This is a genomic window from Pseudomonas sp. PB101 (genome assembly GCF_009764265.1).
Taxonomy (GTDB): domain Bacteria; phylum Pseudomonadota; class Gammaproteobacteria; order Pseudomonadales; family Pseudomonadaceae; genus Aquipseudomonas.
On the sequence record NZ_RWIR01000083.1, the window covers coordinates 1 to 43,170 of the forward strand.

A 43,170-nucleotide genomic window follows, 5' to 3' on the forward strand; every position below is an offset into this window, starting at 1 on the left:
CCGCTCCCACAGGTTTCATGTTGTACGCAAAACCTGTGGGAGCGGGCTTGCCCGCGATAGGGCCCTAACTCCCACCGCAAATCCTGAGCAACAAAAAACCCGCTGAAATCTCTTTCAGCGGGTTTCTCATTTCAGCAGCCAGGAAGATCAGAAATCCTCCAACCGCCACACTTCATAAGCCGGCGTCTCGTAGGGATGACTCTGCTTCAGAGCCGCCACCACCGCGCGAATCAACTCATCCGCCACCACCAGCTCGACCTTCCATTCCTCGACCTGCTCGACCTGCCCTGCCTCGCCAATGAATGGCTGACTGCCGTCCAGCGGACGAAACTGGCCAGTGCCAAGCACCTGCCACGCGCAGTGATCGTAAGCGCCGATCCGCCCGCCACCGGCGGCGAATACGGCGCTCTTCACGACGTCGACATGACTGTCGGGAACAAAAAAGCCGAGCTTGTACACAGCGCTTAGTTAACCCACACGCGAGCGTTACGGAACATGCGCATCAACGGTGCATCTTCCTTCCACTCATCCGAACGCCACGAGTTCTGCACGGCACGGAACACACGCTCCGGGTGCGGCATCATGATCGTTACGCGACCGTCGCGGCTGGTCAACCCGGTGATCCCGCGCGGCGAGCCGTTCGGGTTCGCCGGGTAGCTTTCGGTGACCTTGCCGTGGTTGTCGACGAAACGCATCGCCACGCAACCGGACAGATCGGCCTCCAGCAGTGCCTCTTCGCTGGCGAACTCGGCATGACCTTCGCCGTGGGCGATGGCGATCGGCATACGCGAACCGGCCATGCCTTGCAGGAAGATCGAGTTCGACTCCTGGATCTGCACCATCGCGACACGGGCTTCGAACTGCTCGGAACGGTTACGCACGAAGTGCGGCCAGAACTCGCTGCCCGGAATCAGCTCGTGCAGGTTGGACATCATCTGGCAACCGTTGCACACGCCGAGGGTGAAGCTGTCGTTACGCTCGAAGAAACCCTGGAACGCATCGCGGGCACGGCTGTTGAACAGTGCCGACTTGGCCCAGCCTTCACCGGCACCCAGTACGTCGCCGTAGGAGAAACCGCCGCAAGCGACCAGGCCCTTGAACTCGTTCAGGTCGACACGGCCGGCCAGAATGTCGCTCATGTGCACGTCGATCGCGTTGAAACCGGCGCGGTCGAACGCGGCCGCCATTTCCACCTGACCGTTGACGCCCTGCTCACGCAGCACGGCAACCTGTGGGCGGATGCCTTTCTTGATGTAAGGCGCGGCGACGTCCTGGTTGACGTCGTAGCTGAGCTTGACGCTCAGGCCCGGGTTGTCTTCTTCCAGCAGTACGTCGAATTCCTGATCGGCGCAGTCGGCGTTGTCACGCAGGCGCTGGATCTGGTAGCTGGTTTCGGCCCACTGGCGTTGCAGCAGCCGACGCTGGCCTTCGAACACGGTGTCACCGTTGAAGGTGATGCTGATCTCGCCATTGTTGATTGGCTGACCGATCACCGACACGCAATCGCCCAGGCCGGCAGCGCTGAACTGCGCGAGGATGTCCGGGGTGGCGTCCTGGCGAACCTGGATCACCGCACCCAGTTCTTCGTTGAACAGGATGGCGGCGATGTCGGCGGAGGTTTCCGCCAGACCGTCGAGGTTCAGGCTCAGGCCGCAGTGGCCAGCGAAGGCCATTTCCACGGCGCTGGTCAGCAGGCCGCCGTCGGAACGGTCGTGGTAAGCCAGCAGGTGGCCGTCGGCGTTCAAGCCCTGGATCACCGCGAAGAAGGCCTTCAGGTCTTCGGCGTCATCGACGTCCGGAGCCTGCTTGCCGAGCTTGCCGTGAACCTGTGCGAGGATCGAGGCGCCCATGCGGTTCTGGCCGCGACCGAGGTCGATCAGGATCAGGTCGGTGGTGCCCTTGTCCATGCGCAGTTGCGGGGTCAGGGTCTGACGGATGTCCGTCACTGGCGCGAAACCGGTCACGATCAACGACATCGGCGAAGTCACGGACTTGTCCACGCCTTCATCGTTCCAGCGCGTGGCCATGGACATCGAGTCCTTGCCCACCGGAATGGTGATGCCCAGCTCAGGGCACAGGTCCATGCCGACCGCTTTCACGGTGTCGTACAGACGCGCGTCTTCGCCCGGGTGACCGGCCGCCGACATCCAGTTCGCCGACAGTTTGATGTCGGAGATCTTGCCGATGCGCGAAGCCGCGATGTTGGTCAGGGTTTCGCCGATGGCCATGCGGCCCGACGCCGGAGCGTCCAGCAGCGCCAGCGGAGTACGCTCGCCCATCGCCATCGCTTCACCGGTGTAGACGTCGAAGCTGGTGGCGGTGACGGCAACGTCGGCCACCGGCACCTGCCACGGGCCGACCATCTGGTCACGGGCCACGAGGCCGGTGATGGTGCGGTCGCCGATGGTGATCAGGAAGCTCTTGCTGGCCACGGCCGGGTGATGCAGAACACGCTCGACGCACTCGGCGATGTTCAGGGTCGACGGATCGAAGTCGTCGCCCAGTTCGGCTTCACGCACCACCGAACGGTGCATGCGCGGCGCCTTGCCCAGCAATACTTCGAGTGGCATGTCCACCGGGCTGTTGCCGAAGTGGCTGTCGGTGACGGTCAGCTGTGGTTCGGCAGTGGCTTCGCCGACCACGGCGAACGGGCAACGCTCGCGTTCGCAGATCGCCTTGAAGCGCTCGAAGTCAGCCGGGCCGACCGCCAGGACGTAACGCTCCTGGGATTCGTTGGACCAGATTTCGTGCGGGGCCATGCCCGGCTCGTCGTTTGGAATGTTGCGCAGTTCGAAACGGCCACCACGGTCGCCGTCGTTGACCAGTTCCGGGAAGGCGTTGGACAGGCCGCCCGCACCTACGTCGTGGATGAAGCTGATCGGGTTCTTGTCACCCAGTTGCCAGCAACGGTCGATGACTTCCTGGCAGCGACGTTCCATCTCAGGGTTTTCGCGCTGTACCGAAGCGAAGTCCAGGTCTGCCGAGCTGGTGCCGGTGGCCATGGAGGAAGCCGCGCCGCCACCCAGGCCGATGAGCATCGCCGGGCCGCCGAGCACGATCAGCTTGGAGCCGACCAGGATCTCGGCTTTCTGGACGTGTTCTTCACGGATGTTGCCCATGCCGCCAGCCAGCATGATCGGCTTGTGGTAACCGCGAACTTCGTCACCGTGCGGGGTGGTGATCGACTGCTCGAAGGTACGGAAGTAGCCGGTCAGGGCCGGACGACCGAATTCGTTGTTGAACGCAGCGCCGCCCAGCGGGCCTTCGATCATGATGTCCAGCGCGGTAACGATGCGCTCGGGTTTGCCGTACGGCACTTCCCACGGCTGTTCGAAGCCCGGGATCTGCAGGTTCGACACGGTGAAACCGGTCAGGCCAGCCTTTGGCTTGGCGCCACGGCCGGTCGCGCCTTCGTCGCGGATTTCGCCACCGGAACCGGTGGACGCGCCGGGGAACGGAGCAATCGCGGTCGGGTGGTTGTGGGTCTCGACCTTCATCAGGATGTGCACCGGTTCCTGCACCGCGCCGTACTGGCGGGTTTCAGGGTCCGGGAAGAAGCGACCGGCCACGGAACCGACGATCACCGAAGCGTTGTCCTTGTAAGCCGACAGGACGCCTTCGCTGTGCATCTGGTAGGTGTTCTTGATCATGCCGAACAGGCTTTTTTCCTGGCTCTGGCCGTCGATGTCCCAACTGGCGTTGAAGATCTTGTGACGGCAGTGCTCGGAGTTCGCCTGGGCGAACATCATCAGTTCGATGTCGTGCGGGTTGCGCTTCAAGCCGACGAAGGCGTTGACCAGGTAATCGATCTCGTCTTCGGCCAGGGCCAGGCCCAGCTCGGTGTTGGCTTTTTCCAGCGCGGCGCGGCCGCCACCCAACACGTCGATGGCGGTCAGGGGTTTCGGTTCGGCGTGGCTGAACAGGCCGGCGGCCTGTTCGAGGTTGCCCAGGACGATCTGGGTCATGCGGTCGTGCAGCACATCGGCAACCAGCTGGGCTTCAGCGTCGCTGAACTGGCCGGTCACGTAGAACGCGATACCGCGTTCCAGGCGCTGGATCTTGGTCAGGCCGCAGTTGCGAGCGATGTCGCTGGCCTTGCTCGACCACGGCGAGATGGTGCCGAAACGCGGCAGTACCAGAAACAGACGACCGGTCGGTTCTTGTACCGGAACGCTTGGACCGTACTTCAGAAGGCGCGCAAGCACCTGCTGTTCGTCGCCGGTCAGGACGCCGGTAACTTCGGCGAAGTGAGCGAATTCAGCATACAGGCCACTGACAGCCGGAACCTTCTGGCTCAGTTGCTCAAGGAGCTTGCTGTGGCGAAAGGCAGAAAGGGCAGGAGCGCCGCGCAGGATCAACATCTTCGGGACAGCCTCGGGAAGGGGTGTGCTTTGAGGCCGTGCATTCTAGCCTAAACAGCCCGCGACATCACCCGAAACGCTACGCACGGTTGCACTCGGGTGCCATTCTGTGTTTCTGCCTCGAAAGTCAGGTTAATCGGCGATTGGATGAACGCTTATTTTTACTGTAACAAAATGCAGGAAATGCCCATTCCTGCGGGGTTTCGCCTGGTTTTGTGATCGCTAGCAGACAAGCCCCTCGCTGTCGAGATATGGCGCCCGTGGTCCTTTGCGTATACTGCGCAGATGTTTTCCCCAACGGCTTTGCGTCCGCGGTACGCCAAATGGCTGATCGCAACCGGACTCTTCCTGATGCTCGGTGGCTGTGTTGATGAACCCAACACGCTCGAGCGCGTAAAGGAGGATGGTGTGCTGCGGGTGGTCACCCGAAACAGCCCCGCCACCTACTTCCAGGATCGCAACGGTGAAACCGGCTTCGAATACGAGCTGGTGAAGCGCTTCGCCGACGATCTGGGGGTCGAGCTCAAGATCGAGACCGCCGACAACCTCGATGACCTGTTCAACCAGGTCGGCAAGCCCAACGGCCCGGTGCTGGCGGCTGCCGGCCTGGTCAGCAGCGAAGAACGCAAGAAGCAGGTGCGCTTCTCGCACTCCTACCTGGAAGTCACCCCGCAGGTCATCTACCGCAACGGCCAGTCACGGCCGACCGACGCGAAGGATCTGGTGGGCAAGAAGATCATGGTGCTCAAGGGCAGCACCCACGCCGAACAACTGGCGCAGCTTAAACAGAAATTTCCCGGCATCGAATACGAAGAGTCTGACGCGGTCGAGGTCGTCGATCTCCTGCGCATGGTCGACGAAGGCCAGATCGACCTGACTCTGGTCGACTCCAACGAAGTGGCAATGAACCAGGTGTACTTCACCAACATCCGGGTCGCCTTCGACCTCGGTGACGCCAGCAACCAGAGCTGGGCCGTTGCGCCGGGCGAAGACAACAGCCTGCTCAACGAAATCAACGAGTACCTCGACAAGGTCAAGAAAAACGGCACCCTGCAACGTCTCAAGGACCGCTACTACGGGCACGTCGACGTCCTCGGCTACATGGGCGCCACCACCTTTGCCCAGCACTTGCAGCAACGCCTGCCCAAGTACGAACAGCACTTCAAGGCCTACGCCAAGAAAGAGAAAGTCGACTGGCGCCTGCTCGCGGCGGTCGGTTACCAGGAATCGCTGTGGCAACCGGCCGTCACCTCCAAGACCGGTGTGCGCGGCCTGATGATGCTGACCCAGAACACCGCGCAGGCCATGGGCGTGTCCAACCGCCTCGATCCCAAGCAGAGCATCATGGGCGGCGCCAAGTACCTGGCCTACATGAAGGAACAACTGGACGATTCGATCCAGGAACCGGACCGCACCTGGTTTGCCCTGGCGGCCTATAACGTCGGCAGCGGGCACCTGGATGACGCACGCAAACTGGCGGCCAAGGAAGGGTTGAACCCGGACAAATGGCTGGATGTGAAAAAGATCCTGCCGCGCCTGTCGGAAAAGAAGTGGTACAGCAAGACCCGTTACGGCTACGCCCGTGGCGGCGAGCCGGTGCACTTCGTGGCGAACATCCGTCGCTACTACGACATCCTGACCTGGGTCACGCAGCCGCAGCTTGAAGGCGATCAGGTCGCCGAGGGCAAGCTGGTGGTTCCGGGTATCGACAAGAGCAAGCCGGCGCAGGAGCCTGCGCCGCTCTGACTGCCACCCAAAATCATTGTGGGAGCGAGCTTGCTCGCGATAGCGGCCTGACAGTCACCACCTATGCTGACTGAAAGGACCTCATCGCGAGCAAGCTCGCTCCCACAGGGTTTTGTGTCGTTCTTCAGGCCTTGGCGGCCGCCGCCAGAATCAGCGCCTTCATCTCCGAAACCGCCGACTTGAAGCCAACGAACAGCGCATGGGCCACCAGCGCATGGCCGATGTTCAGCTCGTTGATGCCCTTGATCGCCGCCACGGCTTCAACGTTGTGATAGTGCAGGCCATGGCCGGCATTGACGATCAGGCCCTGGGCCAAACCAAACGCCACGCCATCGGCCACGCGCTTGAGTTCTTCGGCGACGTCGGTCGGCGTCTCGGCATCGGCATAACGCCCGGTGTGCAGCTCGATGGCCGGTGCGCCAACGCGACGGGAAGCTTCGATCTGACGCTCATCGGCATCGATGAACAGCGACACCTCGCAGCCGATCTTCGACAGACGCTCGACCGCCGCCTTGATCCGCGCTTCCTGCCCCGCCACGTCCAGGCCGCCTTCGGTGGTCAGCTCCTGACGGGTTTCCGGCACCAGGCAAATGTGCGCCGGGTGGATGCGCTCGGCGAACAACATCATTTCTTCGGTGACGCCCATTTCGAAATTCATGCGGGTTTGCAGCACGTCCTTGAGTATCAGAACGTCGCGTTCCTGAATGTGCCGACGGTCCTCGCGCAGGTGCACGGTGATGCCGTCAGCGCCCGCCTCTTCCGCGTCCAGTGCTGCCTTGACCGGGTCCGGGTAACGGGTGCCCCGGGCCTGACGCAATGTGGCAACGTGGTCGATGTTCACGCCAAGAAGAATACGGGTGCTGGTGGTCACGGAAAACGCTCCAGAAGAAGAGAAAGTTCGGTGCACAGCATACGGGGTGATCAGGGCTTGCGAAACAGCTCGCGACTGACAAGTGGACGGCCACCCAAGTGAACGGCCAGTGCCTGGCGCATCAGACGCTTGGCGGCAGACAGTGCGCCGGGGGCGGACCAGTCGGCGTCAGCCATGGCCAACAGTTCGGCACCGTTGAACAGGCCCGGTTGCAGCAGATAGACACGTTCAAGCCCCGCATCCACTTGCAAACGGTAGAGACCGTCCGGAGCGATGGGTTGATCATGAATATCAGCCGTCAGGGAAAAACCGTAGCCGAGGTCATCGAGCAAGCGCCACTCGAAGGAGCGCAACAAGGGCTCCAGCGGCCGACCTTCAGCCAGCGCCAGCAAAGTCGCGGCGTAATGGTCGAACACCGAGGGGAGCGGATCTTCAGCGGGCAACAGGCGAATCAGCAGTTCATTGAGGTAAAGGCCACTGAACAACGCCTCGCCATTGAGCCAGGTGGAAACCCCGGCACTTTCCATGCGCCCGACATTCTTCAACTCGCCCTTGCCGCGAAACTCCACTTCCAGCGGCACGAATGGCCGCGCCAACGTCCCGGCCTTGCCCCGCGCGCTGCGCAACACCGCCCGCAGCCGGCCTTGCGGCGTGAGGAAGTCCACCAATGCACTGGTTTCGCGGTAGGCGCGGGAGTGCAGGACGTAGGCGGGTTGCGGGATGGGTTGGGACATGGGAATCGCCGATCTCAATGGAACGCAGGTTTACAGACAACCAGAAATCAATGTGGGAGCGGGCTTGCCCGCGATGGCGGCTTCACATTCAACCTCTCTATTGAATGTTACATCCTCATCGCGGGCAAGCCCGCTCCCACAGGGTTCTACGGTGCAACGCCAATCGGGTTTACAAGTCGCCATAACCCAACGAACGCAACGCACGCTCGTCATCGGACCAGCCGCCCTTAACCTTGACCCACAGGTTGAGCATGATCTTGGAGTCGAACAGCAGCTCCATGTCCTTGCGCGCCTCGGTGCCGATGCGCTTGATGCGCTCGCCCTTGTCGCCAATGATGATCTTCTTCTGGCCGTCGCGCTCGACGAGGATCAAGGCATGGATGTGCAGGGTCTTGCCCTGCTGCTTGAACTCTTCGATCTCGACGGTGATCTGGTACGGCAGCTCGGCGCCCATCTGGCGCATGATTTTCTCGCGAACCAGTTCAGCGGCGAGGAAGCGGCTGCTGCGGTCGGTGATCTGGTCTTCCGGGAAGAAGTGATCGTTTTCCGGCAGGCGCTCGGCGATCACGCGCTCCAGTGCATCGAGGTTGTGCCCGTGCTGTGCGGAAATCGGGATGATCTGCGCATTCGGCAGCTGCTCCTGCAACCAGCTCAGGTGCGGCATCAGCTCGGCCTTGTCTTCGATGCGGTCGGTCTTGTTCAGCGCCACGATCAGCGGGCCGGTTACGTACTGGACGCGCTCGAGAACCATCTGGTCTTCGTCGGTCCACTTGGTGCGGTCGACCACGAAGATCACCACGTCGACGTCTTTCAACGCCGCCGAAGCGGTCTTGTTCATGTAGCGGTTCAGGGCCTTCTCGCCACCCTTGTGCATGCCGGGGGTGTCGACGTAGATCGCCTGCACATCGCCCTCGGTCTTGATGCCGAGCATGTTGTGGCGGGTGGTTTGCGGTTTGCGCGAGGTGATCGCCAGCTTCTGACCCAGGATGTGGTTCAGCAGCGTGGACTTGCCCACGTTCGGACGGCCGACGATGGCAACATAGCCACAGCGAGTTGCGTTTGTATCAGTCATTGCCATTCTCCACACCCAGGGCAATCAGTGCTGCGGCGGCCGCTACCTGTTCGGCAATACGACGGCTCACACCCTGACCTCGGCTTTTTTCGTTCAGTAAGATGATTTCGCATTCGACGAAGAACGTCCGGCAATGCGGCTCACCCTGGATATCCACCACTTCGTAACGCGGCAGCTCGCAACCACGGGACTGCAGGAATTCCTGCAGGCGGGTCTTCGGATCCTTGTTGGTGTCGACCAGCGTCAGGCCTTCGAACTCGCCGGCCAGCCAGGCCAGCACACGCTCGCGGGCCATTTCCATACCGGCATCGAGGTAGATCGCACCGATCAGCGCTTCAAGGGCATCGGCCAGGATCGACTCGCGACGGAAACCGCCGCTTTTCAGCTCACCGGAACCCAGGCGCAGGTATTCGCCCAGATCGAAACCACGGGCCAGTACGGCCAGGGTCTCACCTTTCACCAGGCGCGCGCGCAAACGCGACAACTGGCCTTCGCGGGCCAGCGGGAAGCGCTCGAACAGTGCCTCGCCGGCGACGAAGTTGAGGATGGCGTCACCGAGGAATTCCAGGCGTTCGTTGTTACGCCCGGCAAAACTGCGGTGAGTCAGGGCCAGGACCATCAGTTCCTGATCCTTGAAGGTGTAGCCGAGCTGACGCTCTAGACGGCTTAAGGAGACGCTCACGGTTTACCCACGCTGAGTTCGTGGTTCGATTGCACTGCCATCGCCATGAGGCGGCGCAGGCTTGGGACAATTAACGCTGTGTTCAAAAATAACGTCCTGAATATCATTGGCTTCATGCTTTTTCCGTCACCTTCTTCAGGTTCCAGAAACGCATTCGGCGCTGTGTTCAACAGCGCCGTGTTTGATTACTTGATCAGGCCAACCCGCGAGAAATTCGGCAGGTGACTGAGTTTTGGTTCCGGCCAGCTCATCCAGACCGCGAAGGCCTTGCCGACGATATTCTTGTCGGGAACCATGCCCAGCAGATCCTTGGGAATGTTCGGATCATCCCAGTAGCGACTGTCGTTCGAATTGTCGCGGTTGTCGCCCATCATGAAGTAGTGCCCGGCCGGCACGGTCCACGAATGGTCCGGCATGGCGCGGTAGCGGCTCATTTCCTTGCGGATCATGTGCTCGGCCGCACCGAGTTTTTCCTTGTAGAGCTCGGCGCTGCCCAGCGTACCCGGCTCGGAGCCGACCAGTTGCTCGGCAATCGACTGACCGTTGACGAACAGGCGCTTGTCGGCGGTGTAGCGAACCGTGTCGCCCGGCAGGCCGACCACACGCTTGATGTAGTTGACGTTCGGATCGCTCGGGTAGCGGAACACCATGACATCGCCGCGCTGCGGATCACCGACTTCGATGACTTTCTTGTCAATCACCGGCAAGCGGATCCCGTAGGAAAACTTGCTCACCAGGATGAAGTCGCCGACATCCAGGGTTGGCTTCATCGAACCGGAAGGAATCTGGAACGGCTCCACCAGGAACGAACGCAGCACCAGCACGATGAACAACACCGGAAAGAACGACTTGCCGTATTCGACCAGCAGCGGTTCTTTGTTCAGCTTCTCGACCACGACCATGTCAGGCTGGCTGACGCTGCCCTGATAGGAGGTGATGGCGGCACGCCGGCGCGGAGCGAGGATCAACAGATCGAGCAACGCCAACAGGCCGCAGACAAACACGGCGATGACCAGCAACAGCGGGAAATTTAGTGACATAGGACCTAACTATCCAACCTGAGCACTGCAAGGAAGGCTTCCTGTGGAATTTCCACGTTGCCGACCTGCTTCATGCGTTTCTTACCGGCCTTTTGCTTTTCCAGCAGCTTTTTCTTACGGCTGACGTCACCACCGTAGCATTTGGCCAATACGTTCTTTCTGAGCGCCTTGACGGTTGTCCGCGCCACAATCTGCCCGCCAATGGCGGCCTGGATTGCCACGTCGAACATCTGCCGCGGAATCAGTTCCTTCATCTTCTCGGTCAGCTGGCGACCTTTGTAGTGCGAATTGTCACGGTGCACGATCAGCGCCAGGGCGTCGACCTTGTCGCCGTTGATCAGCACGTCCAGTTTCACCAGGCTGGCCGATTGGTAACGATCGAAATGGTAGTCCAGAGAAGCATAGCCGCGACTGGTGGATTTCAGACGGTCGAAGAAGTCCAGCACCACCTCGTTCATCGGCAAGTCGTAGGTCACTTGTACCTGGGAGCCGAGGAACAGCATGTCGACCTGTACACCGCGTTTTTCGATGCACAGGGTAATGACGTTGCCCAGGTGCTCCTGCGGCACAAGAATGTTGGCGCGCACGATCGGCTCGCGCATGTCCTCGATGGCAGACAGGTCCGGCAGCTTGGACGGGTTATCGACGTAGATCGTCTCGCCGGACTTTAGCAGCAGCTCGAAGATTACCGTCGGCGCCGTGGTGATCAGGTCCAGGTTGTACTCGCGCTCCAGGCGCTCCTGGATGATTTCCATGTGCAGCATGCCGAGGAAGCCGCAACGGAAGCCGAAGCCCAGTGCGTCGGAGCTTTCCGGCGTGTATTGCAGCGACGAATCGTTGAGGGTGAGCTTTTGCAGCGCCTCGCGGAAGTCTTCGAAATCGTCGGAGCTGACCGGGAACAGGCCGGCGTATACCTGCGGCTGGATGCGCTTGAAGCCTGGCAGCACGTCGACGTCCGGCGTCGAGCTCAAGGTCAGGGTGTCGCCCACTGGCGCGCCGTGAATGTCCTTGATGCTGGCGATGATGAAGCCCACTTCACCGGCCTTGAGGTCGGCGGTCGGGGTGTGTTTCGGGTTGAATACACCGACGCTGTCCACCAGGTGGATCTTGCCGGTGGATTTGACCAGGATCTTGTCGCCCTTCTTCACGCGGCCATGGCGCACGCGAACCAGGGAGACAACGCCCAGGTAGTTGTCGAACCAGGAGTCGATGATCAACGCTTGCAGCGGATCTTCGTAGTTGCCGGTCGGCGCGGGAATGGTGGCGACCAGGCGCTCGAGCACCTGGTCGACGCCCAGACCGGTCTTGGCCGAGCACTCGACCGCGTCGGTGGCATCGATGCCGATGATTTTTTCGATTTCTTCTTTAACACGGTCCGGATCGGCCTGTGGCAGGTCGATCTTGTTCAGCACCGGCATCACTTCCAGGCCCTGCTCGATCGCCGTGTAGCAGTTGGCAACCGACTGCGCTTCAACGCCTTGACCGGCGTCGACCACCAGCAGCGCGCCTTCACAGGCAGCCAGCGAACGGCTCACCTCATAGGTGAAGTCAACGTGGCCGGGGGTGTCAATGAAGTTCAACTGGTAGTTGATGCCGTCTTTGGCCTTGTAATACAGAGTAACGCTGTGCGCCTTGATGGTGATCCCGCGCTCGCGCTCGAGGTCCATGGAATCCAGAACCTGGGCTTCCATTTCGCGCTCGGCCAGGCCGCCACACATCTGGATGAAGCGATCGGCCAGCGTCGACTTGCCATGGTCAATGTGGGCGATGATGGAGAAATTGCGGATATGACTCAAATCACTCACGGATCAACACTCAAAAAGGCTGCAGGCATAGCCCGCCGAAAAATAGCCGGGAATTGTACCTGATCCACGGTGCAAGCGTCACGTTCGCAGGTCAGACGGCACCTACAAAAACGCCCCGGTCTTGCGACAGGGGCGTTTTTTATCGTCAAAGCGGCCGGGAAATGCCCGTCATCAACCTGCTCGACGCAACAGCCAGAGCCCCGCCACGGCACAAACGCCTGCCGGCACCAGCACCGAAAGCAACGGCGGGAAGCCGAACACCTGGCTCGAAGGGCCCAGCAGATCCTGCACGATGCGGAAGGTGAAGCCCACCAGCACGCCGGTGAACACACGCTGCCCCAGCGTCACCGAACGCAGCGGACCGAAGATGAAGGAAATCGCCATCAACACCAGGGCGGCAGTCACCAGCGGTTGCAACACCTTGACCCAAAATGCCAGCCAATAGCGGCTGTTGCTCAACCCCTGGTCCGCCAGGTAGTGGATATAGCCCCACAGACCACTGATCGACAGCGACTCCGGCACCATGACCACAGTGCTGAGCAACTGCGGACTCAAGGCCACGCCCCAACGCTCGGTCGGGGTCGAAACCACTTCCGTGCTGCGCTCGTGGAACAGCGTGGTGGTGACGTCCGTCAACTGCCAGTGATCGGTGTCGAACTCGGCACGCTTGGCGAAGCTTGCCGAGAGCATGTGCCGTTCGTTGTCGAAACGGTAACGGGTCACGCCGTACAGGATGCCGTTGGGTTGCACCGAGTTGACGTGAATGAACTCGTCGCCCTGGCGGTGCCACAAACCGTGCCTGGCGCTTTGTGCATCGCCGCTGCCCTGGGCCAGCGAGCGATTGGCCTGCGCGGCGGTTTCAGCGGGTGGAGCGACGTACTCGCCGATCAGCAAGCCGGCCAGCATCAATACCAGCATCGGCTTCATGACCGCCCAGACGATGCGGCCGATCGACACACCGGCAGCGCGCATGATCGTCAATTCACTGTTGCTGGCCAGACTGCCCAGGCCGATCAGGCAACCGATCAGCGCGGCCATCGGCAGCATCTCGTACATCCGGCGCGGCGCCGTCAGCGTCACATAACTGAGGACATCGACCAGGGTGTAGGTATCGCTGACTTCCCCCATCTCGTCGATGAAGGCAAACAGTGTCGCCAGGCCGAGAATGATCCCCAGCACCGCCAGAATCGCCATGAACACGCTGCTACCGATGTAGCGATCGAGCTTAACCACGGGCCACCTCCAGCGCGCTGCGGCGACTCGCCATCTTCAAGCGCAAGGGTTCCCAGTAGAGCAAGCCCAGGCCAATGGCCAGGAAAATCCCGTGCACCCACCACAAGCCCAGCGCTGCGGGGATCTTGCCTTTATCGAGGGCGCCGCGGGCGGCAATCAGAATGCTCAGGTAAGCCATATAAAGAAGAATCGCCGGCAGTAATTTGAGGAATCGGCCCTGACGCGGGTTGACCCGCGACAGCGGCACCGCCATCAGGGTCACGATGAATACCAGCAGAGGCAGCGATATGCGCCATTGCAATTCGGCGCGCGCGCGAACGTCTTCACTGCCGAACAACGAACGGGTCGGCATCGCGTCACGGTCGGTGACTTCGTCGCTGACCTCGGGTTTAGGCAGCAACACGCCGTACTCGTCGTACTTGATCGCCCGGTAGTCGGCCTGGCCCGGACTGCCGTCATAGCGATAGCCGTTATCCAGGATCAGGTAGCGGTTGCCGTCCGGACGAATTTCCTGACGCCCCTTTTCCGCCACCAGGACGGAAATTCCGCGATCCTTGTTGTTGGAGCTGATGTTCTTTTGCGAGATGAACACACCGCCCAGATTGACCCGGTCATCCGACATGCGCTCGGTGTAGGTGACCCGGGTGCCGTCACGCAGGGACTGGAAGCGGCCCGGCTCGAGGGTATCGAATTCGGTCAGGGCATCCTGCTTGTTCAACAGCAGTTGAAACTGATTGGCCCCCTGTGGCGCCAGGCTCAGGCTCAACCACGCCACCACGAGTGCAACCAGGGTGGCCGGGAACAGCGTCATGCAAAACAACCGCTGCTGGCTCATGCCGGTGGCCGAAAGCACGGTCATTTCGCTTTCGAGGTACAGGCGCCCGTAGGACAACAGGATCCCGAGAAACAGCCCCAGCGGCAGGATCAGCTGGAGGAAGCCCGGCAGGCGAAAGCCCATGATCAGGAACAGCGAGCCCGGATCCAGCAGGCCCGACGCCGCCTGGGCGAGGTATTTGATGAAGCGACCGCTCATGATGATGACCAGCAGCACGGCGCTGACGGCGCTCAGGGTCAACAGGACTTCGCGGGACAGATAACGGAAGACGATCAAACCAGACACTCCAGGGTTGTCAGGCTAAGGCGGCCAAACAAGCAAACGTATCAGACAGCCCGCAAGGCAGAGCCGCCGAAAAAGATGGCGCATTATCCTGTGATTGGGTGCGCCTGTCACTGCGCAATGCATCCCCCCTTGTAGGAGCGAGCCTGCTCGCGATGGTCGTCAACGATAACGCGGGGAGCCTGACACCCTGCGTCACTCTTGGGTTCTTCGCGAGCAGTCGAGCGTCGACCGGCTGCTCCCACAATCGTACAACCGAGGGTTGTCAGCCGCCGGTAGCGAGGTTCAAACTGCGGCCTTTGTCGCCGGTCGATCCTGGCGCCTTTCTTTCTATAGGCAATCGACGCACATAAGGTGTCGGGCGCATGCGTGATAACCATCAATTCAGGGACCCGGACATGGAACTGGTTGTAAAAAGCGTCAACCCGGAAACGTTGAAGACCGCCACTCTCGTGGTCTCCGTCGGCGAAGGCCGCAAGCTCGGCGCCGTCGCCAGGCAACTCGACGAACTGAGCGGCGGCGCGATCAGCGCCGTGCTCAAGCGCGGCGACCTGGCCGGCAAGGTCGGCCAGAGCCTGTTGCTGCACAGCCTGCCGAACCTCAAGGCCGAGCGCGTGTTGCTGGTGGGCGTTGGCAAGGACGACGAACTGGGTGACCGCCCGTTCCGTAAAATCATCGCCGGCATCCTCAATACCCTCAAGGGCCTGGGCGGCAGCGATGCGGTGCTGGCCCTGGATGAAGTGGTCGTCAAAGGCCGCGACAGCTATGGCAAGACCCGCCTGCTGGCCGAAACCCTGGTGGACGGCGAGTACAGCTTCGATCAGTTCAAGAGCCAGAAAGCCGAACCGCGCGCCCTGAAGAAGATCACCCTGCTGACCATCAAGGCCGCTCAGGCTGAAGTGCAGCGCGCCGTGACCCATGCCACCGCGATCGCCAACGGCATGGCCTTCACCCGTAACCTGGGCAACCTGCCGCCGAACATCTGCCACCCGACTTTCCTCGGTGAACAGGCAAAAGACCTGGGCAAGGAATTCAAGGACCTGAAAGTCGAAGTCCTCGACGAGAAGAAGATCAAGGCACTGGGCATGGGTTCGTTCTACGCCGTCGGCCAGGGCAGCGCCCAGCCACCGCGCCTGATCGTCATGCAATACAACGGCGGCAAGAAATCCGAGAAGCCATACGCGCTGGTCGGCAAAGGCATCACCTTCGACACCGGCGGCATCAGCCTCAAGCCGGGTGCCGGCATGGATGAAATGAAGTACGACATGGGCGGCGCCGCCAGCGTGTTCGGCACCCTGCGTGCCGTGCTGGAACTGAAGCTGCCGATCAACCTGGTGTGCATCCTGGCCTGCGCCGAGAACATGCCGAGCGGCAACGCTTCGCGTCCAGGCGACATCGTCACCACCATGAGCGGCCAGACCGTAGAGATCCTCAACACCGACGCCGAAGGCCGCCTGGTGCTGTGCGATGCCCTGACCTACTCCGAGCGTTTCAAGCCGCAAGCGGTCATCGACATCGCGACCCTGACCGGCGCCTGCGTAGTCGCCCTGGGCTCCCACACTTCGGGCCTGCTGGGCAACAACGACGAACTGATCGGCCAACTGTTGAGCGCCGGCAAGGCCGCCGACGACCGCGCCTGGCAACTGCCGCTGTTCGATGAATACCAGGAACAGCTGGACAGCCCGTTCGCCGACATCGCCAACATTGGCGGGCCGAAAGCCGGCACCATCACCGCTGCCTGCTTCCTGTCGCGCTTCACCAAGAACCTCAACTGGGCGCACCTGGACATCGCCGGCACCGCCTGGACCAGCGGCGGCAAGGACAAGGGCGCCACTGGCCGTCCGGTTCCCCTGCTGACCCAGTACCTGCTGGACCGCGCCAAGGCCTGAAACCGATGATTCCTGGCGGCGCGGCTTTCAGGCCGCGCCGCCAAGGGTCAAGGAACCGTAATGACCAAAGTCGACTTCTACATTCTGCCCAGCGCCGATCCCTCGGCACGCCTGGATTTCGCCTGCAAGCTCACCGAAAAAGCCTGGCGCATGGGGCACCGTGTCTACCTGCATTGCAGCGACGCGGCCCAACGTGACGATCTCGATGCGCGACTGTGGGCATTCAAGGGCGAAAGCTTCGTGCCCCACGGCCCTGCCGACAGCGAACCGGACGGTCTGATTGTCCTGGGGGTGGGCGATGACTGCGGTCAGCATCAGGACTTGCTGGTCAATCTCGACCTGAAAGTCCCGGCCTTCGCCAACAAGTTCGCCCGGGTGGCGGAAGTGGTGGTGGAAGACCCGACGATTCGCCAGGCCGCGCGGGAGAGTTTCCGTTTCTACCGCGAACAGGGCTATCCTCTGCAAGATCACCGTTTACAGCGACTCTGAGCCTGCCAATGGACACTCCAAAACCGCTGCAACAGTCCGCGCACCTGCTGGACGACCTTGAGTCGATCCGCCAATTGCTCGGCGATGACAACCTGCAACCGCCCCTGCTGACCGACACGGTCGAGGACGGCGACCAGGAACAGATTCCCATGCTGTTCGACGCCGTGAGCGAGCCTTCGCCGCCCGTCGAACCGACAGCACCTGCCGCAATCGTTGAACCGGTCGCCGCCGCTGCGCCGGCACCCGCCGCCAGCAAGAACCCGGATGACCTGTTGCACCTGGACAGCGAACTGCGCGCCGCCGCGCAGTTGATCATGCAAGACGTGATCGACGATTTCGCCCCGCACATCGAGACCGAAATCAAACGCCGCCTCAGTGCACGCCTTGAGCGGTTGTTGAGCCAGTACAACGACTGAACCCCAGCCTGTACACGAACCATTTTTTGTAGGAGCCCGGCTTGCCGGCGATGACGCCCTCAAGGACGCTATCACCGGCAAGTCGGGCTCCTACAGAGAGCGGCACCCGTTTCTTCAGGCGCTCAAGTAACGCCCGATCAACGCAATCCCGCTCACCAGCACCAGCCACGTCACCAGGCGCACGAACGCTTCGCGGGACAAGCGCATGGTCAACCTGCGTCCCGCCCACAACCCCAGCGCCATGGCCGGCAGCAGACAAACCGCCAGCACCAGCAGCGGCAAATCGGCATACACCCCGGCGATTGCAAACAGGCTAAGACGCACTATCGTACTGCAGCTGATCAACGCACTTTGGGTCGCGCGAGCCGCCTCTTTAGGCAAACGGCTGTTCAGATAGATCGCATAAAGAAAGCCGCCGCTGCCAAACAACGCGCCAAACATTCCACCCACAGTCCCCATGGGCAATGCCCAAGCGGCGGACAACTGCGCCGGACGCGCTTTTATCCACAGGCTGTAGATCGCATAGGCGCTGATAAACAACCCCATCAACAGCAGTAACAGATCGGACTTGAGGTTCAGCAGGAAAATCACCCCCAGCGTGCATCCCACCGCCATGCAGGGCAGTAACCGCAACAACTCCGGCCTGGCGACATCGCGCCGCGAAGGCAGCAGATTGCCGAATGCCGCGACAAAATCGAGCAGCACCAGCAACGGCACGATCTTCGACAATGGCATGAACAGAATCAGAATCGGCCCCGCCACCAGCGCGGTGCCGAAACCGGCGATGCCGAACACGATGTAGGCCAGGGCGATGCCTGCACCGATTACCAGCCAGTCCAGCGGGCCGAAAGGCCATTGGTTGAATAACTCAATCACATCCATTTCCCTATCTTCCATAAACATGCGCCACGACTTTACCCCTGTGGGAGCGAGCTTGCTCGCGATGGCGATCTGTCTGGTGAATCAATGCTGAATTTGCGGCCCCCATCGCGAGCAAGCTCGCTCCCACAGGGGTCTCCTCAATGGATTTGTGAGCAGTCATGGAGATTGCCGGGCAAATGCCTTTAAACTGCGCCCCATGATTAAAGATCCCTTTGCAAGACTCGGCCTGGACCGCGAAGTCCTGACCGTCAGCCAGCTCAACGGCCGCGCGCGGGTGTTGCTCGAAGACGTGTTCAGCAACATCTGGGTCGAAGGCGAAATCTCCAACCTCGCCCGCCCGGCGTCGGGTCACGTTTACTTCACGCTCAAGGACAGCGGCGCCCAGGTGCGTTGCGCGCTGTTCCGCCAGAACGCCGCACGGGTTCGCCAGGCCTTGAAGGACGGCCTGGCGGTCAAGGTCCGTGGCAAAGTCTCGCTGTTCGAAGGACGCGGCGATTACCAACTGATCCTCGACACCGTGGAGCCGGCCGGCGATGGTGCCCTGCGCCTGGCCTTCGATGCACTCAAGGAAAAGCTCAGCGCCGAAGGCCTGTTCAGTGCCGAGCGCAAGGTGCCGCTGCCGGCGCATCCGCAGCGCATCGGCATCATCAGCTCGCCTACCGGGGCGGTGATCCGCGACATCATCAGCGTGTTCCGTCGCCGTGCACCGCAAATACAACTGACGTTGATCCCTACGGCCGTGCAGGGCCGCGAAGCCACCGCGCAGATTGTCCGCGCCCTGAAACTGGCGGATGCCCGCGGTTTCGACGCACTGATCCTGGCCCGGGGCGGCGGCTCACTGGAAGACCTCTGGTGCTTCAACGAAGAAGCCGTGGCCCGTGCCGTGGACGCTTGCGTGACGCCGATTGTCAGCGCCGTCGGCCACGAAACCGACGTGTCGATCAGTGACTTCGTGGCCGACGTTCGTGCCCCCACCCCTTCCGCTGCTGCTGAATTGCTGGCACCGGACTCCAGCGATCTGGTGCGTCGGGTCGAAAGCCTGCACCGCCGGCTGGTGATGCGCATGCGTGACCGCCTGATGCGCGACCGCCTGCGCCTGGAAGGCATTTCCCGACGCCTGCGTCACCCCGGCGAGCGCCTGCGCCAGCAAGCGCAACGCCTGGACGACCTGGACATGCGCATGCGCCGCGCGTTCGAGCGCAGCCTCAACACCCGTCGCGAACGCTTGATCCGCCTGGAAACCCGTTTGGCCGGACAACATCCGGGCCGGCAACTGGCAATGCTGCGCCAGCGCCTCGACAGCCTGGCCGAACGCCTGCCACGGGCCATCCGCGAAGGGCTGAAGAACCGCCGCCTGCAATTGCACAGCCAGATGCAGACCCTGCATGTGGTCAGCCCGCTGGCGACCCTCGGCCGTGGCTACAGCATTTTGCTGGACGAGCGCGGCAACGCGATCCGCAACGCCGCGCAAACCCATACCGGCCAGCGCCTGAAGGCCAAACTCGGCGAAGGCGAACTGCAAGTGCGGGTCGAAGACAATCACCTGACGCCTGTCACCCTTTCTTTACTGGATTGATCCATGCCGCGTTTTCTCGCTCCGCTGCTGTTGCTGTGCCTGACCCTCAACGCCCACGCCGACAGCTACATCACCCGCCTGTTGAACAAACCGGTGCCGGGCGGCGTTGCGGTGTTGGACCTGGGTGCATCCGCCCAGGCGCCAAAAGCCACCTATCAAGGCAAACCCGTGCTGGTCGTGAAGGAACAGAACAACTGGCTGGCCATCGTCGGCGTGCCGCTGACGGTCAAGCCGGGGACCCAATCGATCAGCAGCGGCGGCCGCAATCTGAATTTTACGGTTGGCAACAAGAAATACCCGGAACAGCGCATCACCCTGAAGAACACCCAACAGGTCAATCCGGACCCGGAAAACCTCAAGCGCATCGAGCGTGAACTGGCCGAGCAGATTGCCGCTTACCGCACGTTCAGCCCCAACACCCCGAGCAATCTGCTGCTGGACAAACCGGTGAACGGGCCACTGTCGAGCAAGTTCGGCGTGCGGCGCTTTTTCAACGGTGAAGAGCGCAATCCCCACTCAGGCCTGGACTTCGCTGTGCCCGGCGGTACGCCAATCAAGACCCCAGCCGCCGGCAAGGTGATCCTGATCGGCAACTACTTCTTCAATGGCAACACAGTGTTCGTCGACCACGGGCAGGGCTTCATCAGCATGTTCTGTCACATGTCGAAAATCGACGTGACAGTCGGCCAGCAACTGGCCCGTGGCGGGGTGGTCGGTAAAGTCGGTGCAACCGGCCGCGCGACCGGACCGCACATGCACTGGAATGTCAGCCTGAATGATGCACGGGTCGATCCGGCTATCTTCATCGGCGCATTTCAACCTTGAATTTTCGTTGAGGCTTCTGACTCCTTCGCGGGCAAGCCCGCTCCCACAGGGATCGCGCTGCACCTGTGGGAGCTGCTTTCTTCAATTGCGCGCCGCTCGAACCTCGCGCAAACAACATGATCATCGCAACCATTTGAAGCAATAAAATCTCGATAAACACCCGCTCACGAGTATTCCTCTCAATTTTTTTCGACTGCTTGCCAACCTCCCCCCTCGCGGTTAGGGTTGAAGGCATGAAAACCTCTCACACCCTCATTCAGCTCCGTCAACACCGCAGCCTGTGCCTCGTCAGCGCACGACTGCCGGGTTGAATCGTGGTGCCTCGTCCCAAACGTTTCCCCAAGAACTTTTGATCCACCGGCAGGCCGCCTTTTTTCGGCCCACACAATAAGGATTTCCCGATGAGCATGCTCAAAGACCCGTCTTCGAAATACCGCGCGTTCCCGACCATCGACATTCCGGACCGCACCTGGCCATCGAAAACCATCACTGCCGCGCCAATCTGGTGCAGTTCCGACCTGCGCGACGGCAACCAGTCGCTGATCGAGCCGATGGACGCCGTAAAGAAGCTGCGCTTCTGGAAAACCCTGGTGCAGGTCGGCGTGAAGGAAATCGAAGCGTCGTTCCCGGCCGCCTCGCAAACCGACTTCGACTTCGTCCGTACCCTGATCGAAGGCAACCACATCCCGGACGACACCACCATCCAGGTGCTGACCCAGGGCCGTGAAGACCTGATCGAGCGCACCTTCGAATCCTTGCGCGGTGCGAAGAAAGCCATCGTGCACCTGTATAACGCGACCTCCCCTTCCTTCCGCCGCATCGTCTTCAACCAGGACAAGGACGGGATCAAGGCCATCGCCGTGAACGCCGCCAAGCTGTTCGTCAAATACGCCGCCATGCAGCCGGACACCGAGTGGACCTTCGAATACTCGCCGGAAACCTTCAGCGCCACCGAACTGGAGTTCGCCAAGGAAGTCTGCGACGCGGTGATCGAGGTCTGGAACCCGACGCCCGAGCACAAGATGATCCTCAACCTGCCGGCCACCGTTGAATGCGCGACCCCGAACATCTACGCCGACCAGATCGAATGGTTCGGCCGTCACATCAACCGTCGTGACAGCGTGATCATCAGCCTGCACACCCACAACGACCGTGGCACCGGCGTAGCTGCCACCGAATTGGGCCTGATGGCCGGCGCCGACCGTGTCGAAGGCTGCCTGTTCGGCAACGGCGAGCGTACCGGTAACGTCGACCTCGTGACCGTGGCGTTGAACCTCTACACCCAGGGCGTGCACCCTGAGCTGGACTTCTCCGACATCGACGGCGTGCGCAAAGTCGTCGAAGAGTGCAACCAGATCCAGGTGCACCCACGCCACCCGTACGTCGGCGACCTGGTGCACACCGCGTTCTCCGGCTCGCACCAGGATGCGATCCGCAAGGGCTTCGCCCAGCAGAAATCCGATGCATTGTGGGAAGTGCCGTACCTGCCGATCGACCCGGCCGACATCGGCCGCAGCTACGAGGCGGTCATCCGCGTCAACAGCCAGTCGGGCAAGGGTGGTATCGCCTATCTCCTGGAACAGGAATACGGCATCAGCCTGCCGCGTCGCATGCAGATCGAATTCAGCCAGGTCGTGCAGCGTGAGACCGACCGTCTCGGCCTGGAAATGACCGCCCAGCAAATCCACGCACTGCTGCACAGTGAATACTTGCAGGCCAACACCCCGTACGCGCTGGTCAGCCATCGCCTGCAGGAAGAAAACGGTCACAGCGCCGTCGAAGTGGAAGTGGCCAGCAAAGGCCAGGGCGAGACCAACCTGCACTGGCGCGGCAAAGGCAACGGCGCCCTCGAAGCGCTGGTGGCCGGCCTGCCGATTCCGGTGGAAATCATGGACTACAACGAACACGCCATCGGCGCGGGCACCAATGCCAAGGCCGCGGCCTACATTGAACTGCGCGTGAACGGTGAACGTGCGGTGCATGGCGTCGGCATCGACGAAAACATCACCACCGCCAGCTTCAAGGCCCTGTTCAGTGCACTGAACCGTTCGTTGAGCCAGCCGGAAGCGAAAGCGGCGTAAACCACCGCTGAAATGCAAAAGGCCCCGAGACGTGAATCTCGGGGCCTTTTTTTGCCTGCTTGTTTTATGTTGTCTGAACCGGCCCCTTCGCGGGCAAGCCCGCTCCCACAGTTGACCGTTGCTAACACAAATTTTGTGTACACCCACATACCCTGTGGGAGCGGCGGTGCGGCGATCCGACTTGCCCGCGAAGAGGCCCTGTCAGGTGCCGAAAATACTAGGTGAACTCGAAAGTGTCAGCATCCAGATTCGCAGGAAATCTGGTGCGATACGCCGCCAGCTCTGCCGCATCCAGCACCACCTTGAACACCCCGTCAGCCTCGCCCGCACTGAGCAGCGTTTCACCCTGGAAATCCAGCACCTGACTGTCGCCGGTATAGGCAAAGCCCTTACCATCAGTCCCGATGCGATTCACCGCGGCGACATAACACAGATTCTCGATCGCCCGCGCCGGCAGCAAACGGTTCCAGTGCTGGCGTCGTGCACCCGGCCAATTCGCCGTGTACAACAGCAGGTCAGTGTCCTGAGCGTCGCGACTCCACACCGGGAAGCGCAAGTCGTAGCAAATCAGCGGCCGTACACGCCAGCCCTTGAGCTCGAACTGCACCTGGCGTTCGCCGGGGGTGTAGTGGTTATGCTCACCGGCCATGCGGAACAGGTGACGCTTGTCGTAGTGCAGCACCTCGCCATCCGGGCGCGCCCACAGCAGGCGATTGCGATGACTGCCGTCGGCGGCCTGAACGATCACACTCCCGGTAATCACCGCTTCAAGCCTCGAAGCCTGAGCCCGAAGCCATTTGCTGGTGGGACCGTTTTCCGCTTCGGCGAGGGTCTCGGACTCCATGGAAAAACCGGTGGTGAACATTTCCGGCAGAATGATCAGGTCGGCGCCGCGAGCCTGCTCCAGCAACGACTCGAAATGCTCCAGATTGGCCTGCCGGTCGTGCCAGGCCAGCGTGGTCTGGATCAGCGCCACATCCAGATTGGGCAATGCACTCAGATCACGCATAGCTTCTCCGCCGCTTCACGCAGGGTCTCCTCACGCTTGGCAAAACACAGCCGCACCAGACGCTGGCCTTCGGGCGGCGTCTGGTAGAACACCGAGATCGGGATACTGGCCACGCCATGTTCGCGAGTCATCCACAGGGCCATCTCGACATCGTTGAGGTCCGGGCGGATCTGCGAGTAATCGACCAACTGGAAATAGGTGCCGGTCACCCGGGTGAAGCTGAAACGCGATGGCGCCAGCAGATCGCAGAACAGATCGCGCTTGGCCTGATAGAACGCCGGCAGCTCTTCGACGTGCTCAGGGTGCTCGGCCATGAAATCGGCCAAGGCATATTGCAGCGGCGTTACACCGCAGAAGTTGACGTACTGGTGCACCTTGCGCAATTCCGCCGTCAGGGCCGGTGGCGCGACCACGTAGCCGGTTTTCCAGCCGGTGACGTGGTAGGTCTTGCCGAACGAGCTGACCACGAATGCACGCTGATACAGCTCCTCATGCGCCAGCACGCTGACGTGGGGCACGCCGTCATACACCAGGTGTTCGTAGACTTCGTCGCTGATCACATAGATGTCGCGATCACGGATCAAGGCCGCCAACTGGTCGAGCTCGGCACGGCTGATCAGCGCACCACTGGGGTTGTGCGGGGTGTTGATAATGATCATCCGCGTGCGCGGGCTGAGTGCCTGGGCAAGCTTCTCGAAGTCGATACTGAAGTCGTTCAGGCCCAGTTGCACATGCACGCAACGACCGCCGGCCAGCTCTACCGAGGGCTCGTAGCTGTCGTAGGCCGGGTCAAACACGATGACTTCGTCACCGCTGTGGATAACCGCCTGAATGGCACAGAAAATCGCCTCGGTCGCGCCGGGGGTGACCGTCACCTCGGTATCCACATCCACCTGCACGCCATAGCTGCGGGCGATCTTCAGCGCAATCTGCTGACGCAACACCGGCAGGCCGGTCATTGGCGAATATTGGTTATGGCCGCTGGCGATATGCCGGCCGACCGCATCGCACAGGGCCTGCGGGGCCGCGAAATCGGGAAAACCCTGGGACAGATTGAGCGCGCCGGTCTGTGCCGCGAGCTGAGACATCTGCGTGAAGATAGTGATGCCGACATTCGGCAGCTTGCTGGTGATCATCGGTGGTTCCCTGCTCTACACCCGGCTCTACGGCGGCGCGGGGGAGTCCGAGAATAGCCCAAACGGAGCCCATAAAAAAAGGGCGCATAAAGCGCCCTTTCTGGAACCCGATCCTGTGGGAGCGTGGCTTGCCCGCGATGGCCACGCTGCGGTGTAACAGGAACACCGCGCAATCGTTCATCGCGGGCAAGCCCGCTCCCACAGGAGTCGAGCAAGCCGTAGATCAGCGCTTGTCACGACGCTTCTTGTCGGCCTTCTTGTGGTGCGACATCAAGCGACGCTTCTTGTTGACCTGACGGTCGGTGAGCGAGTTCTTGTTGCCTTCGTACGGGTTCTCGCCGCCCTTGAACTCGATGCGGATCGGCGTACCGACCAGCTTCAGCACACGGCGGTAAGTGTTTTCCAGATAGCGCACATACGACTTCGGCACTTTCTCGATCTGGTTGCCGTGGATCACGATGATCGGCGGGTTCGCACCACCCAAGTGGGCATAGCGCAGCTTGATCCGGCGGTTGTTGACCATCGGTGGCGCGTGCTCGCCAACGGCGTCTTCGAGGATCTGGGTCAGACGGTTGGTCGGCCAGCGGGTGACCGCGGACTTGAACGAGTTCTGTACGGAGGCATAGAGGTTGCCCACGCCAGTGCCGTGCAGCGCCGAGATGAAGTGGATGTCGGCGTAGTCGACAAAGAACAGACGACGTTGCAGCTCGACCTTCACGAAGTCGCGCTCGCTCGGCGTCATGCCGTCCCACTTGTTGATCGCGATGACCAACGCACGACCCGACTCAATGGCGAAGCCCAGCAGGTTGAGGTCGTGATCCACCACGCCTTCGCGGGCGTCCATCACGAAGATCACCACGTTGGCGTCTTTGATCGCCTGCAGGGTTTTGACCACGGAGAACTTTTCGACTTCTTCGTGGATCTTGCCGCGCTTGCGCACACCGGCGGTGTCGATCAGCGTGTACTTCTCGTCGTTACGCTCGAACGGGATGTAGATACTGTCGCGGGTGGTGCCGGGCTGGTCGTAGACGATGACCCGGTCTTCGCCGAGCATGCGGTTGACCAGGGTCGACTTGCCGACGTTCGGACGGCCGATGATCGCAATCTTGATCCCGTCTTTTTCGCTTGGACCAGGAATGCGCTTGGCTTCCTCGCCTTCGGCGACGTCTTCTTCCTCGCCTTCTTCCGGCTCTTCTTCGTCTTTCGGGAATTCGCTCAGGGCGATTTCCAGCATCTGGGTGATGCCACGACCATGAGCGCCAGCGATCGGGATCGCGTGTCCCATGCCCAACGGAGCGAATTCGGCGCGGGCCATTTCAGGGTCGATGTTGTCGACCTTGTTGGCAACCACGTAGGAACGCTTGTTACGTTTGCGCAAATGCTCGGCGATCATCTGGTCGGCGGCGGTAAAACCGGCCTTGGCATCTACCAGGAACAGCACAACATCCGCTTCTTCAATGGCCAGCAGCGATTGCTCGGCCATTTTTTCGTCCATACCGTGCTCGTCACCGGAGATACCACCGGTGTCGACCAGAATGTAGGAACGCCCTTGCCACTTGGCCTCACCGTACTGGCGATCACGGGTCAGACCGGACAAGTCGCCGACGATGGCGTCGCGAGTCCTGGTCAGGCGGTTGAACAAGGTGGACTTGCCGACGTTTGGTCGGCCCACCAGGGCGATTACGGGAACCATGCGGCTCTCCACTTCGTTATTTCAGAAAATACAAAAGCCGCTGCGAGGCAGCGGCTGGTGCTCGGGGCAATCACTGTGTGCTTTTCTGTGGGAGCGAGCCTGCTCGCGAAAAACGCCAGGGCAGCGCGTTTATTCAGGACGCCAGCGTCATCGTTGGCGTCCATCGCGAGCATGCTCGCTCCTACAGTTGTACAAACAGTGAAGCCGCTTGGGGGTTAAACCCCAAGCATAGTTGTTACTTGATGGTCAGGGCTTCCAGTTTGCCGCTGTTGCCATATACATAAATCGTGTCGCCCACCACCAGCGGACGGGCACGCAGGCCGTCGCTGTCGATGCGCTCACGGCCAACGAAACGGCCGTCCACCTGACTCAGCAGGTGCAGGTAACCTTCCAGGTCACCGACTGCAACGTAGCTGGAGAACACTTCCGGGGCCGACAGTTGACGGCGGGCCAGCGAATCGTTGCTCCACAAGGCTGTGGTGGAACGCTCGTCGACGCCTTCAACGGTACCCGAAGACAGGCTTACGTAAACGGTGCCAAAACCCTGGGCAACACCGGCGTAGCTGGAAGCATCACGCTGCCAGAGCTGGCGGCCGCTTTGCAGGTCCAGAGCGGCAACGCGCCCCTGATAGCTGGCGACATACAGGGTCTCGCCCGACAGCAGCAAGCCACCGTCGATATCGACCACGCGCTCCAGCTCCGAACGACCTTGCGGGATCGCTACGCGCTGTTCCCACACCGGCACGCCGTTGGTGATGTCCACGGCAACCACTTTACCGGTCGACAGGCCAGCCACCGCAAGGCGGTTAGTCACGATCGGCGCACTGGTACCACGCAGGGTCAGTACCGCAGGCGTGCTGTCATAGATCCAGCGACGGTCACCGGTGGCGGCATCCAGGCCGATCAGACGATCGTCCTGGGTCTGAACCACTACGACGTCACCGTTGTTGGCTGGCGGCGCCAGTACTTCGCTGGACACGCGAGCGCGCCACTTTTCTTCACCGTTGATCGCGTCCAGGGCAACGATTTCACCCTTGATCGTACCAATGGTGACCAGACCGTAAGCAACGCCAACGGCGCCGGAGACAGGCAGCTCGAGGTCTTTCTTCCATTTGACGTCGCCGGTGTGGCGGTCCATCGCCATCAACACGCCAGTGACGTCGGCGGCATAGATGGTATCGCCATCGATGGCCGGAACCAGCATGTTGTAGGTTTCGCCCTGACCGTCACCGATCGAACGACTCCATTGCTTTTGCAGAACCACTTCTTCCTTGAAGTCGACCAGCTCGGCCGGTGGCAGTTCTTTTTTGCTGTTGCTGCTGCAACCCGCGGCCAACAAGGCCAGGGCCAGCAATGCTGCATGTTTCCAACGAATCACGTCACGCATCCCCTTTGGCCAGGTCGTCCAGCTTGATTTGCAGGCCACCGACCGCCGCTTCATCCGACAGTGCCGCCTTGGCTTTTTGATACGCCGCGCTCGCTTCTTCGGTACGGCCCAACTGCACCAGCAGGTCGCCCTTGAGCTCTTCGCGAGTGGCCAGGAATGCCTTGTCGGCATCGCCTTCGAGCAGTTTCAGCGCTTCGTCGGCCTTGTTCTGCGCGCCGAGCACCTGAGCCAGACGCTGACGGGCGATTTCGCCCAGCGCCGGGTTGGCCGGTTTGGCGACAATGGCTTTGAGCTCGCTGGCTGCGTCGTCCAGCTTGCCGCTGTCGACCGCGACCTTGGCCACGAACAGGCTGCCGTACTGCGCGTAGGCGCTGCCGCCGAACTCGCTGTTGAGCTTGCCGGCCAGGTCCGAAACACGGGCCGCATCAGGCTTGCCGTCAGGCGTCAGCGTGGTTTCGAGCAATTGCTGATAGAGAATCGAGGCGCCTTGCGACTGATTGCTCTGATACTTGTGGAACGCCTGCCAGCCGAACACGATGACCAGCGCCAACAGGCCGCCAGTCACCAGGGGCTTGCCGTTGCGTGACCACCACTCCTTGAAATCCGCCAGCTGTTCGTCTTCGGTACTCGACACCCCAATACTCCTTAATCGCTAATTCGGCTGTTTAGACAGCTTCAACCCTGCACGACGCAGGTGGCCAGGTGCGCTGCAAGCGCATCCCAGGCAATGCTTTGTTGTTCGCCCTGGCCACGCAGGGGTTTGAAACCTACCACTTGCTGGGCCATTTCGTCGTCACCGAGGATCAGCGCGTACAGCGCACCGCTCTTGTCGGCCTTCTTGAACTGGCTTTTGAAACTGCCGGCGCCGGCGTTCACTTGCAGGCGCAGGTTGGGCAACTGGTCACGCACGCGCTCCGCCAGGGTCAGGCCGGCGAGTTCGGCGGCTTCACCGAAGGCGCAGAGATAGACATCAACCTGACGGGAAATTTCTTCCGGGATCTGCTCCAGGGTTTCCAGCAGCAGCACCAGGCGTTCGATGCCCATCGCGAAGCCTACGCCCGCGGTCGGCTTGCCGCCCATCTGCTCGACCAGACCGTCGTAACGGCCGCCAGCGCAGACGGTGCCCTGGGCGCCGAGTTTGTCGGTGACCCATTCGAAAACGGTCTTGCTGTAGTAATCCAGCCCGCGCACCAGCTTCGGGTTGATCACGTAAGGAATGCCGGCGGCGTCCAGGCGAGCCTTGAGGCCCTCGAAGTGCACGCGGGATTCTTCGTCGAGGTAGTCGGCCATTTTCGGCGCATCGACCAGAATCGCCTGGGTCTCGGCGTTCTTGGTGTCCAGGACGCGCAGCGGGTTGGTCTTCAGGCGGCGCTGGCTGTCTTCGTCCAGCTTGTCCAGGTGTTGCGACAGGAACTCGACCAGTGCTTCGCGATAACGACCACGGGACTCGCTGGTACCCAGACTGTTGAGCTCGAGTTTCACCGCATCGCGGATGCCCAGCTCGCCCCACAGGCGCCAGGTCAGCACGATCAGCTCGGCGTCGATGTCCGGACCGTCGAGGTTGAACACTTCGACACCGATCTGGTGGAACTGGCGATAACGGCCTTTCTGCGGGCGCTCGTGACGGAACATCGGGCCGATGTACCAGAGCTTCTGCACCTGGCCACCGCCGGTGATGCCGTGCTCCAGCACTGCGCGCACACAGGCCGCCGTGCCTTCAGGGCGCAGGGTCAGGGAGTCGCCGTTGCGGTCGTCGAAGGTGTACATCTCTTTTTCGACGATGTCGGTCACTTCACCGATCGAACGCTTGAACAGTTCGGTGAACTCGACGATCGGCATGCGGATCTGCTTGTAACCGTAGTTATCCAGCAGACGCGAAACGGTGCCTTCGAAATGACGCCACAAGGGGGTCTGTTCGGGCAGGATGTCGTTCATGCCACGAATGGCTTGCAATGACTTGCTCACAAAATTTCCTTAATTCGTTCGATCAGCCGCGCGCAATAACGGCAGCGTCAGCTTCGACCTTTTCGGCCGCTTTCTGGCGGATCAAGCGTTCAAGCTCATCCACCAGATTGTCATTCGTCAGTTTCTGCGACGGCTTGCCGTCGATGTAAATCAGGTTCGGCGTACCGCCGGTCAAGCCGATATGGGCTTCCTTGGCTTCACCCGGGCCGTTGACCACGCAGCCGATGACCGCGACATCCAGCGGTACCAGCAAATCTTCGAGGCGCCCTTCCAGCTCGTTCATGGTCTTGACCACATCGAAGTTCTGCCGCGAGCAACTCGGGCAGGCGATGAAGTTGATGCCACGGGAACGCAGGTGCAGGGATTTGAGAATGTCGTAGCCGACTTTCACTTCCTCGACCGGGTCGGCCGCCAACGAGATGCGGATAGTATCGCCAATCCCTTCGGCGAGCAGCATACCGAGGCCCACGGCGGATTTCACCGTGCCTGAACGCAAACCACCGGCTTCGGTGATGCCCAGGTGCAGCGGCTGGACGATTTCCTTGGCCAGCAGGCGGTAAGCTTCAACGGCCATGAACACGTCGGAAGCTTTCACGCTGACCTTGAAATCCTGGAAGTTCAGGCGCTCGAGGTGCTCGACGTGACGCAAGGCAGACTCGACCAGCGCAGCCGGGGTCGGCTCGCCGTACTTCTTTTGCAGGTCTTTTTCCAGGGAACCGGCGTTCACGCCGATGCGGATCGGGATGCCGCGGTCGCGGGCGGCATCGACCACCGCGCGCACACGGTCTTCGCGACCGATGTTGCCCGGGTTGATCCGCAGGCAGTCAACGCCCAGTTCGGCTACGCGCAATGCGATCCTGTAGTCGAAATGGATGTCGGCAACCAGGGGGACTTTGACCAGTTGCTTGATCTTGCCAAAGGCTTCGGCGGCGTCCATGTCCGGTACGGAAATCCGCACGATATCGACACCAGCCGCTTCCAGGCGATTGATTTGCGCGACAGTGGCCGCGACATCGTTGGTGTCGCTGTTGGTCATGCTCTGCACAGCGATAGGCGCATCGCCGCCAACAGGCACGTTACCGACCCAGATCTTGCGGGATTCGCGACGTTTGATTGGAGATTCGCCGTGCATGACTTATTGACCCAACTTCAGGCGAGCAGTCTCGCCACTGGTGAACGGAGCGACATCGACCGGTTGGCCGTTATAGCTGACCTGAGCGCCGCGGGCAAAACCCAGACGTACGGCGAACGGTGGCTTGCCATTGACTGCCAGGCTGTCGCCTTTGCGCTTGAGACCGCTGAACAGCACCTTGCCGCCACCGTCGGTCACTTGTGTCCAGCAATCGGCGGTGAACTGCACCTGGACCTGGCCTTGACCGGCCACTGGCGCGGTTGCCGCCGGAGCAGGCGCGACAGGCGCAACCGGGGCAGTCACCACCGGGGCCGGAACGACAGGAGCTGCCGGGGCCGGAGCTGCCGGGGTCACCGGCGCGGCGTTGTGAGCAGGCGCGGCCGGAGCAACCGGCGTTGCAGGGGTGACGGGTGCGGTCGCCTGAACCTCTGCCGGTGCTTCAGCCGGAGTCTCGGCCTGTGGCAGCGCGAGGGCGGTGCTGCCTTCGGTCTGACCTTCCACGACGGCCTGGTCTTCCGGCTCGTCCAGCGGATGAATCTGCGTCGTACCGTCGGCGCCTTCGACTTCAACGTGCTCCGGAGCCAGGCCGATCAGGTCCTTGGTGCGCATCGACGTCTGATCCTGCCACCAGACAAAACCGCCGCCAATCACCGCGACCAGCAACAGCAGGCTGACGATACGCAAAATGGTATGGGAAACCCGCACCGGCTCTTCGATACGGCCCAGGCTGTGAACACTGCTGCCCTGGGAATCGGTGCCGGTGGATTGATCGAATTGCTGGACCAGAACGGCCTGGTCCATGCCGAGCAATTTGGCATAGGCGCGAATGTAGCCGCGGGCGAAGGTATGCCCGGGCAGCTTGTCGAAAGCGCCGGCTTCCAGATTGCTCAGGGAAGTAGTGGTGAGGTTGAGCTTGAGAGCCACTTCGGCCAGCGACCAGCCATTGCTTTCGCGGGCCTGGCGCAAAGTCTCACCGGGGTTAACGCGATTCGCTGCTACAACTTCGGGATGCGCCGCTTTCATCATTGCTCCGACAGGTATTGCTGATATTCCGGCGTACCGGGATAGAGTCTTTTTAGTTGCAGGCCTTGGCTTGCGGCCTTGTCGCGATCTTCGAACACTTTTGCCAGCCGAATGCCGAGCAATAGACTACGTGCATTTTGTTCGGAGAGCTGGCTAAAACCGTCGTAATAGTCTCGCGCGGGCACATAATGCCTGTCTTCGTAAGACAACTCAGCCATTTCCAGCAATGCACGAGGTTGTCGCCGGTTCAGGCGCAGGGCTTTTTCCAGTTGCTCCCGGGCCAGCTCGCGCTGCCCCAGCATCGCAGCGGTCATGCCGAGGTTCTCGAACACCCGCGAACGCTCAGGATACAGCGTATCGGCAGCCGCTTGTTCAAAGCGCTCGTAGGCTTGCCTGTAACGTTCCTGCCCGAAAAGAAAACTGCCGTAGTTGTTGAGGATTCGCGCATCGGAGGGACGGGAGGACAGTGCCTTGCGAAAATGCTCGTCGGCCAGCTCAGGCTCCATCTCGGCCTGGAACACCAGCGCCAGCGCCGCGTTGGCATCAGGGTCGGAGCCATCGAGCTCCAGCGCTTTCTTCAGCGGAACCTTGGCGCGTTCGGTCATGCCTTGCTGCAAATACCCGATACCGAGTTGCACATACGCCCCGCGCGCTTCATCACGGCCCTTGCTGGTCTTCATCGGGTTGTAGTCACCCGAAAGCACGCAGCCAGCACACAGGCTGGCCAACAGCAAAAGCAGCGCAAAGCGCAGGGACATAGAGATCCTCTCTTAGTTGTTGTTCGCAGCGTTCGTCGCCAGATCGCTGTCGGCGTTCAATTCACGCACGGCGATGTAACGTTCGCTGCGACGGGTGCGATCCAGCACCTGTCCTACCAATTGACCACAGGCGGCGTCGATGTCTTCACCACGGGTGGTGCGGACGGTGACGTTGAAACCGGCATGATGCAGCTGATCCTGGAAACGACGAATGGCGTTGTTGCTCGGCCGCTCGTACCCGGAATGCGGGAACGGGTTGAACGGGATCAGGTTGATCTTGCACGGGATGTTCTTGAGCAGCTCGATCATTTCCACGGCGTGCTCGACCTTGTCGTTCACGTCTTTGAGCAAGGTGTACTCGATTGTCAGCACGCGCTTTTCGCCCAGGGACGACATGTAGCGCTGGCACGACTCGAGCAGCATCTTAAGCGGATACTTCTTGTTGATCGGCACCAATTGGTTACGCAATGCGTCATTCGGTGCGTGCAGGGACAACGCCAGGGAGACGTCGATGTGCTTGGACAGCTCATCGATCATCGGCACCACGCCGGAAGTCGACAGGGTCACACGGCGCTTGGAAATGCCGTAGCCCAGGTCGTCCATCATCAAATGCATGGCCGCGACGACGTTGTCGAAGTTCAGCAGCGGCTCACCCATGCCCATCATCACCACGTTGGTGATGGCACGGTCGACGGTTGCCGGGACGCTGCCAAAGGATTTGTTGGCAATCCACACCTGGCCGATGACTTCGGCGGCGGTGAGGTTGCTGTTGAAGCCTTGCTTGCCGGTGGAGCAGAAACTGCAATCCAGGGCACAGCCTGCCTGGGACGAAACGCACAAGGTGCCGCGTTTGCCCTGGGGAATGTACACGGTCTCGACGCAGCTGCCGGACGCCACGCGCACCACCCACTTACGGGTGCCGTCGCTGGAGATGTCCTCGCTGACCACTTCCGGACCGCGAACTTCAGCAACAGACTTGAGCTTTTCGCGCAAGGCCTTGCTGACGTTCGTCATGGCGTCGAAATCATCGACACCAAAGTGGTGAATCCATTTCATTACCTGACCGGCACGGAAACGCTTCTCCCCGATTGAGTCGAAGAATTTTTCCATTTCCAGCTGAGTCAGACCCAGCAGGTTGATTTTTACAGTCGATGTAGTCATGGATTCACCTTCACTCTTAAGCCAATGCTTAGCGAGTGGTTACTTCAGTAGCTGCGAAGAAGTACGAGATTTCGCGAGCGGCAGCGGCTTCGGAGTCCGAACCGTGTACGGCGTTGGCGTCGATGGAATCAGCGAAGTCAGCGCGGATGGTGCCGGCAGCAGCTTCTTTAGGGTTGGTAGCGCCCATCAGCTCACGGTTCAGAGCGATAGCGTTCTCGCCTTCCAGAACCTGAACGACAACCGGACCGGAGATCATGAAAGCAACCAGGTCGCCGAAGAAACCACGAGCGCTGTGCTCAGCGTAGAAGCCTTCAGCTTCGGCTTTGGACAGTTGCTTCAGTTTCGAAGCTACAACGCGCAGGCCAGCTTTTTCAAAACGAGTGGTGATCTCGCCGATCACGTTTTTAGCAACGGCGTCAGGCTTGATGATGGAGAAAGTACGTTGAACAGCCATGGTGTAACTCCAGAAACGGTAATTTACGAAAAATTAAACCCGCGAATTATACGCGGGTTCTCGGGTATTGCCTAACCTGCGGCGTGGCTCAGTCGCGTTCTTCGATCCAGTGGGCCTGAATGGCCTCCAGGATCTTTTCGCCACAATGCTCAGGCAAGTCGTCGAAATCGGGCAATTCCATTACCCATTTACGCAGATCGACGAAGTTGACCGACATAGGGTCCACGTCGGGCTTGCTTTCGGCCAGCTGGATCGCGATCTCCAGCACATCAGTCCACTTGAGTTTCATGACAATTCCTTGAATCAGTGCGGTGCTTCGGCTGCGTGGTTGAGCGAGTACTTCGGAATTTCGACGGTCAGGTCTTCGGTACCGACCTTGGCCTGACAAGCCAGACGCGACTGAGCTTCCAGCCCCCAAGCCTTATCAAGATAGTCTTCCTCCAGCTCATCAGCCTCTTCCAGCGAGTCGAAACCTTCGCGAATCAGACAGTGGCAAGTGGTGCAGGCGCAGACGCCGCCGCAGGCACTTTCCATCTCGATGTGGTGTTCGTGGGCCAGTTCGAGGATGGAGGTACCGGTTTCGGCCTCAACAACCATGCCTTCAGGGCAGAACTTCTCGTGTGGCAGAAAAATGACCTGCGGCATCGTTATTCCTCAATCTCATTCAGGTTGCGGCCCGCCAGAGCGGCTTTCACGGTCGAATCCATACGACGGGCGGCAAAGGCATCGGTCACTTGCGACAGACGCTTGGTCTGTTGCTCGATGGCGAAACCATCGGTGCCTTTCATCAGTTCGGTCAATTCCTGCACCTGCATGTCGATGACAATGCGTTCTTCGGCATCGAGCAAGCGCTCGCCATCGACTTCAAGCGCAGCCTGCACGGCCTCGACCAGACGCTGGGCATCGACCTGTTGCTCGCGCAATACGCGGGCAACCTTGTCGTCGTTGGCATGCTGGAACGAGTCCTTGAGCATCTTGGCGATTTCGCCGTCGGTCAGGCCGTAGGACGGCTTGACCTGGATGCTGGCCTCGACGCCCGAACCCAGCTCACGTGCGGAAACACTGAGCAGACCGTCGGCATCGACCTGGAAGGTCACGCGAATCTTCGCCGCACCGGCCACCATCGCCGGAATACCGCGCAATTCGAAGCGTGCCAGGGAGCGGCAGTCGCTGATCAGCTCGCGCTCGCCCTGCAATACATGGATCGCCATGGCCGACTGGCCGTCTTTATAAGTAGTGAAGTCCTGGGCGCGGGCAACGGGGATGGTGGTGTTGCGCGGAATCACCTTCTCCATCAGGCCGCCCATGGTTTCCAGCCCCAGGGACAACGGAATCACGTCCAGCAGCAGCAGTTCATCGCCATCGCGCTTGTTGCCCGCCAGGGTATCGGCCTGGATCGCGGCACCAATGGCCACCACTTGATCCGGATCGATTTCAGTCAGTGGCTGACGACCGAAGGCCTCTGCCACGGCTTCGCGAACGCGAGGCACGCGGGTCGAACCGCCAACCATGACGACCGCATGCACGTCTTCCAGCTCGACACCGGAATCGCGAACAGCGCGACGGCAGGCTTTCAGGCTGCGCGCGACCATCGGCTCGATCAACGCATCGAAGGCTTCGCGGGTCAGCTCGGCTTTCCAGTCGCCGTGGGCCACTTCGACCGACGGGGCATTGGTCAGCGCTTCCTTGGCCGCACAGGCGGTTTGCAGCAGTTGACGTTGCGCGCCCGGATCGAGATCGGCGGACAAACCGGCGCTCTCGATGATCCAGCCAGCAATGGCGTGGTCGAAGTCATCGCCGCCCAGGGCGCTGTCGCCACCGGTAGCCAACACTTCGAAGACACCGCCGGTCAGGCGCAGAATCGAAATATCGAAGGTACCGCCGCCCAGGTCGTAAATCGCGACCAGGCCTTCGGCGTGCTGGTCCAGACCATAAGCCACGGCTGCCGCGGTCGGCTCGTTGAGCAAACGCAGCACATTCAGACCGGCCAACTTGGCCGCATCCTTGGTGGCTTGACGCTGAGCGTCGTCGAAATAGGCCGGAACGGTGATCACCGCGCCGACCAACTCGCCACCCAGGGTCGCTTCAGCGCGCTGACGCAGGACCTTGAGGATATCGGCAGAGACTTCGACCGGGCTTTTCGGGCCCTGGATCGTCTCGATGAACGGCATGTGCGACTCGCCACCGACAAAGCGGTACGGCAACTGATCACCCAGCTGCTTGACGTCGGACAGACCACGACCCATCAAGCGCTTGACCGACAGCACAGTGTTCAAGGGATCGGTAGCGGCAGCCAGCTTGGCGGATTCGCCAACCTCGACGCGATCGGCGTGATAGCGCACGGCAGACGGCAGGATGACCCGCCCTTCTGCGTCGGCAAGCGGCTCGGAAAGACCACTGCGCAATGCAGCGACCAGCGAATTGGTAGTGCCCAAGTCGATCCCCACAGCCAGGCGACGCTGGTGCGGTTGAGGACTTTGGCCGGGTTCGGCGATCTGCAGTAGGGCCATCGTTATCAGGACTTATCTGTATATCAGGCGTGCGACCGGAGCGGCACTGGGTTAATCGTCGAGGCGCTCTTCTAACTGGCGCACTTCGTAGGTGAGCTTGTCGAGGAACTGCATGCGCCGCATCAGGCGTTCGGCCTTTTCGCGTTGCGCGGCATCGTTCCAGCAAGCTGCGAAGCTTTGGTTCAGTTCATCCTGGGCAGCCTTCAGGCGACGCTTGAAGACGGCAACGCCCTTGAGGTCGGCGCTGTCCTGCAGGTCTTCGAGCTCTTCACGCAGCTCCATCTGCTGCAGAAGAAACTCCGGATCATGCACCGTGACCTCCAGCGGCAGCTCGCCACCATTCAAGGCGAGCAGGTAACGCGCGCGCTTGGGTGGGTTCTTGAGCGTCTGGTAGGCCTCGTTGAGGCTCGCGGATTGCTCTAGCGCCAGCCGCTGCTCACGCTCGGAAGCGTCGGCAAAGCGGTCCGGATGAACACTGCGCGCCAACTCACGGTAGCGCGTAGCCAGCTGGTCGAGGTCCAGATCGAAACTCGGTTGCAGCTCAAATAAAGCGAAATGACAAGGAGTTCCCACGACAAGCCTCAGATGTTGAAGCTTTCGCCGCAGCCACATTCACCGCGTACGTTGGGGTTGTTGAACTTGAAGCCCTCGTTCAACCCTTCCTTGACGAAATCGAGCTCGGTGCCGTCCAGGTAGGCCAGGCTCTTCGGGTCGATGATCACTTTTTCGCCGTGACTCTCGAACACCTGATCCTCTGCAACCACCTCGTCGACAAACTCCAGCACGTAGGCAAGGCCGGAACAGCCCGTGGTGCGAACACCCAGACGAATCCCTTCACCTTTGCCGCGCCCGTCGAGGGAGCGCCGCACGTGTCGAGCAGCCGCTTCTGTCATGCTGATAGCCATCGGTGACTCCTTACTCGTCGCCAAAACTCGAAAATCAGATCAAGCCTTTCTTCTGCTTGTAGTCGCGAACGGCCGCTTTGATAGCGTCTTCAGCGAGCACGGAGCAGTGAATTTTCACTGGCGGCAGGGCCAGTTCTTCAGCCAGCTGAGTGTTCTTGATGGTTTCCGCTTCGTCCAGGGTCTTGCCCTTCATCCACTCGGTGGCGAGGGAGCTGGAGGCGATAGCCGAACCGCAGCCGTAGGTCTTGAACTTGGCATCTTCGATGATGCCGGCGTCGTTGACCTTGATCTGCAGGCGCATAACGTCGCCGCACGCCGGAGCGCCGACCATGCCGGTGCCGACATCAGGATCTTCCGCGTCCATCTTGCCGACGTTGCGCGGGTTTTCGTAGTGGTCGATGACCTTTTCGCTGTAAGCCATGATTCTCAATCCTCACTCATCAGGGCCGCTCTTGAGACCCTGCAGTTGCGCTGCGTTTACCGCCGCGCTGCTACAGGCCCCGTATCCGGCGGCTTCTATAGTTAGTGTGCCGCCCACTCGATCTTCGAGATATCGACGCCGTCTTTGTACATGTCCCACAGCGGCGACAGAGCGCGCAGCTTGGTAACGGCCTCGCAGACTTTCTGCGCGGCGTAATCGATTTCTTCTTCGGTGGTGAAGCGGCCGAAGGTGAAGCGGATCGAGCTGTGTGCCAGTTCGTCGTTGCGGCCCAGGGCGCGCAGTACGTACGAAGGCTCCAGGGACGCCGAGGTGCAGGCCGAACCGGACGACACCGCCAGATCCTTGAGTGCCATGATCAGCGACTCGCCTTCAACGTAGTTGAAGCTCAGGTTCAGGTTGTGCGGAACGCGGGCGGTCAGGCTGCCGTTGACGTACAGCTCTTCCAGGTGCTCGACCTGCTTGTAGAAACGGTCGCTCAAGGCCTTGATGCGCACGTTCTCGGCAGCCATGTCTTCCTTGGCTACGCGGAACGCTTCACCCATGCCGACGATCTGGTGAGTGGCCAGGGTACCGGAACGCATGCCGCGCTCGTGACCGCCACCGTGCATGGTCGCTTCGATACGTACGCGCGGCTTGCGGCTTACGTACAGGGCGCCGATGCCTTTAGGACCGTAGGTCTTGTGGGCAGAGAAGGACATCATGTCGACTTTCAGCTTCTGCAGGTCGATTTCGACCTTGCCGGTGGACTGAGCGGCGTCGACGTGGAACAGGATGCCTTTGGAACGCAGCAACTCGCCGATCGCAGCGATGTCGTTGACGGTGCCGATTTCGTTGTTCACGTGCATGACCGAAACCAGGATGGTGTCGTCGCGCAGTTCGGCTTCGATCATCTCAGGGGTCACCAGGCCATCAGTACGAGGCTCGATGTAGGTCACTTCGAAGCCTTCACGCTCCAGTTGGCGCATGGTGTCGAGGACAGCCTTGTGCTCAATCTTGGTGGTGATCAGGTGCTTGCCTTTGGTGGCATAGAAATGTGCCGCACCCTTGATTGCCAGGTTGTTGGATTCGGTGGCGCCGGAGGTCCAGACGATTTCGCGCGGATCGGCGTTGACCAGATCGGCCACCTGACGACGGGCGTTTTCGACGGACTCTTCAGCTTTCCAGCCGAACACGTGGGAACGGGACGCCGGGTTACCGAAGTTTCCGTCGACCAGCAGGCATTCACTCATCTTTTGCGCGACACGCGGATCAACCGGGGTAGTCGCAGAGTAATCAAGGTAAATCGGCAATTTCATGGACTATCTCCTAAATCAGGCTGGCTGGCGTGCCGTTAGCTCTGTGGCTGTCATTCGACGGCGGACGCTTCAATCTTGTCCAGGCGTGGCGCCTTGCTGTTGCAACGGCGTTGATCCTGACGCTGGGCTACTTCTTGCACCTCACGGCGAGTCACAAGGTCAGCCAAGCTGATACCGCTCAGAAATTCGTGGATCTGCAGGCTCAGGTCGCACCACAAGTGGTGAGTCAGGCAAGTGTCACCTTGATGGCAATCACCCTGGCCCTGGCATTTGGTGGCATCGACCGATTCGTTCACCGCATCGATCACCTGGGCGACCTGGATGCCCTGCATGTCGCGGGACAACTGGTAGCCGCCGCCTGGACCGCGAACGCTGGACACCAGGTTGCTGCGGCGCAATTTGGCGAAAAGCTGTTCGAGGTAGGACAGGGAGATGCCTTGGCGCTCGGAGATATCGGCCAGGGACACGGGCCCGTGCTGCGCGTGCAACGCCAGGTCAAGCATGGCGGTCACGGCGTATCGGCCTTTTGTAGTCAGTCGCATGGACAATTACCACGGAGTTCGGAATGGGGCGAGTATGCAATTCCCGAGTATTTAAGTCAACTATAAGACCTAGTACTTTAGTCAGGTTTACCCGCAAAAGAGCGGGCGCATCATAGCAAAGGCTGGGTGTGAACAGCCAGTAGTACCGAGTTATCGTTCATCGCGGGCAAGCCACGCTCCCACAGGGCCTCGGCTGAAACACAGATTGTGTGAACACCGAAAATCCCTGTGGGAGCGGGCTTGCCCGCGATGGGGGCGACTCGGTCTAGCCGGCCTGGCTCTGATCCTTGTCCTTCACACAGGCGAAGTCTTCTTCGCGCAGTTCAGGCAGATCTTTCGCACAGTAATTACTGCCCAGATCCTTCAACGCCCCGCACATCCCCTCCAGCCGCCCATCGACCGCCTGCAGATGATCGAGCAATTGATTGATGGCACGCGCCACCGGGTCCGGCATGTCTTCTGTGACGCCGTAGGCATCAAAACCGATCTTCTCGGCCATGGCCTTGCGCTTGGCATCCTGCTCTTCGTCGGGCTTGACGATGATCCGCCCCGGAATGCCCACCACAGTGGCGCCCGGCGGCACTTCCTTGGTCACGACAGCATTGGAACCGACCTTGGCCCCGGCACCGACGGTGAACGGGCCAAGCACCTTGGCGCCCGCCCCGACCACGACACCATCACCCAGGGTCGGGTGACGCTTGCCCTTGTTCCAGCTGGTGCCACCCAGGGTCACGCCCTGATAAATGGTCACGTCATCGCCGATTTCGGCGGTTTCACCAATGACAATGCCCATGCCATGGTCGATGAAGAAACGACGACCGACCTTGGCACCCGGATGGATCTCGATCCCAGTCAACCAGCGACCGAAGTTCGACACCAGCCGCGCCAGCCATTTCAACTCATTGCGCCACAGCATCCCCGCCAGACGATGAATCCAGATGGCGTGCATGCCCGGGTAGCAGGTCAGTACTTCAAAAGCGTTACGCGCCGCCGGGTCTCGGTGGAATACGCTCTGGATATCTTCACGCAAACGCTCGAACATCATTAATCCTTCCGCTTTAGAAGCTCACCACGGGCCGCTTTCTGGGTTTCCGTGAGGATGCCACGCAATATATTCATTTCCGCCCGGCTGACCGAGCTGCGTCCGTACAACCGGCGCAGGCGCGCCATCAAGTGCCGCGGCTTTTCCGGATCGAGGAACTCGATGGCCACCAGGGTCTGCTCCAGGTGCTCATAGAATCGTTCCAGCTCGTCCATGGTCGCAAGCTCAGCGCTTTTGACCGAAGCCACTTCTTCCTTCTCGACCTTGCTCGGCTGGCCTTGGGCAGCGAGCCAGGACATGCGCACTTCATAACCCAACACCTGCACCGCTGCCCCAAGGTTCAGCGAACTGAACTCAGGGTCTGAGGGGATGTGCACGTGATAATGACATCGCTGCAGCTCTTCGTTGGTCAGGCCGGAATCTTCACGACCGAACACCAGGGCAATTTCCGCGCCCTGCCCGGCTTCCTCGACCACTTTGGTACCGCACTCGCGGGGATCGAGCAGCGGCCAGGGAATCCGCCGGTCGCGGGCGCTGGTGCCGAGCACCAGGTTGCAGCCGACCAGGGCATCTTCCAAAGTGGCGACGACTTGCGCGTTTTCAAGGATATCCCCGGCACCGGAAGCACGGGCATCGGCCTCTTGGTGCGGGAACAGCCGAGGTTCGACCAGCACCAGCCGCGACAGGCCCATGTTCTTCATGGCACGCGCAGCCCCGCCGATATTGCCCGGATGACTGGTATTGACCAGGACGACACGAATGTTTTGCAGCAAGGGAGGCGCTCTCGAACACGATAATCGGGAGCGGAATCTTACAGCTCATCCTACCGTTAAGCCATGAAAGCGAACGTCGTCCTTCTCCTGTAGAAACTTTCTGATAGAATGCCCGGCTTTCTTTAACAACCTTAGGTGACACATCCATGCAGCCCATGCTGAATATCGCGCTGCGCGCCGCCCGCAGCGCCAGTGAATTGATCTTCCGCTCCATCGAGCGCCTGGATACCATCAAGGTCGACGAAAAAGACGCCAAGGATTACGTATCCGAGGTGGATCGTGCCGCCGAACAGAAAATCATCGACGCCCTGCGCAAGGCCTACCCGAATCACTCGATCCTGGGTGAAGAGACCGGCATGCACGCCGGCACCGGCATCGAAGGCGAAGAGTACCTGTGGATCATCGATCCGCTGGACGGCACCACCAACTTCCTGCGCGGCATTCCTCATTTCGCTGTCAGCATTGCCTGCAAATACCGCGGTCGCCTGGAACACGCTGTTGTTCTGGACCCGGTTCGCCAGGAAGAATTCACCGCCAGCCGTGGCCGCGGCGCTCAACTGAACGGTCGTCGCCTGCGCGTCAGCGGCCGCACCAGCCTGGACGGCGCCCTGCTGGGTACCGGCTTCCCGTTCCGTGACGACCAGATGGACAACCTCGACAACTACCTGGGCATGTTCCGCGCCCTGGTTGGCCAGACCGCCGGCATCCGCCGCGCAGGTTCGGCGAGCCTGGACCTGGCCTACGTGGCCGCCGGCCGTTTCGACGCGTTCTGGGAGTCGGGCCTGTCCGAATGGGACATGGCTGCGGGCGCCCTGCTGATCCAGGAAGCGGGCGGCCTGGTGAGCGACTTCACCGGTGGTCACGACTTCCTTGAAAAAGGCCACGTCGTTGCCGGCAACACCAAATGCTTCAAGGCAGTGCTGACGGCGATCCAGCCGCACCTGCCAGCCTCGCTGAAGCGCTAAGCTTCCCGCGACAGAAAAAGCACCCTTCGGGGTAATGCCAGTCAGTTAAGCTGACTGGCATTTTTATTTCTGATCGGATACTTCGGCGATTTGAGCCGGATGGCGCGAGGATAAATACGCTCCTCTCGCCGATGAGGCAGGACATAGTGCGGGGCTGAG

Annotated in this window: 40 protein-coding genes; 8 read left to right on the forward strand and 32 right to left on the reverse strand. The window is 60.8% G+C overall.

The genetic code is table 11. The annotated features are described in order from the left end of the window. Positions 1–147 precede the first annotated feature (147 nt). A complete protein-coding gene (locus EI969_RS25700; RefSeq protein WP_160390227.1) occupies positions 148–459 on the reverse strand; it encodes a YqfO family protein in 312 nt (103 codons plus the stop codon). Between the two features lie 5 nt (positions 460–464). Then, entirely contained in the window at positions 465–4,361 is a 3,897-nt protein-coding gene (gene purL, locus EI969_RS25705) for a phosphoribosylformylglycinamidine synthase (RefSeq protein ID WP_160390228.1), read from the reverse strand. Positions 4,362–4,646: 285 nt separating this feature from the next. Here purL and mltF point away from each other — a divergent pair, with 285 nt between their 5' ends. Then, complete coding sequence (gene mltF, locus EI969_RS25710; protein WP_160390229.1) at positions 4,647–6,107, forward strand: membrane-bound lytic murein transglycosylase MltF; 1,461 nt, start codon at positions 4,647–4,649, stop codon at positions 6,105–6,107. 124 nt (positions 6,108–6,231) lie between these two features. On the opposite strand, the gene pdxJ is transcribed toward mltF, so the two are convergent. From pdxJ to lptF, 8 genes are all read right to left on the reverse strand, one after another. Then, positions 6,232–6,978, reverse strand: coding sequence for a pyridoxine 5'-phosphate synthase (pdxJ, locus tag EI969_RS25715; RefSeq protein ID WP_160390230.1), 747 nt, complete (start codon positions 6,976–6,978; stop codon positions 6,232–6,234). A 50-nt stretch (positions 6,979–7,028) separates the two neighbouring features. Continuing rightward, the gene (gene recO / locus EI969_RS25720; RefSeq protein WP_160390231.1) at positions 7,029–7,712 is read right to left on the reverse strand and encodes a DNA repair protein RecO; all 684 of its coding nucleotides are present in this window, start codon (positions 7,710–7,712) and stop codon (positions 7,029–7,031) included. A 169-nt stretch (positions 7,713–7,881) separates the two neighbouring features. Beyond that, positions 7,882–8,784 carry a GTPase Era gene (gene era, locus EI969_RS25725; protein WP_160390232.1) on the reverse strand — a complete coding sequence of 301 codons (903 nt, stop codon included), beginning with the start codon at positions 8,782–8,784 and terminating at the stop codon, positions 7,882–7,884. Continuing rightward, on the reverse strand, positions 8,777–9,466 hold the full coding sequence (gene rnc / locus EI969_RS25730) for a ribonuclease III (RefSeq protein ID WP_008053221.1): 690 nt from the start codon (positions 9,464–9,466) through the stop codon (positions 8,777–8,779). The genes era and rnc overlap by 8 nt, the downstream gene beginning before the upstream one ends. Positions 9,467–9,651: 185 nt before the next feature. Next, entirely contained in the window at positions 9,652–10,506 is an 855-nt protein-coding gene (lepB, locus tag EI969_RS25735) for a signal peptidase I (protein ID WP_160390233.1), read from the reverse strand. Between the two features lie 5 nt (positions 10,507–10,511). Then, complete coding sequence (gene lepA, locus EI969_RS25740) at positions 10,512–12,311, reverse strand: translation elongation factor 4 (protein WP_160390234.1); 1,800 nt, start codon at positions 12,309–12,311, stop codon at positions 10,512–10,514. A gap of 171 nt (positions 12,312–12,482) precedes the next feature. Further along, the gene (lptG, locus tag EI969_RS25745; RefSeq protein ID WP_160390235.1) at positions 12,483–13,544 is read right to left on the reverse strand and encodes an LPS export ABC transporter permease LptG; all 1,062 of its coding nucleotides are present in this window, start codon (positions 13,542–13,544) and stop codon (positions 12,483–12,485) included. Further along, the gene (gene lptF / locus EI969_RS25750; RefSeq protein ID WP_160390236.1) at positions 13,537–14,655 is read right to left on the reverse strand and encodes an LPS export ABC transporter permease LptF; all 1,119 of its coding nucleotides are present in this window, start codon (positions 14,653–14,655) and stop codon (positions 13,537–13,539) included. The genes lptG and lptF overlap by 8 nt, the downstream gene beginning before the upstream one ends. A 404-nt stretch (positions 14,656–15,059) precedes the next feature. Here lptF and EI969_RS25755 point away from each other — a divergent pair, with 404 nt between their 5' ends. Genes EI969_RS25755 through EI969_RS25765 form a run of 3 tightly spaced genes read left to right on the forward strand, consistent with a single transcriptional unit; the run spans position 15,060 to position 17,455 of the window. Beyond that, a complete protein-coding gene (locus EI969_RS25755; protein WP_160390255.1) occupies positions 15,060–16,550 on the forward strand; it encodes a leucyl aminopeptidase in 1,491 nt (496 codons plus the stop codon). A 60-nt stretch (positions 16,551–16,610) separates the two neighbouring features. Next, on the forward strand, positions 16,611–17,039 hold the full coding sequence (locus tag EI969_RS25760) for a DNA polymerase III subunit chi (protein WP_160390237.1): 429 nt from the start codon (positions 16,611–16,613) through the stop codon (positions 17,037–17,039). A gap of 8 nt (positions 17,040–17,047) precedes the next feature. Further along, positions 17,048–17,455: a DNA polymerase III subunit chi gene (locus tag EI969_RS25765; protein ID WP_160390238.1), complete on the forward strand. Its 408-nt coding sequence runs from the start codon at positions 17,048–17,050 to the stop codon at positions 17,453–17,455. A 114-nt stretch (positions 17,456–17,569) separates the two neighbouring features. On the opposite strand, the gene EI969_RS25770 is transcribed toward EI969_RS25765, so the two are convergent. Beyond that, positions 17,570–18,337: a sulfite exporter TauE/SafE family protein gene (locus EI969_RS25770; RefSeq protein WP_160390239.1), complete on the reverse strand. Its 768-nt coding sequence runs from the start codon at positions 18,335–18,337 to the stop codon at positions 17,570–17,572. A 196-nt stretch (positions 18,338–18,533) separates the two neighbouring features. Between EI969_RS25770 and xseA the strand changes: the two genes are divergently transcribed. From xseA to leuA, 3 genes are all read left to right on the forward strand, one after another. Next, complete coding sequence (gene xseA / locus EI969_RS25775) at positions 18,534–19,913, forward strand: exodeoxyribonuclease VII large subunit (RefSeq protein WP_160390240.1); 1,380 nt, start codon at positions 18,534–18,536, stop codon at positions 19,911–19,913. Positions 19,914–19,916: 3 nt separating this feature from the next. After that, a complete protein-coding gene (locus EI969_RS25780; RefSeq protein ID WP_160390241.1) occupies positions 19,917–20,738 on the forward strand; it encodes a M23 family metallopeptidase in 822 nt (273 codons plus the stop codon). Between the two features lie 401 nt (positions 20,739–21,139). Beyond that, positions 21,140–22,819, forward strand: a complete 1,680-nt coding sequence (leuA, locus tag EI969_RS25785; RefSeq protein WP_160390242.1) for a 2-isopropylmalate synthase — start codon at positions 21,140–21,142, stop codon at positions 22,817–22,819. 217 nt (positions 22,820–23,036) lie between these two features. On the opposite strand, the gene EI969_RS25790 is transcribed toward leuA, so the two are convergent. The 21 genes from EI969_RS25790 to trmJ all read right to left on the reverse strand — a co-directional run bounded on the left by EI969_RS25790 (position 23,037) and on the right by trmJ (position 42,046). Continuing rightward, a complete protein-coding gene (locus EI969_RS25790; protein WP_160390243.1) occupies positions 23,037–23,828 on the reverse strand; it encodes an amidohydrolase in 792 nt (263 codons plus the stop codon). After that, on the reverse strand, positions 23,816–24,964 hold the full coding sequence (locus tag EI969_RS25795) for a pyridoxal phosphate-dependent aminotransferase (RefSeq protein WP_160390244.1): 1,149 nt from the start codon (positions 24,962–24,964) through the stop codon (positions 23,816–23,818). The genes EI969_RS25790 and EI969_RS25795 overlap by 13 nt, the downstream gene beginning before the upstream one ends. A gap of 223 nt (positions 24,965–25,187) precedes the next feature. Further along, on the reverse strand, positions 25,188–26,657 hold the full coding sequence (gene der / locus EI969_RS25800) for a ribosome biogenesis GTPase Der (protein ID WP_160390245.1): 1,470 nt from the start codon (positions 26,655–26,657) through the stop codon (positions 25,188–25,190). 235 nt (positions 26,658–26,892) lie between these two features. Then, positions 26,893–28,044: an outer membrane protein assembly factor BamB gene (gene bamB, locus EI969_RS25805; protein ID WP_160390246.1), complete on the reverse strand. Its 1,152-nt coding sequence runs from the start codon at positions 28,042–28,044 to the stop codon at positions 26,893–26,895. Beyond that, complete coding sequence (locus EI969_RS25810; protein WP_160390247.1) at positions 28,037–28,678, reverse strand: tetratricopeptide repeat protein; 642 nt, start codon at positions 28,676–28,678, stop codon at positions 28,037–28,039. The genes bamB and EI969_RS25810 overlap by 8 nt, the downstream gene beginning before the upstream one ends. A gap of 41 nt (positions 28,679–28,719) precedes the next feature. After that, positions 28,720–30,009, reverse strand: coding sequence for a histidine--tRNA ligase (hisS, locus tag EI969_RS25815; RefSeq protein ID WP_160390248.1), 1,290 nt, complete (start codon positions 30,007–30,009; stop codon positions 28,720–28,722). A 22-nt stretch (positions 30,010–30,031) separates the two neighbouring features. Then, positions 30,032–31,141 (reverse strand): flavodoxin-dependent (E)-4-hydroxy-3-methylbut-2-enyl-diphosphate synthase, encoded by a 1,110-nt coding sequence (ispG, locus tag EI969_RS25820; RefSeq protein ID WP_007944259.1) that lies wholly within the window; start codon positions 31,139–31,141, stop codon positions 30,032–30,034. Positions 31,142–31,144: 3 nt separating this feature from the next. Continuing rightward, positions 31,145–32,164, reverse strand: a complete 1,020-nt coding sequence (locus EI969_RS25825) for a RodZ family helix-turn-helix domain-containing protein (protein WP_160390249.1) — start codon at positions 32,162–32,164, stop codon at positions 31,145–31,147. Beyond that, on the reverse strand, positions 32,164–32,922 hold the full coding sequence (gene pilW, locus EI969_RS25830; RefSeq protein WP_160390250.1) for a type IV pilus biogenesis/stability protein PilW: 759 nt from the start codon (positions 32,920–32,922) through the stop codon (positions 32,164–32,166). The genes EI969_RS25825 and pilW overlap by 1 nt, the downstream gene beginning before the upstream one ends. A 12-nt stretch (positions 32,923–32,934) precedes the next feature. Continuing rightward, positions 32,935–34,083 carry a 23S rRNA (adenine(2503)-C(2))-methyltransferase RlmN gene (gene rlmN, locus EI969_RS25835; RefSeq protein ID WP_160390251.1) on the reverse strand — a complete coding sequence of 383 codons (1,149 nt, stop codon included), beginning with the start codon at positions 34,081–34,083 and terminating at the stop codon, positions 32,935–32,937. Between the two features lie 28 nt (positions 34,084–34,111). Beyond that, positions 34,112–34,537, reverse strand: a complete 426-nt coding sequence (gene ndk / locus EI969_RS25840) for a nucleoside-diphosphate kinase (protein ID WP_007916882.1) — start codon at positions 34,535–34,537, stop codon at positions 34,112–34,114. Between the two features lie 88 nt (positions 34,538–34,625). Next, entirely contained in the window at positions 34,626–34,826 is a 201-nt protein-coding gene (gene iscX / locus EI969_RS25845) for a Fe-S cluster assembly protein IscX (protein ID WP_102699123.1), read from the reverse strand. Between the two features lie 14 nt (positions 34,827–34,840). Then, positions 34,841–35,182: an ISC system 2Fe-2S type ferredoxin gene (gene fdx / locus EI969_RS25850; RefSeq protein ID WP_110660899.1), complete on the reverse strand. Its 342-nt coding sequence runs from the start codon at positions 35,180–35,182 to the stop codon at positions 34,841–34,843. Positions 35,183–35,184: 2 nt separating this feature from the next. Further along, entirely contained in the window at positions 35,185–37,047 is a 1,863-nt protein-coding gene (hscA, locus tag EI969_RS25855) for a Fe-S protein assembly chaperone HscA (protein ID WP_160390252.1), read from the reverse strand. 51 nt (positions 37,048–37,098) lie between these two features. Beyond that, on the reverse strand, positions 37,099–37,620 hold the full coding sequence (hscB, locus tag EI969_RS25860; protein ID WP_110660597.1) for a co-chaperone HscB: 522 nt from the start codon (positions 37,618–37,620) through the stop codon (positions 37,099–37,101). 8 nt (positions 37,621–37,628) lie between these two features. Further along, positions 37,629–37,952: an iron-sulfur cluster assembly protein IscA gene (iscA, locus tag EI969_RS25865; protein WP_003227904.1), complete on the reverse strand. Its 324-nt coding sequence runs from the start codon at positions 37,950–37,952 to the stop codon at positions 37,629–37,631. Between the two features lie 34 nt (positions 37,953–37,986). Then, entirely contained in the window at positions 37,987–38,373 is a 387-nt protein-coding gene (gene iscU / locus EI969_RS25870; protein WP_007974006.1) for a Fe-S cluster assembly scaffold IscU, read from the reverse strand. 101 nt (positions 38,374–38,474) lie between these two features. Continuing rightward, a complete protein-coding gene (locus EI969_RS25875; RefSeq protein ID WP_160390253.1) occupies positions 38,475–39,689 on the reverse strand; it encodes an IscS subfamily cysteine desulfurase in 1,215 nt (404 codons plus the stop codon). Between the two features lie 50 nt (positions 39,690–39,739). Next, complete coding sequence (iscR, locus tag EI969_RS25880) at positions 39,740–40,231, reverse strand: Fe-S cluster assembly transcriptional regulator IscR (protein ID WP_007903581.1); 492 nt, start codon at positions 40,229–40,231, stop codon at positions 39,740–39,742. Between the two features lie 265 nt (positions 40,232–40,496). Further along, the gene (gene cysE / locus EI969_RS25885) at positions 40,497–41,273 is read right to left on the reverse strand and encodes a serine O-acetyltransferase (protein ID WP_160390256.1); all 777 of its coding nucleotides are present in this window, start codon (positions 41,271–41,273) and stop codon (positions 40,497–40,499) included. Between the two features lie 2 nt (positions 41,274–41,275). Beyond that, a complete protein-coding gene (trmJ, locus tag EI969_RS25890) occupies positions 41,276–42,046 on the reverse strand; it encodes a tRNA (cytosine(32)/uridine(32)-2'-O)-methyltransferase TrmJ (RefSeq protein ID WP_160390254.1) in 771 nt (256 codons plus the stop codon). A gap of 146 nt (positions 42,047–42,192) precedes the next feature. Between trmJ and suhB the strand changes: the two genes are divergently transcribed. Further along, positions 42,193–43,011: an inositol-phosphate phosphatase gene (gene suhB, locus EI969_RS25895; RefSeq protein ID WP_008053258.1), complete on the forward strand. Its 819-nt coding sequence runs from the start codon at positions 42,193–42,195 to the stop codon at positions 43,009–43,011. Positions 43,012–43,170: the final 159 nt, after the last annotated feature.

Excerpts from the sequence above, each read along its gene's own strand:
- purL (WP_160390228.1), bottom strand. The coding sequence starts at position 4,361 with ATGTTGATCCTGCGCGGCGCTCCTGCCCTTTCTGCCTTTCGCCACAGC.
- mltF (WP_160390229.1), top strand. The coding sequence starts at position 4,647 with ATGTTTTCCCCAACGGCTTTGCGTCCGCGGTACGCCAAATGGCTGATC.
- recO (WP_160390231.1), bottom strand. The coding sequence starts at position 7,712 with ATGTCCCAACCCATCCCGCAACCCGCCTACGTCCTGCACTCCCGCGCC.
- era (WP_160390232.1), bottom strand. The coding sequence starts at position 8,784 with ATGACTGATACAAACGCAACTCGCTGTGGCTATGTTGCCATCGTCGGC.
- lepB (WP_160390233.1), bottom strand. The coding sequence starts at position 10,506 with ATGTCACTAAATTTCCCGCTGTTGCTGGTCATCGCCGTGTTTGTCTGC.
- EI969_RS25755 (WP_160390255.1), top strand. The coding sequence starts at position 15,060 with ATGGAACTGGTTGTAAAAAGCGTCAACCCGGAAACGTTGAAGACCGCC.
- EI969_RS25760 (WP_160390237.1), top strand. The coding sequence starts at position 16,611 with ATGACCAAAGTCGACTTCTACATTCTGCCCAGCGCCGATCCCTCGGCA.
- EI969_RS25765 (WP_160390238.1), top strand. The coding sequence starts at position 17,048 with ATGGACACTCCAAAACCGCTGCAACAGTCCGCGCACCTGCTGGACGAC.
- EI969_RS25770 (WP_160390239.1), bottom strand. The coding sequence starts at position 18,337 with ATGGATGTGATTGAGTTATTCAACCAATGGCCTTTCGGCCCGCTGGAC.
- xseA (WP_160390240.1), top strand. The coding sequence starts at position 18,534 with ATGATTAAAGATCCCTTTGCAAGACTCGGCCTGGACCGCGAAGTCCTG.
- EI969_RS25780 (WP_160390241.1), top strand. The coding sequence starts at position 19,917 with ATGCCGCGTTTTCTCGCTCCGCTGCTGTTGCTGTGCCTGACCCTCAAC.
- leuA (WP_160390242.1), top strand. The coding sequence starts at position 21,140 with ATGAGCATGCTCAAAGACCCGTCTTCGAAATACCGCGCGTTCCCGACC.
- EI969_RS25790 (WP_160390243.1), bottom strand. The coding sequence starts at position 23,828 with ATGCGTGATCTGAGTGCATTGCCCAATCTGGATGTGGCGCTGATCCAG.
- EI969_RS25795 (WP_160390244.1), bottom strand. The coding sequence starts at position 24,964 with ATGATCACCAGCAAGCTGCCGAATGTCGGCATCACTATCTTCACGCAG.
- der (WP_160390245.1), bottom strand. The coding sequence starts at position 26,657 with ATGGTTCCCGTAATCGCCCTGGTGGGCCGACCAAACGTCGGCAAGTCC.
- bamB (WP_160390246.1), bottom strand. The coding sequence starts at position 28,044 with ATGCGTGACGTGATTCGTTGGAAACATGCAGCATTGCTGGCCCTGGCC.
- ispG (WP_007944259.1), bottom strand. The coding sequence starts at position 31,141 with ATGCACGGCGAATCTCCAATCAAACGTCGCGAATCCCGCAAGATCTGG.
- EI969_RS25825 (WP_160390249.1), bottom strand. The coding sequence starts at position 32,164 with ATGAAAGCGGCGCATCCCGAAGTTGTAGCAGCGAATCGCGTTAACCCC.
- pilW (WP_160390250.1), bottom strand. The coding sequence starts at position 32,922 with ATGTCCCTGCGCTTTGCGCTGCTTTTGCTGTTGGCCAGCCTGTGTGCT.
- rlmN (WP_160390251.1), bottom strand. The coding sequence starts at position 34,083 with ATGACTACATCGACTGTAAAAATCAACCTGCTGGGTCTGACTCAGCTG.
- ndk (WP_007916882.1), bottom strand. The coding sequence starts at position 34,537 with ATGGCTGTTCAACGTACTTTCTCCATCATCAAGCCTGACGCCGTTGCT.
- iscX (WP_102699123.1), bottom strand. The coding sequence starts at position 34,826 with ATGAAACTCAAGTGGACTGATGTGCTGGAGATCGCGATCCAGCTGGCC.
- fdx (WP_110660899.1), bottom strand. The coding sequence starts at position 35,182 with ATGCCGCAGGTCATTTTTCTGCCACACGAGAAGTTCTGCCCTGAAGGC.
- hscA (WP_160390252.1), bottom strand. The coding sequence starts at position 37,047 with ATGGCCCTACTGCAGATCGCCGAACCCGGCCAAAGTCCTCAACCGCAC.
- iscA (WP_003227904.1), bottom strand. The coding sequence starts at position 37,952 with ATGGCTATCAGCATGACAGAAGCGGCTGCTCGACACGTGCGGCGCTCC.
- iscU (WP_007974006.1), bottom strand. The coding sequence starts at position 38,373 with ATGGCTTACAGCGAAAAGGTCATCGACCACTACGAAAACCCGCGCAAC.
- EI969_RS25875 (WP_160390253.1), bottom strand. The coding sequence starts at position 39,689 with ATGAAATTGCCGATTTACCTTGATTACTCTGCGACTACCCCGGTTGAT.
- iscR (WP_007903581.1), bottom strand. The coding sequence starts at position 40,231 with ATGCGACTGACTACAAAAGGCCGATACGCCGTGACCGCCATGCTTGAC.
- cysE (WP_160390256.1), bottom strand. The coding sequence starts at position 41,273 with ATGTTCGAGCGTTTGCGTGAAGATATCCAGAGCGTATTCCACCGAGAC.
- suhB (WP_008053258.1), top strand. The coding sequence starts at position 42,193 with ATGCAGCCCATGCTGAATATCGCGCTGCGCGCCGCCCGCAGCGCCAGT.